We start from the raw sequence: 57,671 nt of genomic DNA on the forward strand, positions 1-57,671 counted from the left end.
GCGGCGAGCCGCAGCGGGAGCTGGCGGTGAGGCTGGGCATCAACGTCTGCATGTACGCCCTCTGCCTGGACTACAAGGACGACGCCGTCCACCTGCAGCTCATCCTCAACAAGCGGCGCTGAAGCACCGGCCCTACGCCAAGAGCCTGGATGAATTCCCCCACCTTCAACGCCTGGAAGCTCGTCAGCCTCTCTCCCCTGCCTTCGTGGGCGCTGGTGTTCCTCGCGCTCGGGTTGCTCCTGGGAGTCGCGCTGGCCGCCTGGGGCGTGCGCCGCGAGCCCTCGCGTGGACGTCGCGTCCTCTTGTGGGCGCTGCGCGTGGGCGCGGGCGTGGCCGCGCTCTTCTTCCTGCTGGAGCCCGGCATCCGGCACTTGCAGGTGGCGCGGATGAAGAACCGCGTCGCGGTGCTGGTGGACCGCTCCGCGTCCATGGGTTTCCCCTCGGAGCCCGGAGGTCCCACGCGCGCCGCGGAGGTGGCCACCTTCCTGGAGAAGGCCTCGCCGGCGCTCGCGGGACTCCAGGACCGCTTCACGGTGGAGATGTACGGGTTCGACCCGGAGCTGGCGCCGGTGACGCCCGCGTCGCTGGCCAAGGAGCCGCCTCGCGCGGGCACCACGGACCTGCTGGCCGCGCTGCGTGCGGCGGCGGGCGCGGGGCAGGGCGCGCGCAAGCTGTCCGGCGTGCTGCTGTTCAGCGACGGCGCGGACAACACGGAGTTGAAGTCAGGCGTGGTGGGCCGGGCTCGCGCGGCGCTGGCGGACCTGGGCGTGCCGGTCTCCACCTTCACCGTGGGCCAGGAGGCGCTGAAGGACTTGTCGATTGAAGGCCTGAAGGTGGATGACTTCGCCTTCGTGCGCAACTCGCTCACCGTGGAGGCGGAGATTCACGGCCGCGGCTTCCGGGGCCGGGAGATTCCCATTGTCCTCAGCCAGGAGGGCAAGACGGTGGCGACCAAGACGGTGCGCCTGGAAACCAACGACGACGTGAAGCCGGTGTCCTTCACCTTCACGCCGGACCAGACGGGGCGCTTCGTCTACACGGTGACGGTGCCCACCTTCCCGGACGAGGCGGTGACGGAGAACAACAGCCGCTCCTTCACGCTGAAGGTCATCCGGGACCGCGTGCGCGTGCTGCTGGTGGTGGGCCGCCCGTCCTGGGACGAGCGCTACCTGCGCGGCCTGTTGAAGCAGGACGCCAATGTGGACCTCATCTCGTTCTACATCCTGCGCACGCTGTCGGACGACCCGGGCGTGGCGAACGAGCGCGAGCTGTCCCTCATCCCGTTCCCCATGGAGGAGATTTTCGACACGAAGCTGGACACCTTCGACGTCGTCATCTTCCAGAACTTCGGGCACGCGGACCCGACGCTCTCCATCGCCGAGTACGAGCGCAACCTGGAGCGCTACATCCACAACGGCGGCGCCTTCGTGATGATTGGCGGCGACAGTGTGCTGGGCGAGGGCCGCGCCACCATGCCCACGCTGATGGAAGCCTTGCCCGTGGCCGCCGCGGGCCCCGCCAACGTGGAGCCCTTCACCGCGCGCCTGACGCCGGAGGGCCTGCGCCACCCGGTGACGGCCATTGGCACGGGCGCGTCCAGCACCGAGGCCGCGTGGGGAGAGCTGCCGCCGATTCCGGGCGCCAACCTGACGTACGCGCGCCCTGGCGCCACCGTGTTGCTGGAGCATCCGCATCTCACCGCGAATGGGAAGAACGCGCCGCTTGTCGCCGTCTGGGACTATGGCCGGGGCCGGGCGCTCGTCATGGCCACGGATGCGTCGTGGTACTGGGCCTTCGCGGCGCACCGGGATGGCTCGCCCAGCCGCGCGTATGACCGCTTCTGGGGCAACGCGCTGCGGTGGCTGGTGAGGGACCCGGACCTGACGACGCTGAAGGTGACAGCGGACCCGCCGTCGGTGGAGCCGGGGCGTCCGGTGGCCGTGGTGGTGCAGGCGCGCAGCTCCGACTACCAGCCCGCGCAGGACGCGCAGGTGCGCGTGGAACTGTTCTCGGTGGCGACGCAGAAGCCGGTGGCGGTGCAGACGGGCGCCACGGGGCCGGACGGCGTGGTGCGGCTGGAGTTCGCGCCGCCGGAGCCGGGGCCGTACAAGCTGCTCGCGACGGCGAAGAAGGGCGAGACGGACCTGGGCAAGGGCGAGGACGCGGTGGCGGTGCGCGCCGTGGGGCCGGAGCTGTCGGACGCCTCCGTGCGGCCGGAGTTGATGGAGCAGATCGCCAAGGTGACGGGTGGCAAGGCGTACAAGCTGCCGCAGGACGGGCTGCCGGACATGCCGCTGTTGGACCCTCCCGTGGTGGAGGTGGGGCGCGCGAAGGACCAGCCGCTGTGGGACCGCTGGTACTACCTCGTCGCGCTCATCGGGCTGCTCGGCGCGGAGTGGTTCGCGCGGCGCCGCTTTGGTTACGTCTAGGGGGCGCTGGGGCGCGTCCACGAGGTGGGGTAGACAGGGGCTTTCCGACCCGCACCCCATCTCGGAGTCCTCGTGCGTCACGTCCTCGCGCTCCTGCTCGTCTTCCTTCCGCTGTCCCCGACGTTCGCCCAGTCGCTGCCCCCGGACCTGGACGCCACGATTCAGAAGGCGATGAAGACCTTCGACGTGCCGGGCGTGGCCCTGGCCGTGGTGAAGGACGGCAAGGTGGTGCTGTCCAAGGGCTATGGCGTGCGCAGGCTGGGTGACGCTGCGCCGGTGACGGCGGACACGCTGTTCGGCATCGCCTCCAACAGCAAGGCCTTCACGGCGGCGGCGCTGGCGATGCTCGTCGACGAAGGCAAGCTCCAGTGGGACGACCGCGTCGTCGACCACCTGCCGTCGTTCCAGATGTTCGACCCGTACGTCACCCGCGAGCTGACGGTGCGGGATTTGCTCGTCCACCGCAGCGGGCTGGGGCTCGGCGCGGGAGACCTGCTGTACTTCCCGCAGTCCACCTTCACGGAGGACGAGATTGTCTCCAAGCTGCGGCACATCCGCCCGGCGACGAGTTTTCGCAGCCGCTACAACTACGACAACATCCTCTACCTCGTGGCCGGCAAGGTCATCGAGAAGGTGAGCGGCCGGCACTGGCGGGACTTCGTGCGCGAGCGCATCTTCACGCCGGTGGGCATGCGTGACAGCAGCACGCTGTCGAAGGCGCTGCGCGTGGGCAGCAACGTCGCGACGCCGCACGCGAAGGCGGATGGCGTGCTCAAGACCATCCCCGCCATGGGCTTCGACAACAACGCGCCCGCGGCGGCCATCAACTCCAGCGTCAACGACTTGTCGAAGTGGATGCTGACGCAGCTGGCCCGGGGGGTGATTCCCGGCACCGAGGGCAAGAAGCGGCTGTTCAGCGAGGGCCAGTCCCGCGAGATGTGGGCCGCGCAGACGGTGATGACCGTCACCGAGCCCTCCAAGCCCCTGGCGGCGCTGCGCGCGAACTTCGCCGCGTATGGACTGGGTTGGTCGCTGCGGGATTACCGGGGCTACAAGCTGGTGGGCCACGGCGGCGCGCTGCCGGGCTACTACTCACGGGTGATGCTGGTGCCGGAGCTGGGGCTGGGCATCGCCGTGCTGACGAACCAGGAGGAGCGCGGCACGATTGAGGTCCCGGTGTGGACGGTGCTGGATGCGTTCATGGGCGCGCCCGCGACGGACTGGGTCGCCGCGTTCAAGGCGGATGACGACGCGAAGAAGGCGAAGGCGGAGGGACAGGTCGCCAGCCTGAAGGAGGGCAGGAAGACCGAGAGCAAGCCGTCGCTGCCACTCGAGGCCTACGCCGGGAAGTTCCGCGACGCGTGGTACGGCGACGTGACGCTGACGCGTGAGGCGCAGAAGCTGGTGCTGCGCTTCAGCAGGACGCCCGGCCTCGTCGGCGAGCTGGAGCACTGGCAATACGACACCTTCGTCGCGCGCTGGAAGGACCGCTCGCTCAACGCCGATGCCTTCGTGTCCTTCTCGCTGAAGCCGGATGGCACGGTGGGCGAGATGCGGATGCAGCCTGTCTCGCCGCTCACCGACTTCAGCTTCGACTTCCAGGACCTGCTCTTCACGCCCGTGAAGGAGGCCCCGAGCGCCGTCGCGCTGCCGGTGCACTGAGGTCGGGAGCCGCCCGCCTGGCCGAGATGCCAGGCGGGGCCTCCTCGCGGACGACGCGTTACGGCTGCTGCTTCTCCACCACGCCGCACGCGATGCGGCCGCCGGCGTCACCCGTCGGGTCCGTCTGGTAGTCGTCTTCCTTGGTGTGGACGACGACCGCGGAGCCGTCCTTGTCGAACAGCGACTTCACGGTGAGCCCGTTCTGGGAGAACGTGTCGAACTGCACCTTGCCGTCCTGGCCCACGTGGAGGTTGGGCAGGTCGCCCACGTGCTTGCCCTTCGGCGACATCATCCCGTGCGCCTTCTTCGTCGGGTTGAAGTGGCCGCCCGCCGTCTTGAAGTCCGGCGCCTCGCACTTGCCCGTCTCGTGGATGTGGAAGGCATGCTGACCCGGAGGCAGGTCATGCAGCGTGCCCTTGATGACCACGCCCTGCTTGGTTTGCTCGAAGGTGACCTCACCCACGTCCTTGCCCTGCGCGTCCTTCACCGGCGCCTTCGCCGTCTCACCCGGCGGAATCACCTTCTTCGCGGGTGCGGGAGCGGGAGTCTCCTGCGCGGGCGCGGCGGGCGGCGGGGCCGCGGGGGCCTGGGCCAGCACGGGAGCAGCGGCGGTGAGAACGGTGGCGGTGAGCAGCGCGCGAATCTTCATGAAGTAGGTCCTTCCTTCAGAGGGGAAATCAGCTCGGCGAAGGTGGACACTAGCGGTTGTTTCCGCACCCCGCTGGGAAACCGTGCGGGCGGGCAGACGCCCCGCCACGCACAGGCTCACTCCTGGCCCGGAGGCGGCACCAGCAACGGCACCGGCACCACGCGCGACGCCCCGAAGGCCGGAGCCCAGACGCGCTGCACGTCGGGTCCATTGAGGAAGCGCACGATGGCCTGGAAGGCGGGCAGGGGACCGCCCAACGTCTCCGCCCACTCCAGCCCCCTGGGCGACAGGTTGGGCACCAGGGGACCCAGCTCCTCCGCGGATGTGGAAGAGCGGGTGACGCGCAGCCCCTCGTCCCTCAGTCGCTTGGGGACGTACAGGGGCGCGAACCGCGCGTGCCGGTGGTCATGGACGCAGCCCTCTTCCTCCAGCAGCGCGGCGGACAGGGGCAGCTCGCGCACGTTGAAGAGGAGCTTCACCGCGCCCACGTGAGGGTCATACGGGCCGCGCAGCCGGTGGTCTCCCCGGGGAATCAGGCGCCGGTCCAGGTAGCAGAACGCGCGAGTCTCCGGCGGCAGCGTGCCCCGGTGCCGGGCCCCTCCGTACCGGTAGAAGGGCCGCAGGTGCTTCGCGTCCACCTCCAGCGGCGTGCCCACCTTGAGAGCGCGCAGCTTCGGCAGCAGCTCCTCCGACAGCCCATGCACCCGCGCGAACTCCGGCAACTCCTCCAGGGGCGACGCGGCGAAGGCGCGGATGCGCGCCAGCAGGCGCTCCGGGTCCGCGTCCACCAGCAGTTCGTCGAAGCGCGTCTTCACCCCGGGCAGGCTCACCGGCACCAACGTGGTGAGGGCCTCGCCTTCCGCGCTCCACCGTGCATCCAAGGCGCTGGCCTCCGGCGTGGTAGGTGCCAGGCGCCACTCGGGCGCCTCCGGCGTGAAGTGCTGCCATTCGCCACGGCGCTCGAAGCGCGGCGGGTCCACGTGGCCCGGAAGCGAGGACCACACGGTGATGCACGTGCGCACCTGCGTGCCGGCGAAGGCACCAGGGCCCAGGTCCACCACCTCGCGCAGCGTGAGCATGCGCAGCAGCGACTGGCGCAGCGGCGCGTAGAGGAAGGCGTCCAGCAAGCTCGCCGGGGTGATGAAGGCGAGCACGCCGGGCCGCGTGGAGAGCCGGTGCGCGGCCACCAGGAGGAAGAAGGCGAAGTCGTCCCGCAGGCTGGTGCCCGGTGGGAGCGCCAGGGGGAGCAGGGCGCGCAGCTTCGCGTAGGCGGTCGGGTCCTTCAGGACGGGCGAGGTGCCGTTGTAGGGCGGGTTGCCCACCCACAGCTCGCGATGCTCCGGAGGCGTCGTCGCGAGCATGGGCTCCATCCCACCTCGCAGCGTGTCGCCTTCGCGCACGTCGGCTTCCGGGACCCGGGCCTGACAGAGTCTGGCCACGGCGGGGTCCAACTCCAGCCCGCACAGCCGGGCTCCAGGCCAGAGCTTCGAGGCCGCCGACAAGAAGGCTCCTGCCCCACAGGCGGGGTCCACCACCGTGAGGGGTCCAGCTCCCAGGTGCGCCATCGCGAGCGATAGCGTGCGTTCCACCAGGGGCGCGGGCGTGAAGAACGCCCCCACCGCCTTGCGGTCCAGCCCGGGGAACTGGTGGACGAGCTTTTCTTCGTCGACGTCCAGCATCCTGTTCGCGGCGCGTGGCATCGAGGACTCATCCTAGCCAGCACTGACGCGGAGGGTGATCCATCCAAAGCTTTGCAAACGCACTCAAAGCCCACGATGTGATGTCCCAATCAATTCACATGCCCGGAAGTCTGAGATTCGCGGCCCCGCAATGCGTGACGCAAGCCCGCACCGCCCTCGCGGCGGGTTGTGCGCAAGTCGCCAGCCTACCCAGGTTGCCTCGACATTCCGCGAAACACGCCCATTCCCACCAGCATCGCCCCGACGAAGAGCAGCACCGTCATGCCTCCCACCGGGAGCGACACGAGGGCGGGGCCGGGGCAATAGCCTGACAAGCCCCACCCGATGCCAAAGAGCGCCGAGCCCGCGACGAGGCGGCCGTCCACGTCGGCTCGCGGCGGAGCAGGGAAGCGGTCCGCGAGCACGGGCCGCGCCCGTCGGAGGATGAGCCTGCGGAGCAGCGCGTAGGTGCCCAGCGCACCGGCCATGACGAAGGCGAGGCTCGGATTCCAGCTCCCCGCCACATCGAGGAAACCCACCACCTTCGCCGGGTCCGTCATTCCGCCCAGCCCCAGCCCCAGCGCGAAGAGCAGCCCCGCCAGTCCCGCCGTGAGCGCGGCCTTCACGAAACACCTCCCAGTACATGTCGGGAGATGAAGACGGCGATGGCGCCCGTCGCCATGAACGTCAGGGTGGCCACGAGTGAGCGCTTGGAGCCTCGGGCGAGGCCACAGACGCCGTGGCCGCTGGTGCAGCCGCCGCCCAGCTGGGTGCCGAAGCCCACCAGGAGCCCGGCGACGAGCGTCGCGCCCACGCTGGTGAGAACCGGGGGACCGAGCGACTCCGGGCGGAAGGTCGCCAGCAGCACGCCCCCCACCGCGAGCCCGCCGAGGAAGGACGCGCGCCAGCCCCGGTCGGCCGGCGCGGCGGACAGGAGTCCTCCGGTGATTCCGCTGATGCCCGCGATGCGGCCGTTGAAGAGCAGGAGGAGGGCCGCGCTGAGTCCGATGAGGACGCCCCCCAGGAGGGGAAGGAGGACCGTATTCATGGTGAGTGCACCTGACGAGAAGAGAGAAGTCCGAGGAGCGAGGGTGACACGCCACGTCCTGTCGGTGAGAGTCGCGTGGGCGGAAAAAGGATTCAGGGCCCGGTGTTGTTCGTGTCGGATGCGGTGGGCCACGCTCGTGGCGCGCGAGGGCCCGGCCGCTCATCACCCCTGGACAAGAGGGAGCAGGCGCGTGGCTGTTTCGAGCAGGGCAACGAAGCGCATCCGGAGCGACGCGACGCTCGTCGCGGCGGCGCGCGAGGGAGACCGGGAGGCGCTGGAGGCGCTGCTCGCCCGGTACGCCTCGCCGGTGTACCGCTTCGGGCTGCGGCTGTGCGGCTCCGAGGAGGAGGCCCGCGACGTGCTTCAAGAGACGCTGATGACCGCCTTTCGCGGCCTCCATGCGTTCCGGGAGCAGGCGCGCCTGTCCACGTGGCTCTTCCAGGTGGCCCGCTCCCACTGCTCGCGGGAGCGGCGGCGGGAGGCGCGGGGCGGGGAGCGACTTCCCTTCGACGCCGAGGCCGTGAGGGCCGTGCCCTCCCTGGAGCGTGCTCCCGACGAAGTGGCCCACGCGCGGAAGATGGGGGCGATGCTCCGGGACGCGCTCGCGGCACTGTCAGCGTCGGACCGTGAGGCGCTGCTCCTCCGGGACGTGGAGGGCCTGTCGGCCGAGGAGGCCGCGCGGCTGACGGGCATCGACGTGCGCGCCCACAAGAGCCGGCTTCACCGCGCGCGCATGCGGCTGCGGGAGCGACTGGCGCGAGGAGACGGGGACTCCTGAAGAGGGGCGGGACCCAGGCTCCTTGGAGGCCCAGGCCCCACCCCCGCCCTCCTCCCCAGGAGCAATGACGGAGGAGGGCTACTCGGTGGCGTTTACGCCTTGCTGGGCGTGGGAGGCGGTGTCGCCTTGGAGGTCGCCGCGGCCACCTTCGCCGCGACGGGCACGGGGGGCTGGACGGCGCCCATGTGCATCCGGTGCTTCACCTCCGCGAAGCGCTCGCTGGACTCGCGCTCCGGGAACAACAGCGACACGAGGACTCCCACGACGAAAGCCAACGGCATGGTGATGATGCCTGGGTTCTTCAGCGGAAACAGCGCGCTCGTGTTCTTCAGCAGGTCCACTTGTACGGTGGGCGACAGGAAGATGAGCAGCACCGCGCTGAACGAGCCCGTCAGCATGCTGGACACCGCTCCATACGTGGTGAACTTCTTCCACGCCATGGACAGGAGCAGTGCGGGGAAGTTGGCGCTCGCGGCGATGGCGAACGCCAGGCCCACCATGAAGGCCACGTTCTGTCCCTTGAAGGCCACGCCCAGCACCACGGCCAGCACGCCGAGGAAGAGGCTGGCGAGCCGCGCCACCTTGAGTTGCTCGTGCTCGGGCGCCTCGCCCTTGCGCACCACGCTGGACCACAAGTCATGGGACAGCGCCGCCGCTCCGGACAGCGTCAGGCCGGCCACCACCGCGAGGATGGTGGCGAAGGCCACCGCGGAGATGAAGCCCAGGAAGCCCGTGCCGCCGACGACTTCCGCCAGCATGGGCGCCGCCATGTTGCCGCCCTTGTCCACGCTGGTAATCGCCTGCCGGCCCACCAGCACCGACGCGCCGAAGCCGAGGATGAACGTCACCAGGTAGAAGTAGCCGATGAGGCCCGTGGCGTAGAACACGCTGCTGCGCGCCGCCTTCGCGTTGGGCACCGTGTAGAAGCGCATCAGGATGTGCGGCAGGCCCGCCGTGCCGAACATCAGCGCCAGCCCCAGTGAAATCGTCTCCAGCGGGTTGCTCACCAGCGCGCCCGGCGCCAGCGTCTGCGCGCCGTACTGCGTGGCCGCCTCGTTGAAGAGCGCCAGCGGGTTGAAGCCGAACTTGTACAGCACCGCTCCGGCCAGCGCGGACGCGCCCGCGAGCAGCAGCACGGCCTTCACGATTTGCACCCACGTGGTGGCAATCATTCCGCCGAAGAGCACGTAGAGAATCATCACCGCGCCGACGATGACGACGGCGACCTCGTAGGACAGGCCGAAGAGCAGGTGGATGAGGTTGCCGGCGCCCACCATCTGCGCAATCAGATAGAAGCTCACCACGGTGAGCGTGCCCAGCGCGGCGGCCAGTCGCACCGGCGTCTGCTTGAGGCGATACGCCACCACGTCCGCGAAGGTGTACTTGCCCAGGTTGCGCAGCGGCTCGGCGATGAGGAACGTCACCACCGGCCAGCCCACCAGCCAGCCCACCGAGTAGATGAGCCCGTCGAAGCCGGACATGGCGACGAGGCCGGCGATGCCCAGGAAGCTGGCGGCGCTCATGTAGTCGCCCGCGAGGGCGAAGCCGTTCTGCAGGGCGCTCACCCCGCCGCCGGCCGCGAAGAACTCCGAGGTCGTCTTCGTCTTGCGCGCCGCCCAGTACGTGATTCCCAGGGTGACACCGACGAAGAGGAGGAAGAAGAAGATGGCCGTGCTGTTGGGCTGGCCCAGCTGCGTGCCCGGTGTCGATGTGGGGTTCATTCGAGGCTCGCTCTCAGCGACGCAGTTGGCTCAGGGCTCGGTCGTACTTGCCGTTCGCCCAGATCATGTAGATGCCCGTCAGCGCCCAGGCGGTGACGATGACGACGGCGCCCAGGAGGATTCCCACCGACAGGCCGGGGGCTATCTGGTGGCCCATCAGCGGCTTGTTGAAGGCCACCAGCAGGATGAAGCCGAAGTACGCCACCAGCGTGGCCACCGTCAGGACGGCGGCCACCCGCCAGCGCGACGCGGCGAGTGCTTCCAGGGCGTCTTCTTGGGATTTCGAGGACATTTCTTGCCTCCAGTGTGACGTCGGAAGACCGAGGGGGAATCAGGGCTTCGCCCGCACGGGCGTGCCCTTGGTGAGCAGTTCATCCAGCACGGCGGGGTCGGCCAGGGTGCTGGCGTCACCCAGGTTCTCCGTCTCGCCGGACGCAATCTTGCGCAGCATGCGGCGCAGAATCTTGCCGGAGCGCGTCTTGGGCAGACCATTGACCACGACCACACGGTCCGGCGTGGCGATGGGGCCAATGACGTGGCGCACCTGTTCCTTGAGCGCGCCCACCATCTGCTCCGTGGACGTCTCCAGCCAGTCCGGCTTCACCGTGACGAAGGCGCACACGCCCGTGCCCTTGATGTCATGAGGGAAACCCACCACGGCGGCCTCGGCCACGGCTTCGTGCGCGACGAGCGCGCTCTCCACCTCCGCGGTGCCCAGGCGGTGACCGGAGACGTTGAGGACGTCATCCACGCGGCCCGTAATCCAGTAGTAGCCGTCCTCGTCGCGGCGGCAGCCATCACCGGTGAAGTACAGGTTGGGGAAGCGCGAGTAGTACGTCTCCACGAAACGCTGGTGGTGGCCATACAGCGTGCGCGCCTGCCCGGGCCAGGAGCGCGCCAGACACAGGTTGCCGCTGACGCCGTTGCCCTCGATGACTCGGCCCTCATCGTCGAGCAGCACCGGCTCAACGCCGAAGAAGGGCAGGGTGGCGGAGCCCGGCTTGCACGGCGTCGCGCCCGGCAGTGGGGAGATGAGGATGCCGCCCGTCTCCGTCTGCCACCACGTGTCGATGATGGGGTTGCGGCCCTCGCCCACCACGTCGTGGTACCAGCGCCAGACCTCCGGGTTGATGGGCTCGCCCACGCTGCCCAACAGGCGCAGCGACTTGCGCGAGGACTTCTTCACCCACGCGTCGCCCTCCCGGATGAGCGCGCGCAACGCGGTGGGCGCGGTGTAGATGACGGTGGCCTTCACGTCGTCCACCACCTGCCACAGCCGGCCCGCGTCGGGGTACGTCGGCGTGGACTCGAACAGGACGGTGGTGGTGCCGTTGATGAGCGGGCCGTAGAGCAGGTAGCTGTGGCCCGTCACCCAGCCCAGGTCCGCCGTACAGAAGTGCACGTCGTCCGGCCGCGCGTCGAAGACGTAGTGGTGCGTGGTCGCCGCATACACGAGATAGCCGCCCGTGGTGTGCAGCACGCCCTTGGGCTTCCCGGTGGAGCCGGAGGTGTAGAGGATGAAGAGCGGGTCCTCCGCGTCCATCCACTCGGCGGGACAGACGCCGCGGTGGCGCGCCATCTCCACGTCCAGCCAGAAGTCGCGCCCCTCGGACATGGGCACTTCGCGCGACGTGCGCCGCACCACGAGCACGGACGTCACCTGGGTGAGGCCCTCCACCGCTTCGTCAGCGATGGCCTTGGTGGGCACGCCCTTGGGCCCGCGTGGACCCTCGTTCGCGGTGACGAGCACCCTGGCGCCGCAGTCGAGGATGCGCTCGCGCAGCGACTCCGAGGAGAAGCCCGCGAACACCACCGAGTGCACCGCGCCGAGCCGCGCGCACGCGAGCATGGTGTACGCCAGCTCCGGAATCATCGGCAGGTAGATGCAGACGCGGTCGCCCTTGCGGACGCCGTGGGCCTTGAGCACGTTGGCCACGCGGCCGACGTGGTGCTGGAGCTCCCGGAAGGTGATGGTCTGGTATTCGCCCGGCTCGTTCTTCGCCCAGATGATGGCGGCCTTGCCGGGGCGCTCCCTCGCGTGGCGGTCCACGCAGTTGTAGGCGGCATTGAGCTTGCCGCCGCTGAACCAGGAGAAGTCCACCTGCTCCGCGTCCACCTCGCGGATGGCCTCCGGGGGATGGAACCAGGTGAGCCGCTGGGCCTGCTCACCCCAGAAGGCGTCGGGCTCATTCAGGCTCTTTTGATAGAGGTCGCGGTAGTCCTCAAGCGTCTTCACGTGGGCGTGACGGGAGAAGTGCTCCTTGGGCGAGACGAACGAATCCTTCGCGGCAGTCATCGGAGGTGACCTCGGGGAGAGCAGGGGCGTCAGTAGAAGAACTGGAGCTGCGCGGTGCCTGTGATGCCGGTGTCCGCCTCGGAGATGTCGCCCAGGCGGGAGATGGCGACCTCCGTCTTCAGGTTGAAGGTGTGCTTCTGGAACCAGAGGTTGAAGCCGGGCCTCAGGACGAATGCGTCCTGCGCCACGACGCGCGAGTTGAAGTACTCGACGGACACCAGCGGCTCCACGTGGCCGATGCGATAGCCGAGCTCGGACAGGAAGCCCGTGCCGCTCTGCGGGCTGTCCATCCCCTGGCGGTAGGTGTACACGCCCGTCTGGAATACGAGCTCCTGGTCATTGCCCATGGGCCAGTCCAGGAACACGTCCGCAGAGAAGGCCACCGAGTCGTGCACGCCGCTGGCCGTCGCGACGGCGGAGGGCTGATAGTCCGCGCCCGCGCCCACGGAGAGGTGGGGCTTCTCGGTGAAGTAGATGCCCTGGAAGAAGAGGTCCTCCTCGCGGGTGAGGAAGTTCCACCGCACCATCGCCACGCCTCGGGGGATGTCATCCGGGTTGATGGCGGGCGCGTCCTCCCGGACGGTGCCCTCCGCGCCGTTGAGGATGGCGGCTCGGAAGCCGAGCGGACCCACGAAGCCGCGCAGCTGCACGCCCATGTCGCGCCAGATTTTTCCGACGCCCGGCGTGAAGCGGATGAGGTTGGAGTGGAAGTCGACGGTGTTGAGCGCGATGGCGCCCTGGAGGTTGTGGCGCGACAGCGGGGCGATGAGGAACCCCACGTCCACCCAGAGCTTGTCGACGAACTCGTAGGAGGCGAAGGCATCCTGGACGAAGAAGTCGACGTTGTAGTTGCCGTCCTTGCCGAAGTTGGGCTGGTCCGTCTCCATGAAGAAGGACAGCCGCTTCGTGACGTTGCCGAAGACGAGCAGCCGCACGCGGCGCAGGAAGAAGTCGGTGCCCACGTGTCCGACGGGCGCCCCGTCCTTGATGAACTGGGCCTGGGGCTGCAGCAACAGGTTGATGTTGAGGTTCGCCTCGTCGTTGATGGTGATCTTCCCGGCGACCGCGGAGCCCAGGGGCAGCAGGGCGACCGCGAGCGTCAGCAGCAGCGGCAACGGACGCGTGGGGGGGAGGGGCATGCCCGTCGCCCAGAGCAACACTCCGGCCAATTGCCGCCGCGCGAAGATTCAAGACCTTGCAGGTTGGCTCGCCGCGTCAGGATGTTACGGAAGGTGACGTGGGCGTTACCTCGGTAACGATTCGTGCAATGCGTCGTAACGAAGCGCGCGCGACGGAAGACGTTGGCCGGTGACAACGCGCCTGCCCTGAGGGCGGTGCGTCATGCGCGAGTGCGCGGGAGGCCGAGTTTCTGGCGCTTTTCCCACAGCGCCTTGCGGCTGATGCCCAACCGCTTCGCCAGCTCCGTCTCGCCCATGTGCTCCTGGTGCTCGAGTACGAAGCGTCGGAAGTACTCCTCCATGGAGCCGCCCGCCTCCTCGGCTTCTGGCTCGACGGGCGCGGGTGCGTCGGTGGTGGGAGGACGCGCCTCGCCGCCGGGCAGCTCCAGCGCGAGCAGGTCGGGGGTGATGACGGGGCTGTCCGCGAGGATGACCGCGCGCTCCAGGGCGTTCTCCAGCTCGCGCACGTTGCCGGGCCAGGGATGGACGGTCAGCGCCAGCAGGGCTTCCGGTGACAGCGTGGCGGGAGCGCGGCCGAGCTTCCGGCAGGCCTTCTCCAGCAGGTACTTCGCCAGCACGGGCAGGTCCTCGCCGCGCTCGCGCAGGGGCGGAGTGCGGATCTCCACCACGCGCAGCCGGAAGTAGAGGTCCTGCCGGAAGACGCCCTCTTGCACGCGACGCGGCAAGTCCCGGTGCGTGGCGGCGACGATGCGCACGTCCACCTTGCGAGGCCGCGTGGAGCCCACGCGCCGCACCTCGCCGTCCTGGAGCATGCGCAGGAGCCGGGCCTGCGCGGCCGCGGGCAGTTCGCCCACTTCGTCCAGGAAGAGGGTGCCGCCGTGCGAGGCTGCCACGAGCCCCGCGTGCGCGGTGAGCGCGCCGGTGAAGGCGCCCTTCTCGTGGCCGAACAGCTCGCTCTCCAGCAGGCCCTCTGGAATCGCCGCGCAGTTCACCGACACCAGCGGTCCGTCCGCGCGAGGGCTCTGCGCATGGAGAGCGCGGGCCACCAGCTCCTTGCCCGTGCCGGACTCGCCGAGCACCAGCACGGTGGCGGGGGAGGGCGCGACCTTGCGGATGCGCTCGAACACGTCGCGCATCGCGGGGCTGCTCCCCACCATTCCGCTCACGGGATAGGCCTGCTCCACCTCGCGCTTGAGCGCGGCGTTCTGTCGGGTGAGCTTCCCCTCGCGCAGCACGCGCTCGACCTGGAGCAGCAGCTCGTCGTGGTCGAAGGGCTTGGCGATGTAGTCCACGGCGCCCAGCTTCATCGCGTCCACGGCGGACTTCACCGTGGCGTAGCTCGTCATGATGAGCACGGGGACGCCCGGACACAGGGCGATGACGTCCGTGCCCGGCGCGCCCGGCAGGCGCAGGTCCGACAGCACCAGGTCGAAGGAGTCGAGCGCGTAGTCGCTCGCGGCTTCCTGCACCGCGCCCGCTTCCGACACGTCGTGTCCCGCGCGCACGAGCAACCGCCGCAGCTCCGTACGGATGATGGGCTCGTCCTCGATGACCAGGATGCGACTCATGCGGTGGCTCCCGGACCTGGACGCGAGCTCGACTCCACGCCGCGCGCGTCGGGCAGGCTCACCGTCACGGTAGTCCCTCCACCCGTCCGACTGTCCACCTGAATGGTGCCGCCGTGCTCCCGGACGATGCCCGCCACCAGCGCGAGCCCAAGGCCCGTGCCCTCGCCTGGCTGCTTCGTGGTGAAGAAGGGTTCGAAGACCCGCTGCGAGAGTTCAGAGGGGATGCCGTGCCCCCGGTCCAGCACGCGCAGATGGATGCGTCCGTTCGCGGACTCCGCTTCCAGCTCCACGCTCGCGCCTTCTGGGGATGCGTCCACGGCGTTGGTCAGGAGGTTCACGAGCACCTGCTCCAGGCGCTGCGAGTCGCCTTGGACGACGAGTCCTTCGGGGCTGTGGTGCTCGAAGCGCACGCCGCGAGACTTCGTCGACGCGCGCGCCAGTCGAGCGAGCTGCACGGCCTCTGTCAGCAAGGGGCCGACCTCCACGCGCGCGAACGGGCGAGCCTCCCCGCCCACCGTGCCCGCATGGCTGAAGCCCACCAGCGCGCGCACAATCGCGTCGATGCGGCGGCACTGCTGGAGGATGAGGAGGGTGCGTTCCTTCACCGCGTCCGCGTCATCCAGCTCGTACTTGAGGTTCTGCGTCAGGCTGGCGATGGCCGTCAGTGGATTGCCAATCTCGTGCGCCACGCCCGCCGCCACGCGCCCCAGTGAGGCCAACCGGTCCTGGTGCGCCAGTCGAGCATCCACGGCCTTGCGGGCCGTGAGGTCTTCCACGAGCAGCGCCATCCCCTCCGAGGCGCTGCCACCTTCCTCGTCAGGCGTGAGCCGTGAGCGGTGGAGGCGCAGCGTTCGCTCACCGTCGCCCACCGTGACGCGCGTCTCGGTGTCCGCCTCGGCGCCGGTCGCGAAGCCGGACAACAGCGGACCCCAGGGAGAGGGCAGGGCGGCCAGGGGATGACCGCGCGCCGCGTGCTCCTCCACGCCGGACAGTCGCTCCAGCGCCGCGTTCCAGATGACCACTTCTCTGTCCGGGCCCACCGCGCACACGCCGAGCGGCAGGTCTTCCAGGATGCGCCGCAGATAGCGCCGCACGGCCTCCACCGCGTGTACCGGGCCCTGCATGCCCCGGGCATCGCGCAGGCGTTCCTCCACGAAGCGGAGTTGCTCGGCCAGGGCCGCGCGTGTGCCGGGCCCCAGTCGGAGCGCTTCCTCCACCGTCAGGCGCGCCAGCACAGGGCCCAGGAGTCCGGACAGGTTTCGCTCCACGCCGTCGCGCAGGCGGCGAAGCTCCGCGGGGCGACGCTCGTCGGGGGACATTCCCAGGCCGGCCAGCGCGCGGTCGACCTCGGCTGATGCGGCCTCCGCGCCGAGCAGGGGCGCGAGTCGCTCGCGGAACTCACGGGGCGAGCCTGCCTCCACGCCGCCGGAGACGAGTCCCGGGGCTTCACGCGTACACGCTCGCGCCGCCTCGGCTTCCGATTCGGACTGTCGCGTGGCCAGCGACACGGCGACGAAGGCCAGCGTGTTGAGCGTCAGTGACGCGAAGGTGGAGAAGCCCCAGGGTTCGTCGCCAGGGAAGCCCAGCAGCACCGCCACGCGGTGGGTCCATGCGACCAGGCCTGGCGAGGCCCACAGCGGAACCACGAGCGTGAGCAGCCACATCGTGGCCCCAGCGCCCAGGCCCGTGAGCAGGCCCGCGCGAGTGGCCCGCTTCCAGAAGAGGAGACCCAGCACGCCCGGAGCGAACTGCGCCACGGCCACGAAGGACACGAGCCCCAGGTCCACGAGCCCGAGGCCGCGAGTGTCCAGCAGCCGGTAGAAGCCGTAGCCCGCGAGGATGATGAGCGCGATGAGCAGGCGGCGTGCCCACAGGAGCCAGCCGTACAGGTGGGGTTGTCCGCGCGCGTACCCCAGGGGCAGCACCAGGTGCGTGAGGCACATGGGGGCCAGGGCCAGCGTGGTGACGATGACCATGGCGCTGGACGCGGACACGCCGCCCAGGAAGGCCACCAGCGCCAGCCCCGTGGCGCCGCGCGAGGCGGGCACCGCGAGCAGGTGGAAGTCCGCGGGCCAGGGCAGGGCGAGCGCTTCACCGCTCCACAGCACCACGGGCACCGCCAGGTTCATCACCAGCAAGACGAGTGGGAAGGCCCACGTCGCGGTGGACAGGGCGTCGCGCTCCGGGGCCTCGGTGAAGGCGACGTGGTAGCTGCGCGGAGTGAGGAAGGCGGCCGCGCAGGAGAGCACCAACAGCGGAGCCCAGGACGCTTCACGGGCGGGACGGCGCAGTTGCTCCACCGCCTCCGGGTTTGCCTCCAGCCACTTCCACAGTCCGTCCACGCCGCCGAAGACGGACGACACGGCCCAGGCACCCACTGCCACGAGGGCCACCACCTTCACGGCGGACTCGAAGGCGATGGCCAGCATCAACCCTTCGTGTCGCTCGCGCGGGGTGAGGTGTCGCGCGCCGAAGAGGACGGAGAAGACGATGAGCACCGCGCAGAAGCCCATGCCGACGAGCGTGGGCGACGCCGAGGGACTCAGCACCTTCGCGGACTCGACGACAGCGCGCACCTGGAGCGCGAGGTAGGGGAGGCTGCCGGCCAGCATGAAGAGTGTCACCGCGGTGCCGGTGCTCTGGCCCGGGTAGCGGAAGGCGAGCAGGTCCGCCAGCGAGGTGAGCTGGAGTTCACGGGTGAGGCGCAGAAGCGGGCGCCACAGCACGGGCACGAGCAGACACGCCAGGGTGACGCCCAGGTAGATACCCAGGTAGCGGAAGCCGTGCCGGGCCGCGTAGCCCACGCTGCCGAAGTAGGACCACGACGTCGCGTAGACGCCGAGCGCGAGCGCGTAGACGAGTGGGTGTTGGGTGATGCGCGAGGAGATGAGGCCGCGCTCAGCCGCGTAGGCGACGAGGAACAGCACCAGCAGATAGGCAACGGATGCGGCGACGAGCGAGCCCAGCTCAAGCGTCATGGCCACCGCTCCGGTAGGCGGCCCAGGCTCCGAGGGCGATGACGCCCAGCCACACGATGAAGGGCATGTACCCGGGTGCGTCCTCCGCCAACCACAGCCGCCGCAGCGGCGAGCCAAAGAGCAGCACAGCGATGGTGAAGACGAGCAGCGACGGCATCGCGGGCGCGTCCTGCTCCGGGGGGCGCTTCATGGTGGTGAGGATAGCAGCGCGTCGACGGCTGGGTGACAATGGGGTGCCGTGCTTTCCACCCGAGGCCCGCGTGCCTGACCGCGCATCACTCCCTCCGAGACGCGGGGACATCACGTTACTCTGCGGGGCGTCGATCTCTCGGAGGGGTTTCTCAACAGCCTGCTAGCGCAGAACATTTAAACGGGCTGTGCATCCTGAAATGGGTTCACCCCAATTCTCGAGGCAGCGCTGCGACAATCTCGGCCAGAGAGAACTGTGTGTTTTCGAGGCCATCAACAAACTGGCCATGTTTACGACCTGAGGGCTCTGGGAGATAGCGTGTCAGACTGAAGTGCAACCACGAAGGAGCCGAAGTTCTCAGCAAGAAGATAAGTGCTGTTCGTACCGGGGAGGGCATGGGCATCCCAGTAGTAGATGCCGCCTTCATCACCGCCCGAAGTCGCCAAGCAAACCTTGTCGGCTCCCTCTGTTGTCGCAATGGGTAGGAGCCACGCAGGAATGCGCCCTTCAAATACTCGGAGGTTCCAATCCAGATTGCACGACTCGACGGGATCGTGGAGGCCGAAGAATAGATGGATTCGGCCGTGCGGATTCCCTTTAAACCCATCAATCTGGAAGAGGTCACGCTCTGGCCGCCCGCCATTCGTCGCCAGCAGAAACTCTCGAAACTGGCGAGGAAGCTTGATGCCGTGCTGCGCCTCGAACAACTGAACCGTTTCCTCACTCAGCGGAGGCCCGCCCTCGGTTGTCTGCATCAGATGAACCATTATTGGCCTCCCGAGAATCCACCCGTGTGGCCCGTTCGTGCATGAACTTCAGTGGGAACAAGCTGCATGGTCGTTCGGTCCTGATGGTGATGCCACGTCATCCCTTTGGGTGTCGCCTGGAGTCCGGCGGCTCGGTTCGCAGCAGCGAAATCCCCGGTCCTTGAGCCAGTATATTCTCGTGGAGCACTGCTACTCCTCGCCCCTCCTTCCCTCGTTGACGCAGGCCGTGCGGATTCGCGACGGGCCTCCGCCAGCATCGCCTGGGCCTTGCCGGGATTACCGCGAGCCTCGTACAGGGCCAGTACCCCGGCCTCACCCCACTCGGCAGCGACCAAGGCCCCTTCTCGGCTTGCCTGGAGGTATCGGAGCAGGTCGCGAGCGGCGTTGACGCCCAGCCGCTCTTCCATCCGCTGTACCAGGGCCTTCAACCCGTCCAGCTCGAGTGCGGGCACCTGAAGGTGCCGCAGGCCACTCTGTCCACCTCCCGTGGCCTTCGCCAGTGCTCGCGCCCCCTTGCCTCCTGCGTACAACGCCACCGCCAGGGCTGCTGGAGCCAGCTCGCGTGTGGCCTGCTCGTACTTGCCCTGCGCCAACGAATACGCCCCGTGTCCCGTCCCAGCCATCAGGCCGTAGAAACCCAGCGGCACGCCGAACGTCAGGTGGTCGAAGGCCCCTGCCACCACACTTCCTGGCGAAAAGTGCTGCTCCACCAGCGCACGCTCCACTTGAGCGAGTGCTTCTTGGTACGGAGGCGGCAATTGCTCCCGCTTCGCCGTGAGGTCCGCGTACCGGGCCCCGTCACTCACTGGGGTACTGGAGAGCATGTCTCTGCCGGCTCGTCGTAGGCCCCGCAGCGCATCTCCAGCTTGTTCGTCCCGGTCCGCGAACTCCTCCATCGAGAATCCCCGACGCCGCAGTTCCTCGCGGACGACGGCCATGCGCCCGAGCGTTTCCCCCAGATGCTTGTCGCGGGCCAGCACCTGCACCACTCCACGCAGTTCGTCGTCGAAGGACGAGTGAAGAACAAAAAGGGCAAACACTTCAGCCAGGGGTACTCCGAACTTCTCGGTGGCAGCGACGATGAAGGTGGCGCGCTTGCGGCCAAGTCGCTCCGAGGCCTTCCTATCAAGCGGGCCCGTGGCGCCCAGCCGGACGGCATCCCAATCACTCAACGATTCAACCAACCGGGGCATGTCCACCCCGCGCTGCATGGCCACGAACTCGGCGGGCGAGGCGCATGCCAGAAAGGGCTTCACGACCTCCTGACTGGAGTTCAGGTGGGGCCAGCCCGCAGGCACGGCTTTGCCACCACATGCGATGACCCCATCACCAGCGACCGGCTTCGCACTCGACGCCTCGGAGGCTGACTCCTCCCCTTGATGCATGCCGCGTGTTGCGCTCGTCACTGCTCGGGCAGGAGAGAGGGGGCTCAGGGCCAGGGTGGCTCCCTGGCCAGATTGGGGTGGTACCGCCGCGCAGCCGGCGTTGAGCATCGCCGCCGCCAGGAGCAGGCCCACGCCACGCCTCAGCAGACGCTCAGCACACATGGTCCACCTCCATGCTCACGGCCGCGAAAGTACCAAGCCGCAGCGTCTCGTCCTGCGGGAAGAACAGCAACGTGCTCCCGTGACTCACCACGTCCAGCTTTGCTCGTCGGAGGCAAGCCGCGCCACATGACGGAAGTCTGCCTACCCGGTGGCTGCCACCACGGCGGGGCCTTCGTTTCTTGACCTGAGTCAATGAACCAGGCTGCGGCCCCTCCTAATCTCGAGGCCACGACGGTGCATCACGGCACCGCGCCTCGATATGAACACCGCCAATCACAAACCCGGCAGGGTCCTGGGCCTCCTCTTCATCCTCCCCTTCTTCGCCTACGGAATCGGCTCCGCCGTCATCAGCTCGCTGCTGGAGGGCACAGACCCGCTGTCCCAGGTCATCGAGCACCGCACCCGCTATGTCGCAGGTGCACTGCTCATGCTGCTCAACTCCGCGACGGTGGTGGGCATCGGCGTGCTCTTCTTCCCCATCGGCAGGAGGCACCACCCAGGTATCGCCCTGGCCTATGTCTGCACCAGGATGATGGAGGCCCTGCTGCTGACCGTGGGAGTCCTCTTCCTGCTTTCCATCCTCCACCTCGGGGAAGGTGCTCCAGGCCTCGGGGCCTCCGGCGCACAGGAGCTGCTGACCCTGACGACGCTCCTCTCCCGAGGAAATTTCTGGGCCTATCAGCTTGCCATGCTCGTGCTGGGAGCGGGCAGCGTGGCGTTCTGCGTGCTGCTGTTCCGCTCCGGTCTGGCGCCATCCTCCCTGGCCCTGCTCGGAGTGGTCGGCTACGCCCTGCTGGCGCTGGGGTGTGTCCTGGAGCTCCTCGGGCTCCCCGTCGGCACCATCCTCTCGCTGCCGGGTGGGCTATTCGAGCTGGGCCTGGGCGGCTGGCTGATGGCGAAGGGGTTCCGGCCCATCACCCGCTCCGCCGCGGCGTAGGACGTCCGCCCTTGGACGCGAGGCGCTTGCGGATGCGGCTCAGCGACTCCGGCTTCACGCCGACGTAGCTGGCCAATTGGTACTGCGGGATGCGCTGGAGGAGGTCGGGCCGCGTCTCGAGCAGCCGCAGGTAGCGCTGCTCCGGTGTGTCGATGACGTACGAAGTCAGGCGGTCCTGCTGCTCGGCGAGCACCTGTTCCATGGCGCGCCGGGAGATGGACTCGAAGCGCGGGAAGCGCGCGTAGAGGTCGCTCTCCCTCTGTTCGGTGCCCACGACCAGCGTGGTGTTCTCCGCACAGACAAGGAAGTGCTCGGCGGGAGTCTTGTCCATGAAGCTGCGCAGGGAGAGCACCCACTGCTCTTCCGAAAAGAAGCCGTTGCTGCGCTCTTCACCATCCACCAGGGAGTACTGCCGGATGCAGCCTTCCAGGACGAAATAGCATTCGGTGCAGACCTGCCCCTGCTCCAGGAGGACGGTGCCTTTCTTGAAGGTCCGCACCACCATGCTTTCCAGAATCGCCCGGGCCTCCTCCTCCGAAAGCGGGGACAGTCTGGAGAAGTAGTCGAGGAGCTTGTGCTTCATGGGTGTGAAGGAAGCGTAGCAGCGCGACGCGAAACTGGCGCGTTGCAGACTACCGAGGCCGACATGGGGCAGGCAGGCGCGCAACGCGCGCCGAATGGGGCGCCTCCTTCTCCGAGCAACATCCTCACGAGCCCGCTGGCGGCGAGGAGCCCGAACCACGGTTGCGAGGTCTTCACGCGGCGACCTCTTGCGCGCCGAGCCTCGTGCAGCGACTCTTCGCACCCAGCATCGATGTCGAGCTGACGAGATGACGGGGAGACGGTTTTCACGACCAACGCCCGGTCAGTTCTCCCGAGCGCTGCGGACCAGATGAATGGTGGGAAGCTCCGCGAGCAGATGGTCGATGCAGGTCCGTACCGCCGCCGTCAGCGACCGATGGGCGCGGTAGAGCAGATAGACACCGGCAGCCTCCCCTTCCCAGTCTTCTAGGACTCGAGCCATGTGCCTCTTGTTCACATCCTGGGCGCACAGCGACTCGGGGAGCATCGCGATGCCGACACCCGCGAGCACCGCGCGATAGGCAGCGGAGAACTCGCTCACGTAGAGGCGCGGCGCGAAGGTGAAACGTCGCTTCGTGCGACCTTGGGCGAGCGTCCACGTTGCGTGGCCGTCCGTGGCGCGCGTCGTGATGCAGTCGTGAGAGGCGAGCTCCTCGACTCCGCGAGGCGTGCCGTGCGCCTTCAGGTAATGCGGGCTCGCGAACAGCAACTTCCTGGTCATTGGGCGGACCTCGCGCGCGACGAAGTCGTCGGTGTCTTTCAATTTTTCCGTCGCGATCGCGATGTCGAAGCCGCTGTCGGGGTCGGGGCGACGTCCGTCGATCTCCAGGTCGATCGACACCCCCGGGTGCCTGGCGAGGTACAGGTAGACCACGTTGGCGACGGCGGGTCCGAAGGCGCTCGGCGCGGCGATGCGAACGCGGCCGCGAGGCTCATCCTGGAGCTCGCGAACCTGCCCGGTGCCTTGCGCGAGGTCGTCCATCGCGCGTTCGGCATGGTCGAAGTACTTGCGCCCCGCGTCCGTCAGGCGAAGCGTCCTCGTCGTGCGCTCCAGGAGCCGCAGGCCGAGCGCCGACTCGAGCCGGGAGATGCGGCGGCTCACCGTCGAGACGGGAACCCCGCGCTCACGAGCAGCGGCGGAGAAGCTCCGCCGTTGCACCACGCGCACGAGCAGCGCGACGTCGTTGAGGTCCACGTCTATTTTTGCATTCATGATAAGAGTCCGTTTCCGATGGGCATACTAGTGCGTACTCGTCTCGTCCGGTATCTCGTTGCGCATGACATGGTCGACCGAACAGACGCGCTGGCTCATGAAGGTGCTTCAGCCAGAACAAACCGTGGCATCGCTTCCCGGGGCTGCGGCGCTCACCGAGCCGATGCGTGCGGCCCTGCTCGGCCTCGCTCCGGACGCCTACTCCGCCGAGCTCGGGCGCCTGCGGGCAGGAGCGAAGGAGGCCGCGCGCGAACTGCTCGCGGATCCCGCGGTGGGCGCGATGGTGGACCGCCTTCCCTTGCGGCCCGGGGCGAGGGTTCTCGCGTTCGGCGATAGCCACACCTCCGATCCGCAGTCGTGGGCGGTGATTCTGAACGAGATGTTGGCCGCGCGCCGTCCCGCGGATGGAATCTCGATCGAAGTCAGTGCCGTCGCCGGTGAGACGACAACGCACGGCCTGATTCGAATCGGCGGGGTCATCGCGAGGAATCCAGACTGGATCTTGTTCTTCATCGGCGTGAACGACGCTCGAACACAAGGCCCGACGCCGAGCAAGACGCTCGTCGCTCCCGAAGAGACGGCGCGCAACCTCGCGGAGCTCCGCACGCGCGTCTCCCGGGAGACGAAGGCGCGGTGTCTGTGGGTAACTCCTGCCCCGGTGCTCGAAGATCGCGTGTCGAAGCATTGGGGGTTGTCCCGCTTCGGGGTTCGCTTCCGCAACGAGGACATCGCCCGCGTCGCCGAGGTCATTGCCGCCTTCGACGAGCCGGCGATCGAACTGTTCGCGAGGCTCGGCCTGCCACCCCCGCAGGAGCTGCTCATGGAGGACGGGCTTCACTTCACGCAGGAGGGGCAAAAGAGAATCGCGCTCGAAGTCGTGCGCGGCTGGGCCGACGCGAGGGCGCGATGAAGTATCTGGTCACGGGTGCGACCGGTAACATCGGCTCGGGGGTAACCCGGTGCCTCCTTGCACGGGGCGATCGCCCGTGCGTGTTCGTGCGTGACGCGAAAAAGGCGCGAGCGCTTTTCGGGAATCGAGTCGAAGTCCGGGTCGGCGATCTGGCCGGTTCGCGCGCCGCTCTCTCCGCCGCCCTCGCGGGGATCGATGCAGTGTTTCTCCTGAGCAGCGGTCCCAAGCTCGGTGTCTGGGATCGCGCGTTCGCGCTCGCCGCCAGGGCTGCCGGCGTAAAGCACCTGGTCAAGCTCTCGACGCTGGACGTGAGCACGGGCGTGGGGACCGGCCCATGGCATGCGCGCGGCGAGACCGCCGTTCGAGAGAGCGGCCTCTCGTTCACGTTCATCCGGTCGGCGGCGTTCATGTCGAACGTGCTCGGCTGGGCCGATTCGATTGCCTCCGAGGGCGTGCTCCGGTCCTCCACGGGCGAGGGGAAGATAGCCTTCATCCATCCGGACGACATCGCCGAGGTCGTCACCAGGGCCCTGACGACGCGCGAGTACGTCGGGGAGTCTTTGGTGATAACGGGGCCGGAGGCGCTGAGCTACGGCGAGATGGCCACCCGGATCGGCGCCACCCTCGGAAAGACGGTTCGCTTCGAGCCGATCTCCGATGAGGAGGCCCAGGCGGGCGTTGGCAGCGGCCCGTACGCCGCGGCGCTCGTCGATATCTGGCGCGCGGTCCGCGAAGGGCGGATGGCGCTCGTCAACGAAGGAGTGGAGCGCGTCCTCGGACGAAGGCCGCTCTCCTTCGACCGCTGGGTCGTGCAGCACGCCGACGCGTTTCGCTGATCGCTCAGCTTCGGTAGGAACCCGGTGCCTGCCCAAAATTCGAGGGCTGCATCATGCGCGCGTCAAAGCCGCGCCACGACGTGCCAGTCGCGGGGGGCTCGCGCACGCGCCCTTGGGGATGAGGGCTCAGACATCTTGGTAGACATGGGACACACGAGGGTCGTGCGGTCGTGCATGGCCCGCGAGGTACACGTCTGTGCCGGCCATGCCTGTCTCTTCAACGGAGTTGAGCACGAAGCCGGGACCTGCTGGGAGGCCATCGTCGAACCAGCGCAGCAGCAGCTCGTGGGCGAAGAAGGCAAGTATCCGAGGAGCCGCAACCGGGTCAACGAGTGCCCGTGCTGGCTCGGGCCATTCAAGAGCACGCAGGGCCTGGTCCAGCGGGTCATCCGGCGCGGGAAACCGCTGGTAGTCGCTCACCAATCCAGGCCAATCGCGTTCGAGCAGCGCCACTGCATATTGCCCAGGCAAGATGACTTCGAAGCGCACCTCGGTGATTCCTGGAGTGCGCCAGGGTTGGTTGAAGTTCATCGTCCGCACTCGCAAGGCATCCACCGACACGGGGCGGCCACCTGCGAGGCAACTGGCTCTATGGGGCGGTATCGGAAAGCGGTGACGCCACTCGTTTTGATAAACCATGTCTCGTTTCCCAAGCACCTTTGGGTGGACAGAGGCCCTGTCTACGACGAGGTAAAGGAGCGCGCACCAAGACGAGCCACGCTCGACAGAAGGCGCGACGGTGGAGCGCGGGCACTCCTGGCTGAATCGCTTCCGACGACTGCTGGTGCGATGGGAGAAGACACCTCTCTGGGAATGCCGCGCCTCGCGGTGGCCATCATCATCTGGTTCCACGCGCTCCTGCCGAGATAAGCTCCGGGATGTTGGCCCCTCAATTGCTTTGGGCAGAGGCAGCCCCTCATCTCGTCACTGGAAGCCGAGCACCCATGCGTTCCCGCCCCTTCGTCTCTGTCCTCCCAGCCGCTTCCACCTCGTCTGTCCGCGCCAGGGAGGTGGCCCTGTGAGCCGCGTCGCGGGATGGGTGTTGCTGGTGCTCGCGCTGGTCATATCGTACCGCCCGGCCGAGGCCGCCCAGGCGAAGAAGACTCAGGCGAAGAAGACCCAGGTGGCGGTGCTGCGCCCGGAGGGCCGCCAGGCGGATGCGCTGCGCAGGGTGCTGACGCAGGAGCTGGGCAAGAAGGGACGTGGGCGAGAGGTGCTGCCCGCGAAGAAGGTGGATGCCCAGGTGAAGCTCATCCGCGGCGGTCCGAAGACGGACGAGCAGCGGCAGGCGCTGGCGAAGAAGCTCGGCGCGGACGTGCTGATCCTCGCCTCGGTGAAGGGGACGAAGCGCTGGGACGTGGAGGTCCGCGCCTACTCCGGCAAGGACGGCACCCTCCTCGCGGAGGAGCGCTGGGCCGTCCGCACGAACCGCGCCTTCCCCGACGTGCGGCGAGAGCTCGAGCCCAGGCTGGGCGCGGCCCTGACGGAGGGCTCGGAGCAGAGCCTCCCGCCTGCCGCCGTCACGCCTCCGACTCCTGTCGCCGAGCCCGAGCCCGAGGTCGCGCCCCCGGCCCCCGTCGCGGAGGCACCGCGCCCGGCGGTGGTGAAGCCTCCTCCGCCCACCGTGAAGAAGGAGGAGCCGCCGGTGGAGCCCGAGCCGAAGGCAGCCGGCCCGCGCGACCTGGACGGCCCCACCCTGGAGGTTCTGCTGTCCGGACAGGGGCTGTTCCGCCGCTTCAACTTCTCGGGCAACAACGCCGACGAGCTGCCCGACTACAGCCTCAACAGCGCCGCGGCGGCGAGCCTTGCGGTGAGCTACTTCCCGCTCTCCCACTTCACGGATGGGGTGGTGCACAACCTGGGTATCGTGGCGCGGGGCTCACGCGCCTTCGGGCTGTCCACGCGGCTCCCGGATGGCTCCAGTCACGCCACCACCGCGCAGCTCCTGGAGGGAGGCCTGCGCTTCCGCCTGCCGCTGCGGTGGCTGGAGGTCTCGGTGGGCGCGCTGTACGGCACCCACTCCTTCGCGGTGGAACTCCCGCCGGAGAGCACCTTCACCCTGCCCGACGTGGACTACCGCTTCGCGCACGTGGAGCTGGGCCTGCGCAAGGCGCTCACCGAGCGATGGGCCATCGCCGCGCGCGTGGGCTACCAGCACGTGCTCAGCGGCGGCGAGCTGTCCTCGGACGACTACCTCCCGGAGCTGAGCGGCTCCGGACTCGATGGCGAGCTCGCCGTGGAGTTCGCCCTGACGCGCATGCTGGGTCTGCGGCTGGGCGGAGAGATGCGGAGCTACTCCTTCACCGCCAACGCCGCGGAGGGCACCCCGGTCTTCGCCGGCGGCGCCAAGGACCTGTACTTCAGCGGTCAGCTCGGCGTGTATCTGAGGCTGTAGCACCGGCGCATTGAGGGGGTCTGTCCCCCACGCATGTGGCGCGTCCTCCACACTTTTGCGCGAGGCCCGCACGAAAAGTCGGGTCTGATGAAACGCGTATGCACGTGTGACACGAGTTTTTCAGTATCCGTGTCATCGGGCCATTTGACCGACGCGCGTGCGAGTCGCGGCTACATTGACAGGAACGCGTAATCCATCCGATTGGTATGTCTCCCAATGATGGAGGCGCTCGTGCCGAGGATGCGGTCACAACGGTTGTCACGAGAGCCAGCGGAGCGGGGACGGTGGTGGCGCCCGGTGGTGCTCGGGCTGGTCTTGAGCGGGGCTGCTGGCTGCGAAGGAAACATCTCCAACCCGGAGGGCCCCGGTGGAGGACCCGGCCCCGGTACGCCCACCGTCATCGAGAAGCCAGCCCCGTCCGTGCGGATGGCGCGCCTGACGCACGTGCAGTGGACGAACAGCGTGCAGGAGCTGCTCAGGCTGGATGCACCGCCCACCACGCTTGCGGGCACCTTCCGCGCGGACCCCGCCCAGAGCGGCTTCCTCTTTGACAACGATGCGCGCGCCCTCTCCGTCGACGAGGCCCTCTGGGGCGCCTACCAGCGCGCCGCCGCGGAGCTCGCCGGCCAGGTGACGACGGACGCGACGAAGCTCGCGCGTGTGCTGCCTCCGTCGGCCGACACCGGCGAAGCGCGCGCCCGTGCCTTCGTGGAGTCCTTCGGCCTGCGCGCGCACCGGCGCCCGCTGACGTCCGAAGAGGTGGAGAGCTACCTCGGGCTGTACCGCAAGGGGCCCCAGGCCTACGCGGACATGGCGGCCTTCGAGGGGGGCATCCGGCTGGTGATGGAAGCCTTCCTCCAGTCGCCCCACTTCCTCTACCGCGTGGAGCGCAGCACCCAGGCCGTGCGGGACCGGGTGCCGCTCGACGACTACGAAGTGGCTTCGCGGCTGAGCTACGGCCTCTGGAGCGCCATGCCGGACGACGCCCTGTTCGCCGCCGCGAGCGAGGGCACCCTGCATTCCCGCGAGGGCGTCGCCACACAGGCACGGCGCATGCTCCAGGACGCGCGCTCGAACAAGGTGGTGGAGGCCTTCCACCGCACCCTCTTCGACGTGCCCCGCTATGCCGCCATCCGCCCCTCCCTCACGCGCTACCCGCAGGTGTCCGAGCGCCTCGGGGAGCACGCGGCCCGGGAGACGACCCTCTTCGTCCAGGACGTCGTCTTCTCCCGCAAGGGCGGCTACAGCGACCTGCTCACCTCGCCAGCCACCTTCGTCAACGACGAACTGGCGCGGGTCTACGGGCTGAGTGGCGCGTTCACCGCCGACTTCGTCCCCGTGACGTTGGACTCGCGCGAGCGAAAGGGCGTGCTCACCCAGGTGGGCTTCCTGGCCGCGCACGCGACGTCGGTGGACCCGGACCCCATCCACCGCGGCGTCTTCGTGTCCGAGCGCATCATCTGCCGGAAGATTGGCGCGCCGCCGGCCAACATCCCACCGCTCCCCGCCCCGCAGGGCCGCACCAATCGCGAGGTCGTCGCCTCGCACACCGAAGTGCCCGGGAGTGCGTGCGCAAGCTGCCACTCGCACCTCATCAACCCGCTCGGCTTCCCCTTCGAGAACTTCGACGCCATCGGCGGCTACCGCACCACGGACAACGGACATCCGGTGGACGCCAGCTCGACTCCCAACATCAACGGAGAGACGGTGCCGGTGCGCGACGCGCTCGACCTGGCGGACGCACTCGCGGCCAATGAAGGGGTGCATGCGTGCTACGCGCAGCACTGGGTGGAGTACCTCCACGGGCGCCCGTTCGCCCACGAGGATGGGCCGTTGGTGGAGCGGCTCGGAAAGCTGTCGAAGGCGGGCAACCTGCCCATCGTCGACCTCGTCGTGGAGGTCGTCACCAGCGAGGGCTTCGTGAATCGCCACCCGGAGGAGCTGCCATGAAGCTGAGTCGCCGGATGGTGTTGAAGGGCCTGGGCGGGACGATGCTGAGCCTGCCGTTTCTCGAGGGGCTGGTGCCGAGGACCGCCCGCGCGGCGGATTTGGGGGCGCTGCCGTACGCCATCTTCTTCCGGCAGGCCAACGGCGTCGCCTCGGCCCAGACGACGTCGGAGCTCGGCGCGGAGCCGGAGCGCTTCTGGCCGCGCACCCTGGGCGCGCTCACCGCGGCGAGCAGCGCCGGGCGGGCCGTGGACGTGCTCAAGGACCACCTCGCGGACCTGCTGCTGGTGCGCAACATCAACATGAAGGACTACAACTACGGGGACGGCCACGCCCGCGGCGCCATGCAGGGGCTGACCGCGCGGGGCCCCGTGGTGGAGGGCGCGGGCGGCGGCTCCGAGTCCGGAGGCGAGTCCATTGACCACCGCATCGGCCGCGAGCTCAATCCGCAGCAGCGTGACTCGCTCGTCTTCTACGCGGGCCGGCGTGGCGGCTGGCTCGGGGGGCCCTGCCTCTCCTACCGGAGCAGCAACGTGCGCCGGGCCGCGCTGCATGACCCGTGGAATGCGTACCAGACGATGATTGGCGGCCCGGGAGGACTGACTCCCGAGGCTCGCGAGCAGCTCCTCGTCCGGCAGCGCAGCGTGAACGACCTGGTGAAGGCCCAGCTCCAGTCGCTCCAGCAGCGTCCCGAGCTGAGCGCGTCCGACCATGAGCGCTTGGACCTGCACCTGTCCAACGTCCGGGACCTGGAGGTCGCCCTGAGCTGCCGCATGCGCGCGGACCAGGAGCTCATCCTCCAGCAGCAGTCACCCGGCTATGACAGCACGGACGGCACCGAGGTGCTCGCCACCGCCAGGCTGCACATGGACATCGCGGTGATGGCGATTGCGTGCGGCACCAACCGCGCGGCCGTCATCCAGGTGGGCAACGGCAACGACGGCGATACGCGCTACCGCGACCCGGACACGGGGCAGTTGATGGAGAACTTCCATTACGTGTCCCACCGTCGCACGTCGCACGACTCCAGCGGCGGCATCATCACCGGCTCGGACCTGCTGCACCACCACGTGGACGTGCAGTTCGCGCGCGCCTTCAAGCACCTCCTGGACCGGCTGGCGGCCTACCAGATGCCGGACGGAAAGCGACTCATCGAGCACGGCGTGTCTGTCTGGTACAACGACCTGGGCAACGGGCCGGCTCACTCGGCGCGCAATGTGCCCTTCGTCCTGGCGGGGAGCTGCAATGGCTTCCTCAAGCAGGGCGTCTACGTCGAGGCGTCGGGCGGCGGCAATCCCAACCACAACCGGATGCTGAACACGATTGGCACCGCCGTGGGGCTGAGGAACGCGGCCGGCGGGAGCCTGGACGACTTCGGCGACCCGGCGCTGACCAAGGGCGTGCTCTCCGAGCTCATCGCCTGAGTAGACGATGGCGACCTGCTCCAGTGTTCGACGCTGGAGCAGGCTCTACCGCATCCCTCAGTAGAAGGTGATGGTGAACTGCTCCCATTGCCCCACGGAGGCACCGGCGGCATACACCCCGCCGTCGCCCCCGTTATCGGCATACAGATAGCGGGGGGTGAGGAGATTGTTCGTCGACAGGGCCACGGTGTCTCCGGTGCCGATGGTGAGCAGGCCCGTGCCGGATATCTTCGAGATGCGGAAGGTTTCATAGCTGCCAGGCGCCGTGGGGGTGGCTGTCACCTCCGAGCCGCCACCGTTCACGGCCATGAGATAGTTGCCGTTGACCGTCTGCAGGTGGATGAGGTCGCCGGTCTGCAGCTCGAAGCCGTTGCGGTCCACCAGTTGGAACTTCTCCCAGGGACCCACGGCGCCACGATTGGCGTTCACCGCGCCGCCGCCGCCGCCCTCGGCCACCACGTAGTGGCCGCGCAAGGCACGCAGGGAGATGGTTCTCGAGTAGAGACGCGCCACGGTGGCCGCGTCCGTGATGCTCAGCGAATCGCGCTGCCCGATGGCCTGCCCCCCCAGGGGCTCGATGGTGGGCAGCCCATTCTTCGAGAACGCCGTCCCGGGGTAGTGCATGATGGAGCCGTAGTCATAGGCGAGGATGTCGTCACCGTCGGCGATCTGCTGGTTGAAGTTCTGCTCATAGCCCGCGAGGATGTTCTCGGGCCGGACGAGCACGTAGTTATTGCGGTCCTCGCGCGACTGCTCGTGCCACAGCCCCAGGGCGTGTCCGATTTCATGGATGGTGTTGCCCGTGGTGCACCCGGCCTCCAGCGTCACCAGCTGCCTGCCACCAATTCGTCCCACGTGGGCACTGCACCCGCCGCCCGTCTGGAAATTGATGTAGTTCGGGTACAGCGCCGCGTTGAGCACATTGCGTTGCACGAAGCGCAGGTGCGTGCGCTGTTGCCAGTGGTTGATGGCGTCCGTGATTCGCGCCTGATTCGGCACAGCCGCGTCGATGGTGTAGGGCACCTCGGAGTTGGTCCAGCGGAAGTTTGCTCCGGTGATGGCCACGCCCTGGGCGTGGACTCCCTGGGCGTCGAGGCCTCCCCGGGCCTTCACCTCGCGCACGCGCGCCTCCATCTCCTCCACCGTGCCGAGAATCATGTCTCCATCGAGGATGGCCAGTCCATCCACCTCGGCGTACTTCACGGGCACCAGCTTCCCTCTCGCGGCGTTCCAGGCGTAGCCCTCGCGAACCGGAGCGCCAGCCGGCACCCGGGCCATCTCCGGGTCCAGGGTGGGACGCGACTCCAGGCCCTCACCGCAGGCGGTGAGCAGCAGGCTGGGGATGAACAGTGCAACCAGCGCGGACTTCAATGTGCTTCGAAGCATGGTGCCTCCTTTCCGGAAGGCATTCCGGGGAGCAGGAGACAATCACATCGCTCTGACATTTGTCGTTTGGAATTAAGGGCCCGCACCAATTCACGGCATGCCCCGGCGCCTCCGCCGAATGGAAGAGATGCACTGCATATGCATTCATGGGCGCCAAGGCGAACGGGTACCTTTGGATTCCCCGTATGGGTTATAGCGCCAGGACTCGGGTTCCAGGCGTAACCACACGAGTAGACCCCTTCTACTTTGCGGACATGCGGGAACAGACGCGGAGACGATCAAGTGCATGTCATGGACTCTGTGTCCATGGTCCTCAAGTGCTTTCTGGCGGTCGCCAGAGGACGCTGGCCATTCGCAGGTTGCTGGCCGAACGGGTGGGAGAAAGGAATAGTGTCTTTCATTTCATGGGGGGGCTGGTCCATTCCGGGTTCCATCCTGCTCCTTGGGGGAGAAACAAGATGCGAAGCCGTCAAGGTGTGCTGTGGTCGTGGGGGCTGGGCGTGACACTGGCCTTGTCACTGGGGGCGTGTGGTGTGGACTCCCGTCCTCCCGCGGATGGGGTGTCACAAGAAGACTCCGGGGCGTTGACGAGTGAGCCGCTGGAAGCCTCGTTGACGTGGGACCCGTATGCGGACGCGGTGGCGTCGGGCACCAATGCGGCGGTGCTCAACGCGAGCGCGGCGCTGGGCGCTCCGGATGGACAGGCGGCGACGCTGCTGGGCCTGCTCAACGCGGCGCTGGTGTTGGACCTGGGTGCGGGCGAGGAAGGCACCGGCGACCTGCGCGTCTATTACAAGGGCCTGTCGTTGGCGCTGGTGGCCCAGGTGGACTTCCTGAAGGCGGATGGGACCTTCATCGGCTCCAGCTCGTTGCACCTGGTGGAGCTGGGCCTGGGGACGCATGTGGCGGTGGCGCTCTACCCGGGGAACGTCCCCTATCGCTATGTGCGCCTGAAGGGCGCGCTCGCCATCTACCTCGTGGACGCGGTGGAGACGTCGCTGCGGGCCGTCTGTGGTGATGGGGTGCTGGGCGGATTCGAAGTCTGTGACGACGGCAATCAACTCTCGGGAGACGGCTGCAACAGCGTCTGCCAGTTGGAGCCGGGCTACACCTGCACGGGACAGCCGACAGTGTGTACCGACATCGACGAGTGCGCCGCCGGTACCGACAATTGCAGCGAAAACGCCACCTGCACCAACATCGGGGGCTCCTTCACCTGCGCCTGCACCGCGGGGTACGAGGGCGACGGCGTGACCTGTACCGACATCGACGAGTGTGCCGCCGGTACCGACAATTGCAGCGAGAACGCCACCTGCACCAACATCGGGGGCTCCTTCACCTGCGCCTGCACCGCGGGCTATGAGGGCGACGGCGTGACCTGCACCGACATCGACGAGTGCGCCGCCGGTACCGACAATTGCAGCGAAAACGCCGCCTGCACCAACATCGGAGGCTCCTTCACCTGCGCCTGCAATGCGGGGTACGAAGGCGACGGGGTGATCTGCACCAACATCGACGAGTGCGCCGCAAACCCCTGCCTGAACGGCGGCACCTGCATCGACGGCGTGGGTAGCTACACCTGCAAGTGCGCGCCCACCTACGAGGGGAACATCTGCCAATCTTGCTCCGGCACCCTCGCGGACTGCAACGCGAACTCGTCCGACGGCTGCGAGGTGAACCTCCAGAGCGACGCCGAGAGTTGCGGCGCCTGCGGCATCGTGTGCTCGACGGGTCAGATCTGCTCGAACGCCACCTGCCAGGCCATCCCACCCGGCCAGGTCCCCGGCACGCCGGTCAGCTCCCCAGCGAACCACAGCCCGCTGGCCCCGGCGGTCGCCGATGTGAATGGCGACGGCAAGCTCGACATCCTGGTGGCCAACGCCGAATCCGGGACGACCCAGACTCCCTCTGGCTCGCTCTCCGTCTTCCTGGGGAATGGCGACGCCAGCGTCCAGTCGGAGGTCAACTACGGGAGCGCCTCGCTCTCCAGCAACGCGGTCGTGGCCGTGGACGTGGACGGCGACGGGTGGCTCGACGCCGTCACTGTCGACGGCCAGACCAACCTGCCCCTCATCAACGGAAACATCAGCGTCTACAAGAACCTGGGCTCGAGCGCGCCCGGGACCTTCGGCGCGCCGACGAGCTTCACCACGGGCACCCCGGGCTCCGTCCACCTCTGCACCGGGGACTTCGATCACGACGGGGTGGCTGACATCGCCACGACAAGCGTGACTCAGAACCAGGTGAGCGTGCTGTTCGGCACCGGCGCGGGCAACTTCGGCGCGCCCACGTTCATCGGCATCCAGAGCACCGGCGGCGTGCAGTCGAGCATCGCCTGCCGTGACCTGAACAGCGATGGCTTCTCCGATATCGTGGTGACGAGCCCGGCCAGCGCACGCCTGTCGGTCCTCATCAACCAGGGAGACGGCACGTTCGCCGCACCCGTCGCCTACAGCAATTCCGCCGGCGGCCAGACAGCGGGCATCGCCTTCGGCGACGCCAACGGCGACGGCACGCTCGACATCCTCTCGAACGGCGCGGCCGGCCGGTTCCTCTTCTACTTCAGAGGGAACGGCGACGGCACCTTCGCGAGCGGCGTTCAGTCAACCGCCGCGACCAATACGGCCGCCAACTCGGCGCTGGGCGTCGTGGCCGGTGACTTCAACGGCGATGGCAAGCTCGACGCCTACATCCTCGTGACAGCGGCATCGGGCGGCGTCCGCCCGATGACCGGCAACGGCAACGGAGGCTTCACCGCGGACACCGTCGTCACGACCGGCGCCTCGCCTGGCCTCAACGCCATCGCCACCGCGGACATGGACGCGGATGGGTACCCCGATCTCATCCTGACCAACAGGGGCTCCGCCACCGTGACCGTGGTCCCCAACGGACTCTGAGGAGCTGTCCGCGATGCCGCGATGGGGCCGTGTGCCCTGATTTCAGCGCGGTCTCGATAGAAGAATCGGTGCGCCGCGTGCCTCGCGCGCGGCGCACCGGAAGACGCGCGGGCGCCTGACGGGCATTGCGTCGCTGGCTCGGGCTGCTGCGCGCTGGGCGCGCTTTTCGTAGAGTCCCACGCCATGAACCTCCTCACCTTCGGTCTCAACGTCACTTTGGACGGGTGCATCGATCACACCCAGGGCATCGCGGACGACGAGCTGCACGACTATTGGACGCAGCTCATGGACCAGAGCGGGGCGATGCTCTTCGGGCGCAACACCTACGAGCTGATGGAGGGAGCCTGGCCCGCGGTGGCACGCGACGAAAAGGCGCCGCGCGCGATGCGCGAGTGGGCACAGAAGCTCGAGGCGAAGGCAAAGTACGTCGTGTCGGGTTCGCGGAGCGACTTTCCGTGGCGGAACACGATCAAGGTGGAGGGTGACCTTCGCGAGGCGATCTCGGCGCTGAAAGCGAAGACCGAGCGGGGTGTCCTCGTCGGAGCGCCCAAGCTCGCGGCTGCGCTGGAGGAGTGGGGGCTCATCGACGAGTACCGCATCGTCGTTCACCCCATCATCAGTGGCCGCGGGCCGACGTTGTTTCAGGGCCTGTCGAGTGCGCGGCAGCTCGAACTCCTATCGACGCAGCGGTTCAAGTCCGGCGTACTGGCGCTCCACTTCCGTCGCAAAGCGGGATGAGTTGGAGTCTGTGACTCCGCGCCAGGCCCCTCCCGACGCACGGGAGCGGGCCTGGGGCAGTGGGCCAGACGTCAGTCCAGGAGGTTCGCCAGGCCCGCGTACGTGTTGGGGCCGGGGATGCCGTCGAGCGGCCCGCTGTAGCCGCCCCGGTTCGCCAGCGACTGGAGCACCTTGTACGTGTTCGTCCCGGGGACCCCGTCAACGGGCCCCGTGTACCCGGCGCCGCTCAGGAAGGACTGGAGGCCCCGCCACGAGTTCACGCCCGGGGCCCCATCAGGGGGGCCCATGTACCCGCCCAGGCGCGCCACCCGTTGCAGCGCCGCGTAGGACTGGGTGCCCATGACACCGTCGATGGGGCCCGTGTAGCCGAAGCCCCGCAGCACGGTCTGCACGCCCTTCCAGGACTGGGTGCCCATGGCACCGTCGATGGGGCCCGTGTAGCCGCCCTTCGCGGCGAAGCGCTGGAGCGCCGCGTAGGACTGGGTGCCCATGACGCCATCCACGGGTCCGGAATAGCCATACCCCCCGAGGACCTGCTGGACGCCCTTCCACGTGTTCGTGCCGGGGACGCCATCCACCGCGCCGGTATACCCGCCCGCGCTCGCAATCCGTTGCAGCGTCACGCCCTGGGCCTGGGTGACGGGCGGCACGGGACCGGAGGACCCGTCCAGGTACGCCTGGATGCCGTTATAGGTATTGGGGCCGGGGACGCCATCGATGGGGCCCGTGTAGCCACCGTCCTGGGCCAGCAGTTGCAATCCCTTGTACGTGTTGACGCCCGGGACGCCGTCGGCCGGCCCCGAGTAATACCCCAGCTCACGCAGGACCTTCTGGATGCCCGTCCAGGTCTGGGCCCCCGGCACGCCGTCAATGGGGCCGGTATAGCCCCCGCGGCGCGCCAGGTTCTGGAGGATGGTTCCCTGCTGGGCGGTGATGACGGGGGTGCCTCCGCCGCCACTCCCTCCGGGGATGGCCGTGGGCGGAGGCGCCGTCGCGCCCAGCGGGGGCTGGGCCAGTCCGGCGAACGCGGACAGCTTCGCGACGTTCAGGTCGAGCGGAATCCCGTTCTGGTTGCCGGACGACGTGTACTGGTGGATCTCCCACGTGGGATAGGCCGTCCCCACGGACGGGTTGCCCGGCGTGCCCGTGTAGTGGGCAATCCATAGCTTCGAGCCCACGGCCTGCGTCTGGGGCCAGGTGTGGGCCTTGAGCAGACTCGAGTACGTGTACAGGAACGGGGCCTTGCCCAGCCGCGTCTTGACCGCCTGCATGAAGCTCGCGGTCAGGGAGTCATTCCAGAAGATGCCGTTGTCGATGGCCTCGTTGTCGAGCACCAGCAGGTCACCGGGCCGGTGGTCGTAGAGGTGGTCCACGAAGTACTGCGCGTCACCGGCCGGGGTGTACGAGCCCGCCACCCAGTAGTGCCCCACGAGCAGCCCGGCCGCGCGGGCCCGGGCGACCTGCTGGGTGTAGTAGGGCGCGACGTAGAGGGGAGAGACATTGGAGCCGCCGGCCTTGACGATCGCGAACTGGTAGCCGGCGCTCTTGATGGCATTGAAGTCCAGGTCCCGCTGCGTCGTGCCGACATCAATCCCATACACACCGCTCATCCCGGACGGCGGAGGCGTTCCGGGGTCCTGGGCCAGCCAGGTGGTGAGCCCCGCGTAGGTGTACTGCCCCGGGAAGCCATCCACGGGGCCCGTGTACCCGCCGAGCTGGGCGAGCCGCTGGACTCCCTTCCAGGTGTTCTCACCCGGCACGCCGTCGATGGGGCCGGAGTAGAAGCCCTTGCCGGTGAGGACCGTCTGGATGCCCTTCCACGTGTTGACGCCGGGTACGCCGTCCACCGCGCCCGTGTAGCCGCCCCGCTGGGCCACGCGCTGGAGGATCTTCCCTTCGTCGATGCTGATCTGGATTCCCCCGGAACCTCCGCCGCTGCCGGTGCCGCCGCCGCTGCCGGTGCCGAGCACGTTGCGGATGAGCGGCGCGGGGTCGCTGACGTTCTCGCCGAACGCGGCGTTGTTGGTGGTGCCCCGGGTCATGTGGAGGTGGGGCCCGGTCCACGCCGAGCCGTGGTCGTCTCCCGCGCCCGCCACGTACGCGATGATGTCTCCCTGCTGGACGTAATCGCCCACCGCGAAGCGCGTCCGGATGACGTGGGCGTACCCGGAGAAGTCGCCCGGAGCGGACTCCACCGCGAGGGTGTGTCCCACGATGGAGGAGTACTGCACGCGGCGAACGGTGCCCGAGCGGAGCGCGGGGATGGCCTGGCCCGCGCTCGCGTAGAGGTCCAGCCCCCGGTGCCCCAGGGGACCGTAGTAGGGGCCCTTGACGCCGAAGCGGGTCCCCCACCGGGACTCCGCGTAGAAGGCCTGCACGTTGGCCGGTGCGAGGGCCTGCGCTTCCTGGACCCCGTCGGTGGGGCTCCCGGAGCCTCCCGTGTCCGGGCCTCCGCAGGCGGTCAGGACGACGAGCAGGCCCCACAGCAGCTTCGTCGGGGTCGAGAGGCGGCGCGGGTTGAAGCTCCCTGGACGGGCTCGGGTATTCATGTCGCTCCCTGGTTGGATGACTCGAACCAGAGCAGATTTAACATGAAAACGTGAAATTCTTGCTATGGAGGTGTCCCGCTCGCTCCCTGCTGGACGCCTGGGCCTGAATCAGCGCAGAGGCAATCCCAGCCGCATTGCCAGGAATGAAATCATCACGTCGGCCGCGGCCTGGGTGTATTCGTTCGTCATGCGGCCATGAAGGTAGAAGGACATCCGCAGGCTCGCGGTGCCGAACTCCACCGCCAGCGCCGCGATGTCCGGCGAGCCCCGCGGGATGTCGATGCCGTGCGTCGCGAGCAGGTTGCGCGCGAGCGTGCCGAGGCGCGCGATCGTGGACTCGAGCGCGCGAAAGCTCACATCCGAGACCGGTCCGGTCAGCAGGACGACCTGCGCCGCCGGATGCGTGCGGTAGAAATCCGCCGCCTCCTGAACCATGCGCGTGAGCGGTTCCTGCCAGTCCTTGGCCCCCAGGAGGCTTTGGGCATAGTTCGTCAGGTGCGCTTCCAGCGCCGCCAGTTGGCGCTCCGCGAGCTCGTTGAGCAGGGCTTGGGGGGTCGGAAAGAACTTGTAGATCGTCGAGCGCGGGTACTCGAGACGCTCCGCCAGCGTCGGGATGGAGAAGGCCGAGAGCCCTGATTCGAGCAGCAGCTCCTCCGCCGCCTGGAGCACGGCATCGACCCGGACCTTGGCGCGCTGCTGCTGCGGCTTGCGCGCCACGAAGTCTGGGTTGGGAGCGGATTGACGCGCATCGTCAGCCATGGCGCTTGACTCCATTGCGTCCGTCGCGGACTCGCAGTCGGCCAAGCGGGTTCTTCCACGCCAGGGTTCGCTCGACAACCTGGCGGTGGCGGCCGAGTCCTTCCTTGGACTCGACGCCCGGACGGGCACCCGCCCAGCCCTGACTTTCGCAAGAGGCGATTAGGCGACAAATGTCGCCTATGCCACTTTGGCGACAAATGTCCCTTTTCGGGGTACACGTGAAGTGCGCTCATACCGAGCGTGCGTCTCGGAAGCTGATGTCTCCGAGCACGCGCCCAGCCGGTCGGACTGAAGCCCCATCCGACCGACCCACAGGCTGTCAGGAGGAGGGACGTCATGGCGGCACGTCTGACTCGAAGCGTTCTCGTCGCGATGTGTTTTGTCTGTGTCGGCGGCACACCGGCGGCAGCACAATCGGACCTGCTCGGCAGCAAGCGTGGAGGGCACTACTGGTTCGATTTCTGTACGGGCAAGTCCGATGCGACGCTCCTACCGCCCGACCCACGGTCACTCGTGACGCCGACGGCGAACAAGAACGTCGTCTTCAACGTGGGATGGAACTCGTGCATGAACCGGGCTCCGCTGACGTGTGGCGAGCTGCGGTCGACCAATGCGGCTGGAGGGCGGCTGCTCGGCGGAAACGGAAATCCCGATGCCGGCTGGGAGTTCAGCGGCCATTCCGCCTGGAGTCTCTGGTCGATGTCGGCGTCCCAGTACAACGCGCTGTGGCTGAGGTGGGGCCTGCCGTTCCGCCCTTCCGACTTCGACAACCTCGTCGCCGAGCGCTACGGCACCCCGCTCAGCGCGCAGCGCAATCCGTATCCTCTCCCGTTCGAGGATCCGAACCGCACGAACGGTGGCTCCGGCCAACTGCCGATGGCACTGACCCAGACACGCAATCCCGACGGCTCGTGGAGCGGACAGATTGGCGTCACGTGTTCGGTCTGTCACAGCGGCCAGATTGGCAAGGCGAGCGACGGCGCGGGCCTGGGGGCGTTGCACGGCACCAACGGCCTCACCGACGCGTCCCTGTTCCTGGGAGAGCTCGGAGGCCTCAACCCCGCCTTCACGATTGCCTCCCTGAATCGCATCCGCGGCACGGGGAACATCACCAACTTCCAGCTCTTCGCCCTGCTCACCATCTTCGACCCCGACGGGACCATCCCCGGCGTCATCCTCAATCCGGAGATCTGGGCGGCCGGATCGACGGGCACGGAAGACCCGCCGAACTGGTGGAACCTCGGGCACCGGCCGGTGAAGTTCTTCGACGCCGGGATGAGCAGCGACGCCACGCGCATCGAGCTCTCGTGGTACATGCCGGGCGCCGCGCTGCCGAACTACGAGGGCGGCTACGACTGGATCCTCGAGAACGAGTACGAGGCGAACACCTGGATGCTCGGCCTGAAGTCGCCGGCCTACCCTCTGCCGGTCAACACGGCGCTCGCGCAGCAGGGGTCGGTCCTGTTCCACACGCTCGACCTGTGGGCAGCGAACCGCAACAACCCGGTCGTGAAGCCGCAGCAGGCCGGCAACGGCTCGTGCGCGAGCTGTCATGGAGCCTACGCGCCGCGCTACGTGAACGATCCAAACTTCCTCGCCAATCCCTTGTTCGAGGGCATGGCGGCCAACGTCACGGCGATCAACGTCATCGACACCGATGAAGCCCGACTGCTCGCCAACGACGGAGCCGTCGAGACCCAGGCCAAGAACAGCTTCTTCGGGTACAACGGTCAGGACGGGTGCGCCGAAAAGTACAACATGATCGGCTATCTCGCGCAGCCGCTCTACGGTGTCTGGGCTTCCGGCCCCTACTTCCACAACGGCTCGGTGCCCAACCTCTGGAGCTTGCTCAAGTCGTCGGACCGCCCGCGCATCTGGCGTCGCAAGTCGAAGTCGCCGAGGTTCGGCGTTGTAATGGGATTCGAGACCGACCTCGCGACGGCCTATGACCAGACCAAGGTCGGGTGGAAGTACGACACGATTCCGTGCAGCCACCTGACCTTCTCGCCGTTCAACCACTGCAATCCGTGGGATCCGAACGAGACGCCGCTCATCGAGGGCGGGCTGTCGCTACTGTACGGCAACGGCGCGCTGGCCTGGAACCTCCTCGGCAGCATCGTGGCCCCGAGTTTCTCGAACTCGGATATCGAGGATCGCAAGATCTACAACACCCGGATGTTCAGCCAGTCGAACTCGGGCCACACGTTCACCGACGTGCTGACCGATGCGGAGCGCACCGCGCTGATCGAGTACATGAAGACGTTGTGAGCCCTATCCCGGAGCGTGGCGGGGATTCGCTCGCCACGCTTCGGCACACGATTCGGGTGTGTGCGCGAGGAAGGTGTCCACGACGCATCGTCACACGCGCGGCCCTCCACCCGCCGAGAATGAGCCCGGATGAGACTCCGGCTCCTTCGTGGAGCTGCGTCCTGGCCGCAACGTCCAGAGGGGGCGAGTTGCCGGCTCACTTCAGGACGAGCATCGCGCGCGTGCGGACCTCCATGTGAACCGCGCCGTCTGCCATCGGCCGAAGGGCCTGGGTCGCGGTAAGTCTGACCTGCGCTTCTCCACATCAGGGGCCAACACGCGGGTCCGCGGCGTTGCCCCTCATCATGGGGAGCTGGGCGAGGCTGGGGCCATGCCTTGCGTTCGATGGCCATGAGCCGCTGCATGGCTTCAGTGCGGCCCTGACGGTATCGCCGTCGTGTCGGGCTGATGCTCCCGACGGAAGCGCCGCCAATTCTCGATGGGGGACCTCGGCGCGGGGAGGGTTTCCTCCCCCGGAGCGGTGATGGTCAGCCAGACGCGAGGCTGATAATCCCTCCTCCGTCATGTCCGAGGACGCCCCCGCCTTCGCAGAGCTCGCGCAGTTCACCCTGGACCGGGCCTCGCTCCGGTTGCTCCCCGAGTCGTTCTGCCGCCGCAACCAGGTCGTGGTGCTGGGCAAGGTGGACCCGGAAGCCCCCGACGTGCCGGTGACGGTGGGCACGACGAACCCGGACAACGGGCCGATTCTGGAGCTCGTCACCGAGTTCCTCCGGCGCCCCCTCAACACGGTTCGCCTGAACCCCTACGAAATCGAATCCGCGCTGGAAGTCGGCTTCGGCGCGGGCCCGCGTGTCACGGCGGATATCGTGCTGAAGCCCGGCCTCAAGCTCACCCACTCGCCGACCACCGTGGAGCTGGTGGAGCACGTCCTCTTCAGCGCCGTGGAGATGAAGGCGTCCGACATCCACGTGGAGAGCTACTTCGACGACGTGGACCTGCGCTATCGCGTCGACGGCATCCTCCATCAGTCCTACACGGACATCGACCCGCGCTCGTTGCCGGGCGTCATCAGCCGCGTGAAGGTGCTGGCCGGACTGGACATCACCGAGCGACGCCGCCCCCAGGACGGTCGCCTGCGCGCCCTCGTCGAGCGCCCCGAGGGCCGCAAGGTGGTGGACTTCCGCGTCAGCGTGGTGCCCAGCCCCGCGGGCGAGGACGTGGTCATCCGCATCCTCGACGCGAGCGTGGGCCTGGTCCCCGTGGAGAAGCTGGGCCTGTCGCCCGCCATGCAGGCCGTCTTCCTCCAACTGCTCTCCAACCCGGAGGGACTGGTGCTCGTCACCGGCCCCACGGGAAGCGGGAAGACGACGACGCTGTATTCGGCGCTGGCGCGGCTGAACGACGGACGGCGCAAGATCGTCACCGCCGAGGACCCCATCGAGTACTACGTCCCCAAGGTGAACCAGAAGCAGGTGACGCCGCAGATGCCGTACGCGACGTTGCTGCGCGCGCTGCTGCGCCAGGACCCGAACGTCCTGCTCGTGGGAGAGATTCGAGACCTGGAAACAGGCAGCATGGCGCTGACGGCCGCGGCCACGGGGCACGTGGTGCTGGGCACCCTGCACACCGCGGACGCAGTGGGCGCGGTGGCCCGCCTCCGTGGATTGGGACTGGATGACGTGGACGTGGCGGACTCGCTGCTGGCGGTGCTGACGCAGCGACTGGTGCGGCGCATCTGCGAGCAGTGCGTGGAGGACACGAAGCCCACGCCGGAGCAGACGAAGCTGCTGGGGCGGCTGCTGGACGGAGTCCACACGCGCGCCGGACGAGGGTGCCCCGCCTGCAATCACACGGGCTATCGAGGTCGCTCCGGCATCTTCGAGTTGCTCGTCGTGGACCCGGACCTCCAGGACCTCATCGCGCACGGTGAGCCCACGGTGCGGCTGCGCCGACACGCGCGGAAGCACGGCCTGCGAACGCTGATGGAGGACGGGCTCGACAAGGTCAACGCTGGCACCACCACGGTGGCGGAGCTGGTGCGCGTGGTGCCCTATCGCCACATCCTCACCACCCGGGATGAGCGCTTCGGCGCGGAGTCGGACGAGGAGGCGTAGGCCCGAGCCCGAGTGGAGGGCGGGCCTCGCCAGGCCAGGAGCACCTCCGAGCACGATTCTCGGAGGTGCTGGCCCAGGGGACTGCTTCAACTCGCGACGGGCCTGAAGCCTTGCGTCACAGGACCTGACAGAACAGCAGCGCGGGCTCGGTTGAGGCCGTGTCGACCGGGCACGCGAGGCTCGTGTTGGAGGTGTTGCCCCATTTGTCCGTGGCCAGGAGCGAGAACGGCAGCTGGGTGTCGAAGGAGTAGATGGTCGGGATGGACCACGTCAACGAGTACGGCGCCTGCGTCAGCGTGACGTTGAATCCCGGGATCAGGCCTCCGCTGAGGACGACGGACTGGATGCCCCGCGGGTCGCTCACCGTCCCCGCGGAGACGAAGTAGGTGCGACCGGCACCAAAAACGGTGAACGTGTACGAGGGGCCGGTGTTGTCCGCGGTCACCGTGCGCGTCACGGGCGTGCTCGCCGCGCCCTGGAGGTCGCTGCACTGGAACAAGAGGATGGAGTCCCCGTCCTGCCGGGCCGAGGTGTCGACGATGAACTCGTAGGGTGCGGTGGTGTCTATCTGCATCACGACGCCGTTCTCGCGCATCTCGACGTGGTGAACGCCATCCGTGTCCACGCACTGCACGGTGAACTTCGGGGACTTCGGCTGGGAGTCGTCACGGGTGATGCCCGTGATGACGGGAGGCGTGATTCCCTTGAAGAACACGGTCTCGAAGTTCGTCGTGTTGCCGCAGTTGTCATGGACCACCGCGTGGAAGGCGTGCGGACCGTCGGCCATGTTGGCACCGAACTCCAGCACGTACCCCGGGGTGGTGGGCAGCGCCACCAGGGTCCCATCCACATACAACCCATAGGGGTAGACCAGGCCACAGATGTCCGAGGCTCCAAAGGTGAGCCTCACCAAGGAGCCCAATTGGGTCTTCTCGAAGGTCACCGCCGGGGGCGTCACGTCACGAGGCGCGGCCAGGGTCCTCACGCTCTTGTTGCCAAAGGCATCCGTCACCTCCACGGAGAGGTTGTGGGCCAGCGGATCAATGGGCGTGTACTGGACCACATATGACGTGGCGGAGTTCGTGCGCGTGGCGAAGACCACCCCGTCCACCTTGAAGTCGACCCGTGTGATGGTCGAGATATCCGACACGCTCGCGTTGACGATGAAGGGCGGGGCACTGCCTCCCACTGTCATCGAGACATTGGGAGGCGTGTTGTCCACATCCAGGGCGTGGTGGACCATCGTGACATTCAAGAAGCGGTCGAATGCCTTGATCAAGATGTCGTGGGTGCCGTCAGGCCAGGTCGACGTGTCGTATTCATTGTCGAAGGGCGCCATGGATACGGTTGACCTCCACACGGAGTTGTCGAAGTACTCGACCCGTTCGATACCGGAGTCGTCGGTCGCCGTGACGGAGAAGTAGGGCTGCTTCAGCGGGCCCAGGCGGGTGACCGACAGGACGGGCGGCTTCTTGTCCAATACGACGGACACCGTCGTGGTGGTGGCGTTCTGCCAGAAGTCCCAGGCCTTCAGTCGGACCGTATGCGTCCCGTCCTTGAGCGCGGCCCCCGGCATTCGCAGGGTGAACTGCCAGCCCGGCAGCGGGAACGGATTTCCACCATCCAGTATCAGCTGTGGGGGTGTGTGGAACTTGTTGGGAGTCTCCGCATCGGTGATGGTGCCGGTGCATTCGATGTCCGCCCCCACCTGGGTGCAGCTCAGAACGGCGGTGGGAGGGTTCGTGTCGGGCAGGTCGCCCACGTTGATGGCGGCGAACGCGGAGCCCACGGCCTTCATCTGGGTGCTTCCCGAGGCGCCGTACAGGGATATCACCGCCTCGAGCGTGGCCTGGCGGGCCTGCGCGTAGTCCGCGCCCAGGGGCATGGATAGAACCGCGCGGCTCCAGAGGCGCAAGGCCGCGGTGGGGCCAAGGCCGGAGAAGCCTTCGGGGACCAGGAAGCTGCTCCACGGGTCCGTGCTCTGCTCTCCCTGCCAGGGAGTACAGCCGTAGGCCAGGAGCAGGAACATGCGCACCAGGGGGCCACCTGCGCGGTGGGTCTCCTCACCGCCGATGCCGTCGAACCAGATGTCGATGATCGGATCGATGAGATTGCGCATCACCGGGCCGGCCTCCTCACCCATGGTGAGGTTGGTGGTCTTCAGGGGCACGGCATCGATGTCGAGCGCCGTCCCACCCACCCGCGCGGCGTCGCGGGCGAGCTCGGTGACGAAGCCGAAGATGTCCCCTGTTCCCTCATTCATGCCATGCATCTCCGTCCTGCCGGAGGGAAAGGTCGCGGGGTTCCTGGCCAGCTCCCGCATGAAGAAGTCATGGCCCAGCTCGTGGCCGATGATGTCGGTGGTCGACAATGGAACGAGCAGGCCCCCGGCGGCCGTGACGCCAGCGGGAAAGGTGCGATAGCCAATCTCCAACCGCGGACGGGTGTTGCTGGGATTGTACTCCGCGTTGCCCATGGGGGCGTGCAACCAGACCTCGAAAGGCAGACCCGCTCCGGTGGGGCCATCGCGGCTGAGGAGAGACTCGTAGACGCCCCAGGCCAGGTTCACGGCGAACATCGCGTCCACCGCCGCGCTCTCGCCGTTCTCGCCGTTCTCCTCGTTCGTGGGGTTGAAGAGGCGCCCATCACCAAACTTCGCGTCAATGCTCACATAGTCTTCGATAACAGAGCCAGGGAGGCTCTCCGTACTCAGCATCGCCTGGTACTTGTTGCCCCGTGGATCCTGGAGCACATAGAGGCGATTCTCGAAGAGGACGGAGTGCGTGAGCCTGCCGGAGAAGTAGCCATAGCCCGACACGGGCTTGTAGGTCCCCCCTGCCAGGTCGATGGCCAACGGCTCCAACCGCAGCAGCTGGCCGGAGCGGGCGTCCACCTGCGCGCTCCAACGCCGCTCCATCCCGGCCGGTTCATTCCCCGTGAGCAGATGCAGCTGGTGCACGAGCGTCAGGCCCGTCACCACGCGCTCGAAGTGGTCGGCGTTGTGGGCACGTCCGGCGGCGGGGGTGGGCACGCCTGGCTTGAGGCGGCGCTCCTCCTGGGGAAGGAACATGAGCCGGGACTCTTCCACCCGCGCCGAAGCGTCCTTCATCTCCTCGAGGACCGTGGCCTCCGCCTGGGCGGCGGTGACCCGAGCCTGCGTCTGGGGACGCGTGGTGGCCGCGAAGCGGACGTTGGTGAGGGAGGTCACTCCTTGAGTCGTCCTTGCTTCCAGTCCCTGGATGGGGATGCCCTGGAAGTGGAGCGAGTGGCGGTCCCCCGTGTCACCGGGCGCCGGGACGAGCGTGACCTCCCGGAGGTCGAAGCCGTGCTCGGCGGCGAGCCGTTCCGCCTGGACCCGTGACGGAGACTTCTCCCGCGCGGCCTCGTCCAGCGGCGCGGAATCACAACTTGCGACCATGAAGACACAACCGCCCAACAACCACCTGCGCAATCTCATCGGACTTCCCCCTCTGGCGTATGGACTCATGTCCCGGTGATTCAGGGACCCCTGCGTCCTGCGCTCCATTGTCGGAATGTGGAGGGAAAAGGTGCTTGGCGCGCTCCAATCCGGAGGGCCTGATGGTCGTCGCCGCCTCCGTGCCCGAGCAGGTGAAGCTCCGGGGCGGCTGCTGGACGAAGTCCGCACGCGCGCCAGCGGAGCGGCCCTCTCGTCGAGGCATTGACACGAGAAGACTCGACGCGTGGCGGCGTCCCCCGCAGAATCGCGCGCGTGAGTGATTCGGGGGAGCAACCATCATGATGACCGTCCAGGAACTGCGTGCGCTGAGCTCGCGCCTGACCGAAGCCTTCTTCTGCAAACAGGTGGGCCCGTTCGTGCTGGTGCAGCGGCCGCCCAGCCCGGTGATGGCGCAACTGGCGATGAAGATGGGCGCGGCGCGCACGACGATGGCGCGGGACCTGCCCAGCCTGGAGCGGCAGCAGGTGGCCCTCTGGCTGCACTTCGACGCGCTCACCGTGGCCACGCTTCCGCCCGTGGAGGGACAGGACGTGCTCACCGTGGGACGCCAGCCGGACTGCGACCTGGTGGTCAACGAGCCCTCCGTCTCCAAGCGCCACGCGAAGCTCTGCTGGTGGGGCCCGTCGGTCGGCTGCACCTTGGTGGACCTGAAGTCGAGCAACGGCACGTTCGTCAACGCCAGGGAGGTGGAGGCGGGCGGCGAGATGCACGTGCGGGACGGAGACCTGCTGGGCTTCGGCGACGCGACGTTCGCCTATCTGCTCGCGCCTTCTTTCTATTCGAAGATGAAGCGCGTCGCCCCGTGAGCGCCAGCGGCCGGTGAGTGGTGGGTATGTGATGGAACGCGGCGGACCTGTCCTCGAGTCGGTTGGTTTCCGGGGCCCGCGTGCCGCAACGTGGCCCCACCATGCCGACCCACACCCCTGACACCGTCTCGTCTCCTGGCCGTCGACTCGCACGACAGGCCCTGCTGCTCACAACCCTCTCCACCTGCCTCCTCGGCTTGTTCCCGGCCCACGCCGAGGACGGAGCGCCCGCGCGCCGCGACACCCTGTTGGTCGGAAACACCCGAGGCAACAACGTGGTGCGCTACGACGCACGCACGGGAGAGTTCCTCGGAGATTTCATCCCCGCTGGCAGTGGCGGGCTGGTGAACCCGGACTCGCTCGTCTTCGGGCCGGATGGCCATCTCTACGTCGCCAGCGGTGACACGCTCGCCAACTCCGCCATCCTTCGCTTCAACGGACGCACGGGCGCGTTCATCGACACCTTCGCCTCGGGCGCGGGCCTGTTCCGCCCCTATGGACAGGCGTTCGGACCGGATGGCCTGCTCTACGTGAGCAGCTTCCTCACGGACAAGATTCTCCGCTTCAACGCCCGGACGGGCGCCTTCGTGGATGTCTTTGCCTCCGGCAACGGCCTGCCCGGTGGCCTCAATGGCCCCAACTTCCTGGCGTTCGGACCGGACCATCGGCTCTACGTCACCACCCAGGGCTCGGTCGCCGTGGATGGCGTCCCCACGTTCCCCGGTCTGCCCAGTCAGGTGCTGCGCTTTGACCTCTGGTCTCGACGGTCCGAGGTGTTCATCGACCAGCCCGCGCCGTCACCGGATGGAGCGGGCTTCATCAGCCTGCTCGGGCTGGCCTTCAGTCCTGGCTGCTCGCGGCTCTTTGGTGACTGCGACCTGCTGGTCAGCGACTTCGCCAACGACATCCACCGCTATGACTTCTGGACGCGGCGGATGGAGTCCACGCTGTCCACCAACTACACCGGCACCGTGCCGACGAAGAACTTCCGTGGCGGCGTGGTCTTCGGCACCCACGAGCGCATCTACACGGTGGGCTTCGACTTCACGGACCCGGCGCTGAGCGGCGCGGTGCTGCGCTTCGATGGCCGCGATGACAGCCCGCTTCCTTCTCCGGGCAACAGCGGCGCCCTCCTCGTGCCGCCCTCCACGGACCTGTTGCGTCCGGTGGGCATCGCCTTCGTTCCTGGCCGCTGAAGGCCCGGCGCGTCACCGTGACCTGGAACGCGAGCTGAGCAGGAACCAGGCGGTCAGCAAGACCACGGAGCCCAGCATGACCGCCAGCGGCAGGGGGAGGTGGGCGTGTTTCACGCCCAGGTAGAGCAGAAAGCCTATCCCGCCCAGCACCAGCACGATGAGGACCATGGACAGAAGAATCATGGGCAGCACCGAGCCCACCGCCATGAACAAGAGGCCGCGGACCATCAGCCCGAGCGCGGCCTCGGAGGCGAGGTCCGGCAACGACTTGGACCCGAGGGTCCTCCGAGCGCAGTCCAGACAGAGGCGCTCACCGTTCGTGACCTCCGGCTCCTCGCGGAGACGGGTGCCGCAGACCTGACAGTCTCCGCCCAGGCCCAGCGTGTACCGCCAGGACCCAGGGCGCTTGGGAGTGGCCATGGGAGAAGCGTAGGGACTGCCCGTCACGCGAATGTCACGCGTGGAGCGCCGTCTTCGTGTGGAGGCCCGGGTCCCCCGGTAGGATGCCCCTCGGGTGTGTGAGCGCACCCCTGGAGGGATGGGGACGTGGACGCGAAGCCGGACGACTTTGGACCGCCGAGAGATGAGCAGGAGCTGTCCGCCGTGGCGGACATCCTGATGCATGCCTATGCGATGACGCCCGCGGACTGCCTCGCGTGGAGGCAACGGCTGGATGCGCGCGACCTGCGCCTCTTGCGCGACGGCGGGAAGGTGGCGGGCACGCTGGTCTCCATCCGGAAGGGGCAGTGGTTCGGCGGGCGCAGCGTGCCCGTCGTCGGTGTGGGTGGCGTGGGTGTCTCGCCGCTGCACCGGGGGCAGGGGACAGCGACGCGGCTGATGACGCGACTGGTCCAAGAGGCGCGCGAGTCGGGCGCGGCGCTCTCCATCCTCTATCCCGCCACCCAGCCCCTCTATCGGCGCGCGGGCTACGAGCAGGCCGGCGCGCGCTACGAGACGCGCGTGCAGATGTCCGCGCTGGAGATGGGCGAGCGCACGCTGTCCCTGCGAGCCATCGAGTCGCGCGACGAGGCGGCCATCGCCGCGTGCTACACGAGCTTGGCCCGCTTCCGTCAGGGCTGGCTGGACCGGAGCGAGTTCTCCTGGGGGCGCGTGCGCAACCCTCGCTCCGAGCCCGTCCACGGCTACCTCGTGGAGGGCAGCGCCGGAGTGGAGGGCTACGTCTACCTGGCGCGCCGTCCGCTCAAGGACTTGAAGCAGGAGCTGGCCCTCACGGACATCGTCGCCACCACGCCCGCCGCGGCGCGCCGGCTCCTCCGCTTCCTGGGCGACCACCACTCCCTGGGCACGGAGGTGGTCTGGTACGGCGGCCCGGACGACCCGTTCCTCCTCTTGCTGCGCGAGCAGTCCTATTCGGTGAAGGTGTACATGCACTGGATGGTGCGCGTGCTGGACGTGGTCTCCGCGCTGGAGGCCCGTGGCTGGACGCCGGGGCTCTCTGGCTCGCTGCACCTGGAAGTGACGGACGAGCTCTTCCCGGAGAACCAGGGCCGCTTCGTGCTGGAGGTGGCGGACGGCGTGGGCCGGGTGAAGCGGGGTGGCGAGGGCCGGCTGCGGCTGGATATCCGCCAACTGGGCCCGCTGTACACCGGCTTCCAGTCCGCGGCCTCCCTGCGCTCGGTGGGGCTGGTGGAGGCGGATGACGCCTCCGTGCAGGCGGCGATGGCGCTGTTCTCCGGGCCTCAGCCATCGCTGCGGGACATGTTCTGAGAGGGGACGCGCGGGCCCCGCCCCCAGGCCCTGGTGGCCCTCCGTCGGGCGCCAGGGCGCTTGGATGGGGGGCCGGGCCGTCAGGTGGCTACCGCGCCGAGGGCGGGTGGTGGTAGGAGCCCGAGACCTCATTGACAGGGGAGCAGTCCATGCGGGCGTTCGTCACCGGTGGTTCCGGTTTCGTGGGCAGGTACCTTCTCGCGGCGCTCAAGGCTCGCGGCGACGAGGCTCGCGCGTTGGCGCGCTCGCCGGAGTCCGTCGCGACGGTGGCGGCGGCGGGGGCGGAGCCCTTCGAGGGCGACCTGTCGGACGTGGCGAAGCTGCGGGAGGGCATGGAGGGCTGTGACACCGTCTTCCACTCGGCCGCGCTGGTGAAGTCGTGGGCGCCTCGCGCGGAGTACTACGAGGCCAACGTGCGCGGCACGGAGCGGGTGCTGGAGGCCGCGCGCGCGGCGGGCGTGAAGCGGCTGGTGCACGTCAGCACGGAGGCGGTGATGGCGGACGGCACGCCGCTGGTGAAGGTGAACGAGACCTGGCCGCTGCCGGAGCGCCCCATCGGGGACTATCCGTCCACCAAGGGCGAGTCCGAGCGCCGGGTGCTGAGCGTGAACTCCGCGGACTTCACCACCGTGGCGGTGCGTCCGCGCCTCGTCTGGGGACGCGGGGACACGTCGGTGCTGCCGCAGATGGTGGAGGCGGTGCGCACCAAACGCTTCAAGTGGGTGGGGGATGGTCGCTACCTCACGTCCACCTGCCACGTGGCCAACTGCGTGGAGGGCATGCTGCTGGCGGCGGAGAAGGGCCGGGGTGGCGAGGCGTACTTCCTCACCGACGGCGAGCCGGTGGTGTTCCGCGACTTCGTCACCGCGATGCTCAAGTCGCAGGGCGTGGACCCGGGCAACAGCACGATTCCCTACGGGCTGGCCGCCACGGTGGCCACGCTGGCGGACCTGGCGTGGGGAACCTTCGGCCTGCCGGGCCGCCCGCCGCTCAGCCGCACCGAGGTGCTGCTGATTGGACGCGAGGTGACGGTGAGCGACGAGAAGGCCCGCCAGGAGCTGGGTTACGAGGGGCGGATGCCGCGCGCCATCGGCCTGAAGGAGATGGAAGCGGAGTTCCAGGAGCGGTCATCGCGCGCGGCGTGAGGCGCGACACGTGCGTGTGCGCTAGCCTTGTTCGCGGCGGCTGACACACGAGGAGGATGGGCCATGCGAAGGTTCGAGTTCGTCGAGGGAACCAGCTCCAAGTTCTGGCAGCCGGAGGTTCAGGGCAACCTCTTCATCGTCACGTTCGGGCGAATCGGCACCGCGGGGCAGCGCAAGGAGAAGGCGTTCCCCGACGCGGCTGGCGCCGAGCGTGAGTACGAGAAGAAGGTCGCCGAGAAGGTGCGCGAGGGCTACCAGGAGGTGACGGCTGGTGGCGCCGCGGCCACTCCAACCCCGGCCGCCGCGCCGCGTGCGCCCGAGAAGGTTCCGCTGCCGCGCCGCGTGCCCGTCGCCACGCCCACGCAGGAGACGTTCAAGGCCGCCGCGGATGCGCTCGCGGCGCTGCGGGCGCGCCTGGGCTGGCGAAGCTGGGAGGTGACGTCACGGGCTCGAAGCGCTCGCAGGGCGCTGCGGGCCCTGGGCGGCGTGGACCCGGCCGCGCACGCGGAGCTGGCCGCGACCTTCGATGCGCTGATGGCGCGCGTCGTCGCCACTCCGAAGGAAGGCCGGCTGCCGCTGCGTCACGCGCTGGGGCTGCTGAGCGAGCTGGACGTGGCGGCCTTCTCCCGCGCAGTGGAGGCGTGGCGCCGCGCACCAGAGACGGAGGCGCTGGCCATGGTGCGGCGGGCGGAGTCGCTCGGTGAGCCGGAGCTCGCGCTGCGGCTGGGGCTGCTGCTCGCGGAGCGTCCCGGCATGAAGGGCAGCGCGTCCGAGGAAGGCTGGGGCAAGCGCTGGGGCCAGTTGCGCCCGCATGTCGAGGCGAAGCTGTCCTCGTCGGGTGGCTCGCTGACGGAGTGGGTGAAGGGTGTGAGCCCGGGCAGCGATACGCAGCTCGCCGGTCGGCTCTCGCGCCTGGAGGCGTGAGGCGCGACGCGGCGCGAGGGGGACGCATCGACACATGACACCCAGGGTTCTCATCGTCGTCGGGCTCTTTCTCGCGCTGGGCGGGGTCCTCTTTCTGTCCGCCGACCGGGAGCCCCAGCCTCGGGGTGTGCAGGAGGCCGGCACGTCGACGCCCACGCCGCCCCGTCCTCCGAGGCCCGGCCAGGTGGTGGACATCTCCTTCCTCTACAGCACGGAGAAGAAGGAGTGGGTGGAGGCCGTGGCGGAGGACTTCCAGCGTCAGCATCCCCACATCCGGCTGAAGCTGATGGGGCGCGGTTCGCTGGATGCGGCGCAGGCCATCCTGGATGGCCGTGAGCAGCCCACGGTGTGGAGCCCGGCGGACAGCGCGGTGTTGCGCATGCTGGCCTCCGACTGGGCCACGGACCCCACGCGGGGGCCGTTGTTCGCGGAGACGGGCGAGCAGGCTCCGCGTCCGCTGGTCATCACGCCGCTGGTCTTCGTGGTGTGGGCGGACCGGGCGGAGGTGCTGCGCAAGGCCAGCGGCGGCGGCGCGGTGTCGTGGAAGGTGCTTCAGAAAGCGGTGACGAGTCCCCAGGGCTGGCCCGCGATTGGCGGCAAGCCGGAGTGGGGGTTCGTGAAGCTGGGCCACACGGACCCCACGCGTTCCAACTCCGGACTGCAAGCGCTGCTGCTGGCCACGCTGGAGTACTACGGCAAGCGCGGCGGGCTCACGGTGGCGGACCTGTTGGACCCGCGCTACCAGGACTGGATGAAGGCGCTGGAGCGAGGCGTCACGCGCTTCGAGCCCTCCACGGGCACCTTCATGGCGGACATGGTCCGCTTCGGCCCGTCCCGCTACGACATCGCGGTGGTGTACGAGAACCTGGCCATCGCGGAGCTGTCGCACGCGCAGGGCCGGTGGGGCGAGCTGCGGGTGTACTACCCGGCGCTCACCCTGTGGAGCGACCATCCGGCGGCGGTGCTCCAGGCGGACTGGGTGACACCCGAGCAGAAGGCTGCGGCGCTGGAGTGGCTGCGCTATCTGCAGAGCCGTCCGGTGCAGGAGCGCGCGCTGGAGTTCGGCTTCCGCCCCGCGGACCCGGCCGTGCCGCTCAAGACGCCGGACCCGAACAATCCCTTCACACGGCTGGCCCCCCATGGGGTCCGCGTGGACGTGCCTCCCGTGGCGGAAGTTCCCGAAGGCCCCGTGGTCCGCGACCTGCTGACGTTGTGGTCGCGGGTGTTGACCTCCGGTCGTTAGCGCCTCGGGCCTCCCCGACGTCTGCCGTGCCCCGGGGGATGGGGGCGCGGCTCAATCCTTCACATCCAGGTCGTCGCGTACCTGTCACTGCACCCCTGGCGCCGAGCTTGGACCGGTGGGTGCGAGTGCTCCTCGGGCGTGCGGCCGGTCGCCGTCATGTCGGGCCTCGCTGGACTCGAGCCAGGCACGCGGCCACCTTGGCCGCGGGTGAAGGAAGGGGTGCCTCATGATGAGAACCACGCAGGGGATGAGGAAGACCATGGGCGTGTTGGGGGTGGCGTTGCTGCTGGTCACGAGCACGGCCCACGCGTTCAACGACGCGGATGCGCTGAAGGTGGTGGGCTTCGCGCGAACGCAGCTCCGGAAGACAGCCACGGCCATGCCCAGTACGTCTCGCTCACCGAAGGCGTCGCGCGCCGACGGGACGTGGTCGACGGTGGCCAACACGGATGCGGTGGCGTGGACGCAGGGCTTCTTCCCGGGAAGCATGTGGCACTTGTTCCAGGTGGGGCTGGAGCCGTCGTGGCAGCAGAAGGCGGACCAGTGGACGCGACCCCTGGAGGGGCAGAAGACGAACCGGCAGACGCATGATCTGGGTTTCAAGCTGTTCACGAGCTACGGCCAGGCGTACCGGCTCACGGGAGACCCGTACTATCGCGGCGTGCTGCTGACGTCGGCCGAGACGCTCGCGACGCGGTACAACTCACGCATCGGCATCATCGATTGCTGTGATTGGAACTCAGCGTGGGACGTGCCGCTCGTCACGGACACGATGATGAACCTGGAGTTGTTGCTGTGGGCCGCGGCGAACGGGGGACGCGCGGAGCTGCGGACGATGGCCATCAATCACGCGCTCACCACGCTGCGCGATGCGGTGCGTCCGGATGGCAGCTCCTTCCACTACGTGGACTACAACGCCGCGACGGGGGCCATCCGTTCGAAGGGCACGTTCCAGGGGTACTCCACGAACTCCACCTGGGCGCGGGGCCATGCGTGGCTCATCTACGGCTACACCATGGTGTACCGGTACACGGGCGATGCGCGGATGCTCGCGGCCGCGCGCAAGGTGACGGACTGGTACCTGGACAATGTGCCGGCGGACATGGTGCCGAAGTGGGACTTCAACGCGCCGGGGACGCAGAAGGACTCCTCGGCGGCGGCCATCGTCGCCTCGGCGCTTCAGGAGCTGAGCAACCTGGAGACGGACGCCGCGCGCAAGACGCGCTACCGCGACGCGGCGCTGCGCACGCTCGACACGCTGGTGTCACCGGCCTACTTCGCGCAGGGCACCAACAGCCCGGGCCTGCTGCTGCATGGCGTGGGGCACCTGCCCGCCAATCAGGAGATTGATGTCAGCCTCATCTACGGCGACTACTACTTCCTGGAGGCGGTGCTTCGCTTCAACCCGAACCCTCCGTACCCCTGGTACTCGAAGGTCGCCTTCTTCGAGAGCCAGCACCTGCTCGGCACCACGAACACGGGCGTGCGCACCGTCGAGTTCGACGTGACACCGCTCGCATCCTCGCAGGACGGCACGGTGGGCTACACGGACAGCTCCACGTCGGTGACGGGCTACTCCGTGCTGAACATGACGGTGCGGATGAACCTGGACGGGTACTTCGACGTGCGCAATGGCGGGGCCTACGCGTCGCTGGTCCAGGTGCCCTACGTGAATGGGCAGACGTACCACGTGCGCATGGTCGCGGACCTGCCCGCGCAACGCTACAGCGTGTGGGTTCGTCCTCCGGGCGGGAGCGAGGTGCAGATCGCCAACCGGTACGTCTTCCGCACCGGGGCTCCGGCCATCAATGACCTGGGCCGCGTGTCCGTGCGGACGGTCATCGCGGACAGCGACTTCCGAGTGCTGGGGCACACCGTGACTCCCGGTGGAACGACGGCCGCCGGGGTCGCGGAGGTGCTGCCCGGGCCTGTGCGGACGCCGGTGGACTTCGAGCACACGGCGATGTCCGGGAACGAGGTCTCGCCGGTGCTCACGTGGCTCTCGCAGGACGCGTCGTTGCTGTCGCTGCTGGCGGACTTCGAGCGCTGGGGCACCGTGCCGAGCGACCACCTGCCCGGCGACGTGGACGAAGTCGCGGTCGCGGAGGCGGCGCGGGTCGTGGCCAACGAAGCGATGCCGGAAGGCTTCGGCTGCGGAGCCGCGGGCGCGGTGCCTCTGCCACTGCTCGTGCTCGCGCTGCGAAGCTGGCGCAACCGCAGGCGGAAGCAACAGGCCGCGCGCGGCTGAGGCCCGGTGTGACAGCGGCCCGCTCCTCGCTTTGTCGAGGGGCGGGCCGTTCACTCACCTCACGCCCGCCCGGCCCAGGTGCGCGTGGGAGGGCGTGGGGGATGACCGTCAGTCGTCGTTGTCGTCGTCGTGGTCATCGTCCTCGTCGCCATCCTCGTCATCGTCGTCGAAGGCGTCGATGGAGCGGCGCAGGTTGTTCTCGATGGTGGAGCGTGCCGCGTCGTCCCGCGGGTCCAGTCGCTGGCCCTGGCCGTCGACGAACCAGCCGCTCGGGTCGATGTTGATGGTGATGTTCGGCTCTTCTCCGGCCTTCACCTCGAAGCGAGCCTCTCGCTCCTGCTCCAGCCTCACGCTGGAGACGAAGCTGAAGGGCTGCCCGTCGATGTGTCCGTCGATGACCACGGACGCGCCGAGCCGCGCGAGTTCCTGGAGCGCCGCGTCCTCGCCCGCCTCGGTGGTGGAGACCTTGCCGATGTCGAACTCGATTTCGTCGAAGATTCCGGGCTCCACCTCCAGGTTGCCCACGCGGATGACCTGACCGTTCAGGTCCTCGCTCGTCAGGTCGATGAGCAGGGGGCCCACCTCCTGCTCGGAGTCATCATCGTCCCGCGTGCCGTCATCCGCGCCACCCGTGTGGCCGTCGTCGGCGTCGTCACCCTCCAGCTCCAACTCCAGCTCCCGCACGGAGAGTCGGACCCGGTCGATGGTGATGCCAGTGGGGGCCTCGAGCCGCTGCTCGATGTGGCCGGGCGCGGACTGGGCGCCACGCGCGGCGCCGACTCGGGTGCTCAGCCCGACCTTGACGGAATCCGGGTTGCCGCAGGCCGAGAGCAACATGATGGACGTGCACAAGCCAATGAGTCGCATACCGTTCATCTCCTGGTATCGAGAGGACCTGGCGCGCGACTTCTCCGGCCTGGGCCGCACGAAATCCCCTGTTCGAAAAGAAGGAGCATCGGCGCGCTTATCGGCCACATCGCGAGGCGGGGACCTTTCGTGAAGGGGTCGCCTGTGGCCGATAGAGGCCTCGTGACTCCTTCCTGATAGGCGCGGTACTGAATGGGGAGACATGGCCTGTGCTCGTACCCCAGCAACAGCGTGTGTCCGGTGGTCCGGAGCGCCCTTCGTGTGGGGTGCGAGTGCGCGGCAGGAGCCTGCTCGGCGTGTGGGTGAGAGGTGCGGGCCGTGACGGAGGAGGAAATCTCCGCCTGCATCCAGCGCGCGAACGGAGGTGCGCAGGACGCGCACCGCGAGCTGTACCAGCGCTTTCACGCGTCGGTGCGTCGTGTCGCGCTGGGCTACTCCGCGCTGGGCCCGGCGGAAGTGGAGGACGTGGTCCAGGAGACGTTCGTCCGGGCCTTCCGGGAGCTGGCGCGGCTGGAGCATCCCCGCGCCTTCGGGCGCTGGCTGGTGACGATTGCGCGGCACCATTCCCAGGCCCTCAGCCGGGGCGCGCGGATTCGAGGGCGCGCGGCGGAGGACCTGGCGCTGGAGCTG

The 57,671-nt window shown here is 68.3% G+C and carries 44 protein-coding genes and 2 pseudogenes (2 of these 46 running past the window's edge); 23 read left to right on the forward strand and 23 right to left on the reverse strand.

Features of this window, described 5'->3' with window-relative positions; translation table 11 throughout:
- The 3 genes from HUA75_RS01690 to HUA75_RS01700 form a co-directional block, all read left to right on the forward strand.
- A protein-coding gene (locus tag HUA75_RS01690; RefSeq protein ID WP_174485368.1) for a DUF4159 domain-containing protein crosses the window boundary here: on the forward strand, nucleotides 1-122 show its 3' end. It extends 637 nt beyond the left edge of the window; the window shows 122 of its 759 coding nt (coding positions 638-759); its start codon lies beyond the left edge, outside the window; it ends in the stop codon at nucleotides 120-122.
- Between the two features lie 27 nt (nucleotides 123-149).
- Entirely contained in the window at nucleotides 150-2,429 is a 2,280-nt protein-coding gene (locus HUA75_RS01695; protein WP_141640712.1) for a glutamine amidotransferase, read from the forward strand.
- A 72-nt stretch (nucleotides 2,430-2,501) separates the two neighbouring features.
- Nucleotides 2,502-4,091 carry a serine hydrolase gene (locus HUA75_RS01700; RefSeq protein ID WP_174485369.1) on the forward strand — a complete coding sequence of 530 codons (1,590 nt, stop codon included), beginning with the start codon at nucleotides 2,502-2,504 and terminating at the stop codon, nucleotides 4,089-4,091.
- A 58-nt stretch (nucleotides 4,092-4,149) separates the two neighbouring features.
- Here the strand turns inward: HUA75_RS01700 and HUA75_RS01705 are convergent, their stop codons facing one another.
- The 4 genes from HUA75_RS01705 to HUA75_RS01720 form a co-directional block, all read right to left on the reverse strand.
- The gene (locus tag HUA75_RS01705) at nucleotides 4,150-4,740 is read right to left on the reverse strand and encodes a superoxide dismutase family protein (protein ID WP_174452942.1); all 591 of its coding nucleotides are present in this window, start codon (nucleotides 4,738-4,740) and stop codon (nucleotides 4,150-4,152) included.
- A 116-nt stretch (nucleotides 4,741-4,856) separates the two neighbouring features.
- Nucleotides 4,857-6,440, reverse strand: a complete 1,584-nt coding sequence (locus HUA75_RS01710; protein ID WP_141640709.1) for a class I SAM-dependent DNA methyltransferase — start codon at nucleotides 6,438-6,440, stop codon at nucleotides 4,857-4,859.
- A 185-nt stretch (nucleotides 6,441-6,625) separates the two neighbouring features.
- Nucleotides 6,626-7,045 carry a DUF6691 family protein gene (locus HUA75_RS01715; protein WP_174485370.1) on the reverse strand — a complete coding sequence of 140 codons (420 nt, stop codon included), beginning with the start codon at nucleotides 7,043-7,045 and terminating at the stop codon, nucleotides 6,626-6,628.
- Nucleotides 7,042-7,599 (reverse strand): YeeE/YedE family protein, encoded by a 558-nt coding sequence (locus tag HUA75_RS01720; protein ID WP_371746033.1) that lies wholly within the window; start codon nucleotides 7,597-7,599, stop codon nucleotides 7,042-7,044. Before HUA75_RS01720 ends, HUA75_RS01715 begins: the two co-directional genes overlap by 4 nt.
- Before the next feature lie 58 nt (nucleotides 7,600-7,657).
- Here HUA75_RS01720 and HUA75_RS01725 point away from each other — a divergent pair, with 58 nt between their 5' ends.
- Nucleotides 7,658-8,245 carry an RNA polymerase sigma factor gene (locus HUA75_RS01725; RefSeq protein WP_371746034.1) on the forward strand — a complete coding sequence of 196 codons (588 nt, stop codon included), beginning with the start codon at nucleotides 7,658-7,660 and terminating at the stop codon, nucleotides 8,243-8,245.
- A 92-nt stretch (nucleotides 8,246-8,337) separates the two neighbouring features.
- Here HUA75_RS01725 and HUA75_RS01730 read toward each other — a convergent pair whose 3' ends face one another.
- From HUA75_RS01730 to HUA75_RS01770, 9 genes are all read right to left on the reverse strand, one after another.
- Nucleotides 8,338-9,966 carry a sodium/solute symporter gene (locus HUA75_RS01730; RefSeq protein ID WP_141640706.1) on the reverse strand — a complete coding sequence of 543 codons (1,629 nt, stop codon included), beginning with the start codon at nucleotides 9,964-9,966 and terminating at the stop codon, nucleotides 8,338-8,340.
- A gap of 13 nt (nucleotides 9,967-9,979) precedes the next feature.
- On the reverse strand, nucleotides 9,980-10,258 hold the full coding sequence (locus tag HUA75_RS01735; protein ID WP_141640705.1) for a DUF485 domain-containing protein: 279 nt from the start codon (nucleotides 10,256-10,258) through the stop codon (nucleotides 9,980-9,982).
- Nucleotides 10,259-10,297: 39 nt separating this feature from the next.
- A complete protein-coding gene (gene acs, locus HUA75_RS01740) occupies nucleotides 10,298-12,262 on the reverse strand; it encodes an acetate--CoA ligase (protein WP_174475768.1) in 1,965 nt (654 codons plus the stop codon).
- A 29-nt stretch (nucleotides 12,263-12,291) separates the two neighbouring features.
- Nucleotides 12,292-13,401 (reverse strand): hypothetical protein, encoded by a 1,110-nt coding sequence (locus HUA75_RS01745; protein WP_174452948.1) that lies wholly within the window; start codon nucleotides 13,399-13,401, stop codon nucleotides 12,292-12,294.
- Nucleotides 13,402-13,601: 200 nt separating this feature from the next.
- A complete protein-coding gene (locus HUA75_RS01750; RefSeq protein ID WP_174485372.1) occupies nucleotides 13,602-14,969 on the reverse strand; it encodes a sigma-54 dependent transcriptional regulator in 1,368 nt (455 codons plus the stop codon).
- Complete coding sequence (locus HUA75_RS01755) at nucleotides 14,966-17,947, reverse strand: ATP-binding protein (RefSeq protein WP_174485373.1); 2,982 nt, start codon at nucleotides 17,945-17,947, stop codon at nucleotides 14,966-14,968. The genes HUA75_RS01750 and HUA75_RS01755 overlap by 4 nt, the downstream gene beginning before the upstream one ends.
- The gene (locus HUA75_RS01760) at nucleotides 17,937-18,137 is read right to left on the reverse strand and encodes a hypothetical protein (RefSeq protein ID WP_174452950.1); all 201 of its coding nucleotides are present in this window, start codon (nucleotides 18,135-18,137) and stop codon (nucleotides 17,937-17,939) included. Before HUA75_RS01760 ends, HUA75_RS01755 begins: the two co-directional genes overlap by 11 nt.
- Before the next feature lie 290 nt (nucleotides 18,138-18,427).
- Entirely contained in the window at nucleotides 18,428-18,904 is a 477-nt protein-coding gene (locus tag HUA75_RS01765; protein WP_174485374.1) for an SMI1/KNR4 family protein, read from the reverse strand.
- Nucleotides 18,904-20,289: an HNH endonuclease gene (locus HUA75_RS01770; protein WP_174485892.1), complete on the reverse strand. Its 1,386-nt coding sequence runs from the start codon at nucleotides 20,287-20,289 to the stop codon at nucleotides 18,904-18,906. The genes HUA75_RS01765 and HUA75_RS01770 overlap by 1 nt, the downstream gene beginning before the upstream one ends.
- Before the next feature lie 421 nt (nucleotides 20,290-20,710).
- Between HUA75_RS01770 and HUA75_RS01775 the strand changes: the two genes are divergently transcribed.
- Nucleotides 20,711-21,388, forward strand: a complete 678-nt coding sequence (locus HUA75_RS01775) for a DUF4386 domain-containing protein (RefSeq protein WP_174485375.1) — start codon at nucleotides 20,711-20,713, stop codon at nucleotides 21,386-21,388.
- Here the strand turns inward: HUA75_RS01775 and HUA75_RS01780 are convergent.
- Together HUA75_RS01780 and HUA75_RS01785 are read right to left on the reverse strand one after the other, a co-directional pair.
- A complete protein-coding gene (locus HUA75_RS01780; RefSeq protein WP_174485376.1) occupies nucleotides 21,366-21,971 on the reverse strand; it encodes a Crp/Fnr family transcriptional regulator in 606 nt (201 codons plus the stop codon). The genes HUA75_RS01775 and HUA75_RS01780 overlap by 23 nt on opposite strands.
- A 282-nt stretch (nucleotides 21,972-22,253) precedes the next feature.
- On the reverse strand, nucleotides 22,254-23,165 hold the full coding sequence (locus HUA75_RS01785) for a LysR family transcriptional regulator (RefSeq protein WP_371746035.1): 912 nt from the start codon (nucleotides 23,163-23,165) through the stop codon (nucleotides 22,254-22,256).
- Between the two features lie 115 nt (nucleotides 23,166-23,280).
- Here HUA75_RS01785 and HUA75_RS01790 point away from each other — a divergent pair, with 115 nt between their 5' ends.
- On the forward strand, nucleotides 23,281-24,093 hold the full coding sequence (locus tag HUA75_RS01790; protein WP_254627339.1) for an SGNH/GDSL hydrolase family protein: 813 nt from the start codon (nucleotides 23,281-23,283) through the stop codon (nucleotides 24,091-24,093).
- The gene (locus HUA75_RS01795; RefSeq protein ID WP_174485378.1) at nucleotides 24,090-24,929 is read left to right on the forward strand and encodes an NAD(P)H-binding protein; all 840 of its coding nucleotides are present in this window, start codon (nucleotides 24,090-24,092) and stop codon (nucleotides 24,927-24,929) included. The genes HUA75_RS01790 and HUA75_RS01795 overlap by 4 nt, the downstream gene beginning before the upstream one ends.
- Nucleotides 24,930-25,055: 126 nt before the next feature.
- Here the strand turns inward: HUA75_RS01795 and HUA75_RS01800 are convergent, their stop codons facing one another.
- A complete protein-coding gene (locus HUA75_RS01800; protein WP_254627340.1) occupies nucleotides 25,056-25,460 on the reverse strand; it encodes a hypothetical protein in 405 nt (134 codons plus the stop codon).
- Nucleotides 25,461-25,668: 208 nt separating this feature from the next.
- On the opposite strand from HUA75_RS01800, the pseudogene HUA75_RS47840 reads away from it, so the two are divergent.
- The 4 genes and pseudogenes from HUA75_RS47840 to HUA75_RS01820 all read left to right on the forward strand — a co-directional run.
- Nucleotides 25,669-25,799 (forward strand): annotated as a pseudogene (locus tag HUA75_RS47840) (IS5/IS1182 family transposase); the annotation flags it as partial.
- A gap of 148 nt (nucleotides 25,800-25,947) precedes the next feature.
- A complete protein-coding gene (locus HUA75_RS01810) occupies nucleotides 25,948-27,324 on the forward strand; it encodes a hypothetical protein (protein ID WP_174485894.1) in 1,377 nt (458 codons plus the stop codon).
- A gap of 240 nt (nucleotides 27,325-27,564) precedes the next feature.
- Nucleotides 27,565-29,274 carry a DUF1592 domain-containing protein gene (locus HUA75_RS01815; protein WP_254627341.1) on the forward strand — a complete coding sequence of 570 codons (1,710 nt, stop codon included), beginning with the start codon at nucleotides 27,565-27,567 and terminating at the stop codon, nucleotides 29,272-29,274.
- On the forward strand, nucleotides 29,271-30,695 hold the full coding sequence (locus HUA75_RS01820) for a DUF1552 domain-containing protein (protein ID WP_174452955.1): 1,425 nt from the start codon (nucleotides 29,271-29,273) through the stop codon (nucleotides 30,693-30,695). Before HUA75_RS01815 ends, HUA75_RS01820 begins: the two co-directional genes overlap by 4 nt.
- A 57-nt stretch (nucleotides 30,696-30,752) precedes the next feature.
- Here HUA75_RS01820 and HUA75_RS01825 read toward each other — a convergent pair whose 3' ends face one another.
- Complete coding sequence (locus HUA75_RS01825; protein ID WP_174485380.1) at nucleotides 30,753-32,081, reverse strand: M12 family metallopeptidase; 1,329 nt, start codon at nucleotides 32,079-32,081, stop codon at nucleotides 30,753-30,755.
- 458 nt (nucleotides 32,082-32,539) lie between these two features.
- Here HUA75_RS01825 and HUA75_RS01830 point away from each other — a divergent pair, with 458 nt between their 5' ends.
- The gene (locus HUA75_RS01830; RefSeq protein WP_174485381.1) at nucleotides 32,540-34,978 is read left to right on the forward strand and encodes an FG-GAP-like repeat-containing protein; all 2,439 of its coding nucleotides are present in this window, start codon (nucleotides 32,540-32,542) and stop codon (nucleotides 34,976-34,978) included.
- A 183-nt stretch (nucleotides 34,979-35,161) separates the two neighbouring features.
- Entirely contained in the window at nucleotides 35,162-35,716 is a 555-nt protein-coding gene (locus HUA75_RS01835) for a dihydrofolate reductase family protein (protein WP_174461612.1), read from the forward strand.
- 71 nt (nucleotides 35,717-35,787) lie between these two features.
- Here HUA75_RS01835 and HUA75_RS01840 read toward each other — a convergent pair whose 3' ends face one another.
- The 3 genes and pseudogenes from HUA75_RS01840 to HUA75_RS47845 all read right to left on the reverse strand — a co-directional run.
- The gene (locus HUA75_RS01840; protein ID WP_174485382.1) at nucleotides 35,788-38,265 is read right to left on the reverse strand and encodes a GH25 family lysozyme; all 2,478 of its coding nucleotides are present in this window, start codon (nucleotides 38,263-38,265) and stop codon (nucleotides 35,788-35,790) included.
- Nucleotides 38,266-38,373: 108 nt separating this feature from the next.
- Nucleotides 38,374-39,024, reverse strand: coding sequence for a TetR/AcrR family transcriptional regulator (locus HUA75_RS01845; RefSeq protein WP_174452960.1), 651 nt, complete (start codon nucleotides 39,022-39,024; stop codon nucleotides 38,374-38,376).
- A gap of 25 nt (nucleotides 39,025-39,049) precedes the next feature.
- Nucleotides 39,050-39,151 (reverse strand): annotated as a pseudogene (locus HUA75_RS47845) (IS5/IS1182 family transposase); the annotation flags it as partial.
- A gap of 209 nt (nucleotides 39,152-39,360) precedes the next feature.
- On the opposite strand from HUA75_RS47845, the gene HUA75_RS01850 reads away from it, so the two are divergent.
- Complete coding sequence (locus tag HUA75_RS01850) at nucleotides 39,361-41,292, forward strand: hypothetical protein (RefSeq protein ID WP_174485383.1); 1,932 nt, start codon at nucleotides 39,361-39,363, stop codon at nucleotides 41,290-41,292.
- 563 nt (nucleotides 41,293-41,855) lie between these two features.
- Nucleotides 41,856-43,406 carry a GspE/PulE family protein gene (locus HUA75_RS01855; RefSeq protein WP_174485384.1) on the forward strand — a complete coding sequence of 517 codons (1,551 nt, stop codon included), beginning with the start codon at nucleotides 41,856-41,858 and terminating at the stop codon, nucleotides 43,404-43,406.
- 115 nt (nucleotides 43,407-43,521) lie between these two features.
- Here HUA75_RS01855 and HUA75_RS01860 read toward each other — a convergent pair whose 3' ends face one another.
- On the reverse strand, nucleotides 43,522-46,863 hold the full coding sequence (locus tag HUA75_RS01860; RefSeq protein ID WP_174485385.1) for an Ig-like domain-containing protein: 3,342 nt from the start codon (nucleotides 46,861-46,863) through the stop codon (nucleotides 43,522-43,524).
- A gap of 299 nt (nucleotides 46,864-47,162) precedes the next feature.
- Here HUA75_RS01860 and HUA75_RS01870 point away from each other — a divergent pair, with 299 nt between their 5' ends.
- Nucleotides 47,163-47,690: an FHA domain-containing protein gene (locus tag HUA75_RS01870; protein WP_141640682.1), complete on the forward strand. Its 528-nt coding sequence runs from the start codon at nucleotides 47,163-47,165 to the stop codon at nucleotides 47,688-47,690.
- A gap of 101 nt (nucleotides 47,691-47,791) precedes the next feature.
- Nucleotides 47,792-48,886, forward strand: coding sequence for a PEP-CTERM sorting domain-containing protein (locus HUA75_RS01875; RefSeq protein WP_174485387.1), 1,095 nt, complete (start codon nucleotides 47,792-47,794; stop codon nucleotides 48,884-48,886).
- 12 nt (nucleotides 48,887-48,898) lie between these two features.
- Here HUA75_RS01875 and HUA75_RS01880 read toward each other — a convergent pair whose 3' ends face one another.
- Complete coding sequence (locus HUA75_RS01880; protein ID WP_141640680.1) at nucleotides 48,899-49,306, reverse strand: TraR/DksA C4-type zinc finger protein; 408 nt, start codon at nucleotides 49,304-49,306, stop codon at nucleotides 48,899-48,901.
- 126 nt (nucleotides 49,307-49,432) lie between these two features.
- On the opposite strand from HUA75_RS01880, the gene eis reads away from it, so the two are divergent.
- The 5 genes from eis (at nucleotide 49,433) to HUA75_RS01905 (ending at nucleotide 56,174) form a co-directional block, all read left to right on the forward strand.
- Entirely contained in the window at nucleotides 49,433-50,614 is a 1,182-nt protein-coding gene (gene eis, locus HUA75_RS01885; protein WP_371746036.1) for an enhanced intracellular survival protein Eis, read from the forward strand.
- Between the two features lie 149 nt (nucleotides 50,615-50,763).
- Complete coding sequence (locus tag HUA75_RS01890; protein WP_174485388.1) at nucleotides 50,764-51,759, forward strand: NAD-dependent epimerase/dehydratase family protein; 996 nt, start codon at nucleotides 50,764-50,766, stop codon at nucleotides 51,757-51,759.
- Between the two features lie 63 nt (nucleotides 51,760-51,822).
- Nucleotides 51,823-52,683: a WGR domain-containing protein gene (locus HUA75_RS01895; protein ID WP_141640678.1), complete on the forward strand. Its 861-nt coding sequence runs from the start codon at nucleotides 51,823-51,825 to the stop codon at nucleotides 52,681-52,683.
- A gap of 34 nt (nucleotides 52,684-52,717) precedes the next feature.
- Nucleotides 52,718-53,926: a substrate-binding domain-containing protein gene (locus HUA75_RS01900; protein WP_174452967.1), complete on the forward strand. Its 1,209-nt coding sequence runs from the start codon at nucleotides 52,718-52,720 to the stop codon at nucleotides 53,924-53,926.
- Nucleotides 53,927-54,152: 226 nt separating this feature from the next.
- The gene (locus HUA75_RS01905; protein ID WP_254627342.1) at nucleotides 54,153-56,174 is read left to right on the forward strand and encodes a glycoside hydrolase family 88 protein; all 2,022 of its coding nucleotides are present in this window, start codon (nucleotides 54,153-54,155) and stop codon (nucleotides 56,172-56,174) included.
- Nucleotides 56,175-56,282: 108 nt separating this feature from the next.
- Here the strand turns inward: HUA75_RS01905 and HUA75_RS01910 are convergent, their stop codons facing one another.
- Nucleotides 56,283-57,041 (reverse strand): hypothetical protein, encoded by a 759-nt coding sequence (locus tag HUA75_RS01910; RefSeq protein ID WP_141640676.1) that lies wholly within the window; start codon nucleotides 57,039-57,041, stop codon nucleotides 56,283-56,285.
- A 318-nt stretch (nucleotides 57,042-57,359) separates the two neighbouring features.
- On the opposite strand from HUA75_RS01910, the gene HUA75_RS01915 reads away from it, so the two are divergent.
- Nucleotides 57,360-57,671: the 5' portion of an RNA polymerase sigma factor gene (locus HUA75_RS01915; protein WP_141640675.1), read on the forward strand. It continues 261 nt past the right edge of the window; the window shows 312 of its 573 coding nt (coding positions 1-312); the start codon lies at nucleotides 57,360-57,362; its stop codon lies beyond the right edge, outside the window.

It is taken from the genome of Myxococcus sp. CA040A, from assembly GCF_013336725.1.
GTDB lineage: Bacteria > Myxococcota > Myxococcia > Myxococcales > Myxococcaceae > Myxococcus > Myxococcus llanfairpwllgwyngyllgogerychwyrndrobwllllantysiliogogogochensis.

Excerpts from the sequence above, each read along its gene's own strand:
- HUA75_RS01695 (WP_141640712.1), top strand. The coding sequence starts at position 150 with ATGAATTCCCCCACCTTCAACGCCTGGAAGCTCGTCAGCCTCTCTCCC.
- HUA75_RS01705 (WP_174452942.1), bottom strand. The coding sequence starts at position 4,740 with ATGAAGATTCGCGCGCTGCTCACCGCCACCGTTCTCACCGCCGCTGCT.
- HUA75_RS01710 (WP_141640709.1), bottom strand. The coding sequence starts at position 6,440 with ATGCCACGCGCCGCGAACAGGATGCTGGACGTCGACGAAGAAAAGCTC.
- HUA75_RS01730 (WP_141640706.1), bottom strand. The coding sequence starts at position 9,966 with ATGAACCCCACATCGACACCGGGCACGCAGCTGGGCCAGCCCAACAGC.
- HUA75_RS01735 (WP_141640705.1), bottom strand. The coding sequence starts at position 10,258 with ATGTCCTCGAAATCCCAAGAAGACGCCCTGGAAGCACTCGCCGCGTCG.
- acs (WP_174475768.1), bottom strand. The coding sequence starts at position 12,262 with ATGACTGCCGCGAAGGATTCGTTCGTCTCGCCCAAGGAGCACTTCTCC.
- HUA75_RS01745 (WP_174452948.1), bottom strand. The coding sequence starts at position 13,401 with ATGCCCCTCCCCCCCACGCGTCCGTTGCCGCTGCTGCTGACGCTCGCG.
- HUA75_RS01750 (WP_174485372.1), bottom strand. The coding sequence starts at position 14,969 with ATGAGTCGCATCCTGGTCATCGAGGACGAGCCCATCATCCGTACGGAG.
- HUA75_RS01755 (WP_174485373.1), bottom strand. The coding sequence starts at position 17,947 with ATGACGCTTGAGCTGGGCTCGCTCGTCGCCGCATCCGTTGCCTATCTG.
- HUA75_RS01760 (WP_174452950.1), bottom strand. The coding sequence starts at position 18,137 with ATGAAGCGCCCCCCGGAGCAGGACGCGCCCGCGATGCCGTCGCTGCTC.
- HUA75_RS01765 (WP_174485374.1), bottom strand. The coding sequence starts at position 18,904 with ATGGTTCATCTGATGCAGACAACCGAGGGCGGGCCTCCGCTGAGTGAG.
- HUA75_RS01770 (WP_174485892.1), bottom strand. The coding sequence starts at position 20,289 with ATGCATCAAGGGGAGGAGTCAGCCTCCGAGGCGTCGAGTGCGAAGCCG.
- HUA75_RS01775 (WP_174485375.1), top strand. The coding sequence starts at position 20,711 with ATGAACACCGCCAATCACAAACCCGGCAGGGTCCTGGGCCTCCTCTTC.
- HUA75_RS01780 (WP_174485376.1), bottom strand. The coding sequence starts at position 21,971 with ATGAAGCACAAGCTCCTCGACTACTTCTCCAGACTGTCCCCGCTTTCG.
- HUA75_RS01790 (WP_254627339.1), top strand. The coding sequence starts at position 23,281 with ATGAAGGTGCTTCAGCCAGAACAAACCGTGGCATCGCTTCCCGGGGCT.
- HUA75_RS01795 (WP_174485378.1), top strand. The coding sequence starts at position 24,090 with ATGAAGTATCTGGTCACGGGTGCGACCGGTAACATCGGCTCGGGGGTA.
- HUA75_RS01800 (WP_254627340.1), bottom strand. The coding sequence starts at position 25,460 with ATGAACTTCAACCAACCCTGGCGCACTCCAGGAATCACCGAGGTGCGC.
- HUA75_RS01815 (WP_254627341.1), top strand. The coding sequence starts at position 27,565 with ATGCGGTCACAACGGTTGTCACGAGAGCCAGCGGAGCGGGGACGGTGG.
- HUA75_RS01820 (WP_174452955.1), top strand. The coding sequence starts at position 29,271 with ATGAAGCTGAGTCGCCGGATGGTGTTGAAGGGCCTGGGCGGGACGATG.
- HUA75_RS01825 (WP_174485380.1), bottom strand. The coding sequence starts at position 32,081 with ATGCTTCGAAGCACATTGAAGTCCGCGCTGGTTGCACTGTTCATCCCC.
- HUA75_RS01830 (WP_174485381.1), top strand. The coding sequence starts at position 32,540 with ATGCGAAGCCGTCAAGGTGTGCTGTGGTCGTGGGGGCTGGGCGTGACA.
- HUA75_RS01835 (WP_174461612.1), top strand. The coding sequence starts at position 35,162 with ATGAACCTCCTCACCTTCGGTCTCAACGTCACTTTGGACGGGTGCATC.
- HUA75_RS01840 (WP_174485382.1), bottom strand. The coding sequence starts at position 38,265 with ATGAATACCCGAGCCCGTCCAGGGAGCTTCAACCCGCGCCGCCTCTCG.
- HUA75_RS01845 (WP_174452960.1), bottom strand. The coding sequence starts at position 39,024 with ATGGCTGACGATGCGCGTCAATCCGCTCCCAACCCAGACTTCGTGGCG.
- HUA75_RS01850 (WP_174485383.1), top strand. The coding sequence starts at position 39,361 with ATGGCGGCACGTCTGACTCGAAGCGTTCTCGTCGCGATGTGTTTTGTC.
- HUA75_RS01855 (WP_174485384.1), top strand. The coding sequence starts at position 41,856 with ATGTCCGAGGACGCCCCCGCCTTCGCAGAGCTCGCGCAGTTCACCCTG.
- HUA75_RS01860 (WP_174485385.1), bottom strand. The coding sequence starts at position 46,863 with ATGAGATTGCGCAGGTGGTTGTTGGGCGGTTGTGTCTTCATGGTCGCA.
- HUA75_RS01870 (WP_141640682.1), top strand. The coding sequence starts at position 47,163 with ATGATGACCGTCCAGGAACTGCGTGCGCTGAGCTCGCGCCTGACCGAA.
- HUA75_RS01875 (WP_174485387.1), top strand. The coding sequence starts at position 47,792 with ATGCCGACCCACACCCCTGACACCGTCTCGTCTCCTGGCCGTCGACTC.
- HUA75_RS01880 (WP_141640680.1), bottom strand. The coding sequence starts at position 49,306 with ATGGCCACTCCCAAGCGCCCTGGGTCCTGGCGGTACACGCTGGGCCTG.
- HUA75_RS01890 (WP_174485388.1), top strand. The coding sequence starts at position 50,764 with ATGCGGGCGTTCGTCACCGGTGGTTCCGGTTTCGTGGGCAGGTACCTT.
- HUA75_RS01895 (WP_141640678.1), top strand. The coding sequence starts at position 51,823 with ATGCGAAGGTTCGAGTTCGTCGAGGGAACCAGCTCCAAGTTCTGGCAG.
- HUA75_RS01900 (WP_174452967.1), top strand. The coding sequence starts at position 52,718 with ATGACACCCAGGGTTCTCATCGTCGTCGGGCTCTTTCTCGCGCTGGGC.
- HUA75_RS01905 (WP_254627342.1), top strand. The coding sequence starts at position 54,153 with ATGATGAGAACCACGCAGGGGATGAGGAAGACCATGGGCGTGTTGGGG.
- HUA75_RS01910 (WP_141640676.1), bottom strand. The coding sequence starts at position 57,041 with ATGCGACTCATTGGCTTGTGCACGTCCATCATGTTGCTCTCGGCCTGC.